Origin of the sequence: Micromonospora sp. RP3T (assembly GCF_003027925.1) — a bacterium.
Lineage (GTDB): Bacteria > Actinomycetota > Actinomycetes > Mycobacteriales > Micromonosporaceae > Micromonospora.
Genome location: NZ_PYPS01000013.1, coordinates 115,344 through 162,674, shown reverse-complemented (window position 1 = coordinate 162,674; position 47,331 = coordinate 115,344). Strand labels below are relative to the sequence as shown.

Sequence of the window (47,331 nt, the reverse complement as noted above, 5' to 3'; positions counted from 1 at the left end):
ACGCGGCTACCAGCGTCCGACTAACCCACGACCTCACACGGACCAAGGAGCGACGACGTCAGCGAGCGACCGACACGATTTTCAGCCCGGAACGGGCCACCTCGCCAGAGGCGACAAGGACTAACCCCGACAAGGCGCTTCGTGGGCTCCGGGCGGCCACCTGTCGAGCAACGGTGAGGTAGCTCGGGCACTTGATCCACAGATACCCATATATGTGTTCGCTCGCCTAGCGAAGGAGCACGACAGTGCACAGACGAACGCTCTTGGCCGCGGCCGTTGCCGCGCCCGTCGGGGTCGCCATCGGCGCGGCGCCGGCCTCGGCCCACCATCGGAACGGCCGATATCCCTCGGTGATCAACCTGCCGAACGGGTTCTGCCCGGAGGGCATCGCCCGCGGCACCGGCACGAAGATCTACGTCAGCTCGATGACCGACGGTTGCGTCTGGTGCGCCGACCTCCGTACCGGCCACGGGATGCTACTCGTACCGCCGGTGGCCGGCACCCAGGCGACGGGGCTGGCCGTCGAACGGGGCCGGATCTGGGCGGCCTGCGGCAACATGGGCGGCGCGGCCGTCTACGGCGAGTCGACAGGTGAGTGCCTGGCGACGTACGACTTCGACGGCGGGTTCATCGACGGCGTGGCCGCCACGAACAAGGCCGTGTTCTTCACCGACTCGGAGAAGGCCAAGGTCTACTGCGTGGAGTTCGGCCGCCACGGGTCGTTGCCCGGGCAGTCGGGCGTACGCGCGCTGCCGTTGCCGGCCGGGCTCGGTGACCCCGACGCCTGCAACACGGGCATCGTCGCCGCGTGGGCGGGCAAGCTCATCGTGGTGCAGGCCAGGACCGGGCGGCTCTACTGCTTCGATCCCCACGCGGGCATGGCCGCCCGGATCAGCACGGGCGGTGTGTCGGTGGCCAACGGCGACGGTCTCCTGCTCCGGGGGCGCACGCTGTACGTGGTGCGCAACCGGAACAACGTGATCGCCAAGTTCCGTCTCGACGAGCAGCTCACCCGGGCCACGCCGGTCGACGTGATCCGGGACTGCGACCTCGACGAGCCGTCGGCTGTGGTTTCCTTCGGCTCAAGCCTGTACGCGGTCAACGCGCGGTTGTCCGTACCCGCGACTCCCGACACCACGTACTGCGTCGTACGGGTGCGCGACTGACCATTCCTTCGGACATCCGGCCGGGTTGTCCCCGGCCGGATTAAAGGTGCGTCCAGCCGGCAGCCGCCCTGCGGTAGACCCGCGACACATCGAGCAGACCGCCTGGCTCGTCCACGCCCAGCCGGGACGCACGACCGCTACTCCCGCAGGTAGCCGGTGACCGGGTCGATGTCCCGGAGGAAGGCGCGGATGGCCTCCGCCATCTCCGCCCGGGTCATCGCCGGTCCGGAGCTCGTGAAGCCGTAGTCGTGCGGCCCACTCAACCAGTCGAAGTCGTAGGTGACGGGACGCCCGACCCGCCTGCTGACCCGAAACTCCTGCCCGTCGACCGTCATCATGATCGGCTCGTCCCCGGTGTGGCGGGGTCCCACGTGCGCGGGCGCGAGGCCCGGCTCCGGTTCGGTCGACATACAGGATCCTCGGGGTCGGCGGGCACGGTCGGCCTCGTTTCGGGACGGGTCAGGCACCCTTCGCCGGCACGCCGGCCTCCAGTTGACCGATCACCGGGCCGAGCAGTTCGTCGAGTTCCCGCGTCAGCACCACGACCGCGCGCCGGGCCGCGAACGCCACGGAATCCTCCGGACCGTCGGGAGCGGGCGGCAGGTCCCCGAGCGGGATCGGCGCCTCCACCTGAAGCGTGGCACGCAGGTGCGGGCTGCGGGTCAGGTCCTGGTCGGTCGGCGTCGTGTACTGGCCGAACATTTGCGGCCAGTCCCGCCATCCCCGGTCGCGTTGCCACTGCCGGGTCCAGGTGAGTTCAGCCGGCCATCGGGACACCACCGAGACGGCACCGATCAGGCTGCCGTCCCACGGGCTCGGCGCGCAGGTCGCCGACACGATCCGCCGGTGCCAGCGGACATAGCCGGGGGTCAGCCCGGTGGCAAGCCGCCAGGCCGTCGCGGCGAAGGCGACCGGCGCGATGTCACCCCACGTGGCGGCGAATTCGTCGGTACGCCGGAGCACCTCGTTCTCGAAGCGACCGCGCCCGTCGGCGCCGCGCTCCCGGTCGACGTTCTCGTCGAGCCAGAAGGCACGCTGTTCCACTGTCGTCCTCCCCCGTCCGGACTCTCGTACCGGTCTACCACGACCGGCGCCAAATCAGATGCACACCCGTGGATCCGTCGGAATACTGCCCCGGTGGACGATGACACCCTCCGGGACACGTGGGAGGCAGACGGCTTCGTCGTCCTGCCCGGCTTCCTTCCGGCAGCCGAACTGGCGTCGGCGCTCGGCGAGCTGGAGAGCATGTTCCCGTCGCCGGCGGGCTTCCACGACGGGACGGATCCGCGTCGGGCCCGCTACCTCGACAACGAGTTCGCCGGCATCCAGGGGTTCCCGTTCGACAGCGTGGCGCTCAGCCTGCTGGCGACCGGTGACCGCCTGGTGCGCCTGGCACGCACGTTGCTGCGTACCGACGATCTCCGGGTCTCCTCGGCCGAGGCGTGGGCGAAGTTCACCGGAGCGGCCGACTACGACCAGGAGTTGCACCGCGACTACCTGAACCACACCCTGCTGGTGCCGACGGACGCTTCCGGGTTCCGGCAGGTGGAGATGTTCGTCTACCTCGTCGACGTGCCCGAGGGCCTCGGCCCGCCGCACCTGCTGTCCACGCGGCACACCCGGGACCTGCCGGCCAAGCCGAACTGGTATCCCCGAACGGACGTGGGCGAGAGGTTCGGCGACTTCGTCGCGCCGACCGGCAGTCCGCATCTCTACGAGGCGGAGGTGTCCGGCGCCGGTCCGGCGGGCACGGTGGTCGCGTTCCGGCCCGGCACGTTCCATCGGGGCACCGCCATGACCACGCCACGCGGGGCGCGCTACACCATGCATCTCTGCTTCCGGCCGGCCGCCGTCGGGTGGGGCGACCGGCACGCCTGGGCCGGACGGAGTCACGAGCCCGGCTGGTACGGCTTCGTCAGCCGGGCGACCCCGGCGCAGCTCGCGTTGTTCGGCTTCCCGCCACCGGGTCACCCCTACTGGACCGCCGAGACCGTCGCCGGTGTGGCCCAGCGTTATCCGCACCTGGACATGACGCCCTGGCGGGTCGGAGGCGCTAGCGTGCCGTGCCGGCGAGCAGCCACCGCCGGACCGGGATCTCCAGCAGGACCCGTGTCCCGTCCGGGGTGACGGGCTTCCGGATGTCCCAGCCCGCGTACTTGTCGGCGAAGGCGGCGACGACGGCGGGTGGGAAGTCGCCGCGGTGCAGCCGGGCGGCGCCCTCCGCGACGACCGGGTGGTCGCCGCCCTCCAGCGCCAGGGAGACGCGCGGGTCCGCCGCCACGTTCCGGGCCTTGACGCTGCCGGCCTCGCAGCCGACCCACCAGACGCCGTCGGCGTGGACGAACCAGACCGGCGTCAGGTGCGGGGAGCCGTCCGGACGCAGCGTGCACAGCCAGACGTTGCGCTCGTCGGCGAGTCGCGCGTCGACGCCGGGTGGAAGAGGTGCCGGGGGTGGGGTCATCCGGAGAGTGCACCACGTCCGCATCCGCGCGGGTGGGAGTGTCGGCGGTCACCGCTAGGGTCCGTCCATGGTGACCGAGACGGATCTCCGCCGGCCCGACGGCCGCGTCCTGCACGTCTACGACACCGGCGGGGCGGGCCGGCTGCCCGTGTTCTGGCACCACGGCACGCCGAACGTGGGCGCTCCACCAGCCCCGCTGTTCGCCGCCGCCGACCGTCTCGGGCTGCGCTGGGTGTCGCACGACCGGCCCGGCTACGGCGGCTCCACCCCGCTGCCGGATCGCGACGTCGCATCGGTGGCGTCCGACGTGGCCGCGGTGGCCGACGCGTTGGGCCTCGACCGGTTCGCCGTGATGGGTCACTCCGGCGGTGGTCCGCACGCGCTGGCCTGCGGCGCGCTGCTGCCGGAGCGGGTGGTCGCGGTGGCGGCCGGCGCCGGGTTGGCGCCGTACGGCGCGGCCGGGCTGGACTGGTTCGCCGGCATGGCGCCGTCCGGGGCGGCGTCGCTGCGGGCCGCCGCCGCCGGGCGGGCGGCCAAGGAGGCGCACGAGGCCGCCGACGAGTCGTACGATTTCGGGTTCACCGACACTGACCTGGCCGCGTTGCAGGCCGAGTGGTCCTGGTTTAACAGCGTGGTCGGCCCGGCGCTCGTGTCCGGCCCGGGCGGGCTGATCGACGACGATCTGGCGTACGTGCGCCCGTGGGGTTTCGATCCGGCCGACGTGGCGCGGCCGGTGCTGCTGCTGCACGGCGACCGCGACGGCATCGTGCCGGTGGCGCACTCCGAGTGGCTGGCCGGCCGTTGCCCGGCGGCCGAGTTGCGCCGTTTTCCCGAGGACGGGCACATCTCCGTGCTCCGGCACGGAGGGTCGGCCCTGGAGTGGCTGCGCCGGCACGGCTGACCCGAAAACCGGACGGTTCGGCTCCGCTTTCCCGTCCCGGTAGCGACGCATCGCGTACCGAGGGTGACGGGTTCTGACAAAGCGTGTTATTCTCCGGCGTCAATCTATGCCGTGCGGACCCGGACGGGTCGCTGCCGGAAGGACACTTCCCCGATGCCGGTGGCTGCCGCCACGACCCTGCCACGGTCCCCGTTGGACCGTCCGGCCGGCGGCGCGTTCACGCTGATCTTCACCACGCTGCCGGCGCTGCTCCGGCTCACCTGCGGGCTGGTCGGCGCGGTGGTCGCCCTGTCGGTGCGGACCGCACCGGTGCGGGTGGCGCTGCTGGTACCGGCCGTCGTCGCGCTCACCGCGTGGTCCGGCTGGTACGCGTTCCGCGCGTTCCGGCACGGCGTCGGCGGCGCGTTGGTGGCCGGCGACGTGGCGTTGACCACCGCCACCGCGCTGGCCGTGCCGTGGCTGGTCGCGCCGGAGGTGCTGCCCGGTGAGGCGAGCTGGGTGGCGGTGCTGGCCAGCACCACCGTGATCAACGCGCAGGCCACCGCGCCGGCCCGCTGGTCGGTGCCGGCCGGCCTGCTCGTCACCGCCGCCTACGCGACCGGCGCCACGCTGGCCGGGAACCCGGTCGAGGCCCGTGCGCACACCGGCACGCTGCTGGTGCAGACCGGCTGCGCGGCGGTGATGACCGCGGTGATGCGCGGCTGGCTCGGCCGGGCCGACGCCGCGTTCGCCGGCTACCAGCGGCTGTCCCGCGAGGCGGTGGTGGCGCGCGCCGCCCGCGAGGCGGAGCGACGGCACAACCGGGACCTGCACGACACCGTGCTCGGCACGCTGACCATGGTCGGGCTGGGCGCGGTCGGAGGCAGTTCCGTGGCGCTGCGCGAGCGGTGCGCGGCGGATCTGCGTACGCTCAGCGCCCTGGCCGGGGCGCGGACCGCGACCGCGGCCGGCGAGGCGGACCTCGACGAGCGGCTGCGCACGGTGCTGGCCGGGCTGCCGGAGCTGACGGTGACCGCGACGCTGCCGCCGTGCCGGCTGCCGGCGGAGGTCGCCGCGGCGCTCGCCGACAGCGCCGCCGCCGCGCTGGCCAACGTGGCCCGGCACGCGCCGGGCGCGGCCACCACGCTGCGCCTGGTCCGCGCCGACGGCACCGTGGTGGTCGAGGTGGCCGACGACGGTCCCGGCTTCGACCCGACCACGGTTCCGGCCCACCGGTACGGGCTGCGCGAGTCGATCCACGGGCGGATGGCCACCGTGGACGGCCGGGCGGTGGTGACTTCCGCCCCTGGCGCCGGCACCCGGGTCCGGCTGGAGTGGTCCGATGGCGACTGAGTCGGGTACGACGCTGGCCGGCGGGACCGTGGTGCACACCGGCCCGGCGGTGGACGCGGCGCCCCGGCTCCGGCCGGTGGCACGCGCCGGGACGGCCGGGGCGGTGCCCCAGGCGCACGCCGTGGCGGACGCGTCGGACCGGGGCGCCCGGCTCGTGGCGGTCGGCATCGCGTTGGCCTGGCACCTGGCGGTCAGCCTGCCGGCGGTGCTGGCGGCGGGGCCCGGCATGGCCGCCCCGGCGGTGGTGGCGGCCGGCTGGCTGGTGACCGCGCTGGTCGGCGTCGCCACCGGCGTACGCCTGCTGGGTGGTGGGTTGCCCCCGGCCCGGCGGCTGGCCGCGGTGCTGCTGGCGGTCGACGCGGCGGTCTTCGCGGCGGCCGGTGAGCGGTTCCTGTTCACCACCGCCAACTGGGTGTGGGGCGGGCTGGCCTGGTTCTTCCTGCTGGTGCTCTGGCAGCGGCCGGTGCGCTGGCTGCTGGCGCTGCTCGCCGCGCACGCGACGATCGCGCTGGTGGCGGTGGTGCTGCACGGCACGACCGCGCCGGCCGACCTGAGCCGGTACGCGATGTACGTCTACGGCACCTCCACGTTGCCGGTGGCGGTCTTCGCCGGCGCGGCGGCGCTCACCGCGCTGGCCCGGGACCGGGCCGGCACCGCCGCGGCGACGCTGGCCGTGGCCGCCGAACGGGAGGCCGCCGAGCGGGCCCGGAGCGAGCGGCAGGCCCGGCTCGCCCTGGTCAGTGGCACCGCCGAGGAGGTGCTGGCGGCGCTGGCGACCGGCGACGCCGACCCGGCCGACCCGGCGGTACGCCGCCGCGCGGTGCTGGCCGCGGCCCGGTTGCGCCGGCTGATCGCCGAGTCCGACGACGTGCCCGACCCGCTGCTGCACGAGTTGCGGGCCGCCGCCGACCTGGCCGAGCGGAACGGTCTGCCGATCGAGCTGGTGGCGGTCGGCACGCCGCCGGAACTGCCGGTCGACGTGCGCCGGGCCCTGGCCGACCCGCTCACGGCGGCGCTCGCCGGCGCCCGCGGCGCGGCGCGGCTGACGGTGGTCGCCGGCCCGGACGAGGTGGTGGTCAGCCTGGTGACACCGGATCACGACGGCCCGGACGATCCGCTGCCGCCGACCGACGGGGACGGGCCGGTGGCGTACCTGCACGAGCGGGACGGGGAGATCAGATGGACGCAGACCCGCTGGCGGCAGGCGTGAACGCCGGGCAACCGGTCGGGGTGGCGATCGTCGACGACCACCCGGTGGTGATCGACGGGGTGCGCGCCTGGCTCTCCTCCGAGCCCCGGCTGCGGGTGCTGGCGACCGGCGACGATCCCGACACGGTGCTGCGGGCCGCGCCGGGGGCCGAGGTGGTGCTGCTCGACCTGCGGCTGCACGGGCGGATGGTGCTCGACAAGCTGGCCGAGCTGAGCGCCGCCGGGCGGCGGGTGGTGGTCTACTCCGAGCACACCGACCCGCAGACCATGCTGGCCGCGCTGGACGCGGGCGCGGTCGCGTTCCTCGCCAAGCACGAGGGGCGGGAACACTGCGTGGCCACCGTGCTGGCGGCGGCGAGCGACCGCCCGTACGTGCCGCCGGCACTGGCCGGCGCGATGGTCGGCGACGCCCGGCCGGACCGGCCGTCCCTGTCGGACAAGGAGCGTGAGGCGCTGCTGCTGTGGTTCCAGTCGATGTCGAAGGCGTCGGTGGCGCGCCGGATGCAGATCAGCGAGCACACCGTGAAGCAGTACGTGGACCGGGCCCGGATCAAGTACACCCGGGCCGGGCGTCCGGCGGCCACCAAGGCGGCGCTGCTCGCCCGCGCGATCGAGGACGGCCTCGTCCGACCGGAAGAGATCGGCATCTACCGGTCACAGGCGTCGGCCGACCGGCCGACCCCCTAACGGGTGTCATGACAGCGGCCCCGGTGATCGGTCAGGCTCACCGGTACCGCCAACCGTCCCGGGAGGTCGTACCGTGCCGGAGGACGCCGCACCCTTCTTCATCGGGCCACACCGCTTCGACGCCGACGACGACCCCAGCCGTCCCCTGCTCGACCGGCGCTACGCGCTGGTGCTCGACCCCGGTGAGCGGCTGCTCGCCCAGCACCGGCTGCCGGTCACCGGTCACCTGCTCGGCCCCACCGAGGACGAACGCTGCTGGGCGTTGCCCGACGCGGCGTCGGTCACCGTGACCGACCGGCGGCTGGCGTACCTCTGCACCGGCTCCGAGCTGTCCCTGGTCTCCGGGCGGGACGGCCCGACCGGCGCCCGGCACCGGCGCCCGGTCCGGCTGTCCCGCCTGGTCAGCGGTCAGATCCGCTGGCAGTGGCCGTCCCGGCTGGAACTGGTCGAGATCGACGACGACACGGCTGAGTTGCGGGTGGTCTGCGACGCGCTGCGCACCATCCGGCAGCCGGCGCTGGCGCTCACCGGCCCGGTCGCCCTGATCACCGCGCTGGCCCGGCAGGTACGCCGCGCGGTGGCCGGGTTCCGGCTGGCCCACGCCGATCTGGTCGACCTGTCCCCGCCGGAGCGGGACGCGCTCGCCAACCGGGTCGCCGCTTCCCCCGGCCCGACGGTGGGGGTGGTGACGCTGCCCGGTTCGCTGCCGGTGGAGTTCCTGTCCCGCGAGGACTACTACCGTCAGCCGGCGGCGGAGGCGCTGGGGCCCCGGTTCGACTTCCTGGCCCGGGACCGACCCGGCTCCGCCTGCTGACGCCTCGCCGGTCGTGGTGCCCCCGATGCGGCCCGGGGCCGCGCAGGGCCGTCCGACCGGCGGGTCGTCCGCCTGGTCCTGCCGATCGGCGCGCGGGTAGACCCGACGTGGCCCAGTCCACGTGTTCGTGCGGCCTACGAACTTGATGGCATGGATGACTCATGAGCCACGCGCCGCGAGGCCGGGCCCGGGAGGCGGGCCCACGCGCGAAGCCGACCGTCACCGAGGCGCCGCCGCAGGAGATCTCCAGGCCGTGTCGCATCCCTGACCGGAATCGACGCGCGTAAGCCCGTGCCGGAAGCGAGCCAGGCTCGGCGCGGCCTCGTCCGTCCGGTCAGCCGGGCGTTCACCCCACCGAGCTCGGCGGACCGTGACCCGTTCTCGCCATCAAGTTCGTAGGCGGCCGGGACTGTTCTCTTCCGCCCGCGTGGCAAGGAGTGGTCCGACCCGCGCGGCAAGGGGTGCGACCCGCACGGCAAGGCGCGGCGCCTCCCGCACGGCGAGGCGTGGCGCCTCCCGCACGGCCGGCAGGCCATCTGCCCGCCAGACGGGCGACACGGGCGACACGGTCAGGAAGCGCTGCGGGAGCGGCGGTCGGAGCGGTCCAGCTCGACGGCCCGCTCCGGGGTGGGCGCGCCGCCGCCCAGGTGGGCCGGCTGCCACCAGGCGTCGTCCGGGCCGGCCGGCTGGTCCGGGTAGTCCCGCTGGACGCGGTCGACGAGCGCCGACAGCCGGGTGCGCAGGTCGGCGGTGAGGGCGGTGGCGTCCGGGTAGGCGGCCGGGTCCATCGGCTCCCCCACCAGGATGGTGATCGGGGTGTGCCGACGGGTCAGGGTGCGCGGGCGCCCCTTGGTCCAGAGCCGCTGGGTGCCCCAGAGCGCCACTGGCAGCAGCGGCACGCCGGCCTCCTGTGCCATCCGGGCCGCGCCGTTCTTGAGGTCCTTGACGGTGAAGGACCGGCTGATCGTCGCCTCCGGGAAGACGCCGACCACCTCGCCCCGGCGCAGCGCGCCGACCGCGGCGGCGTACGACCCGGCGCCGGCGGCGCGGTTGACCGGGATGTGCTTCATGCCGCGCATCAGCGGGCCGGAAACCCGGTGCCGGAAGACGCTCTCCTTGGCCATGAACCGGACCAGCCGGCGGGACTCGTGCGCGCCGTAGCCGCAGAAGATGAAGTCGAGGTAGCTCACGTGGTTGGACGCGAGCACCGCCCCGCCGGTGCGCGGCACGTGGTGGCTGCCCCGCACGTCCAGGCGCAGGTCGAGAGCGCGGAACATCGTCTTGGCGGCGGTGATCACGGGCGGGTACACGAGTTCCGGCATCCGGCAACTTTACCGCGCGTAGGTTACCCGACCGTAGCGCCACTCTGCCGTGGGCAGAGCCGGGTCGCGGAGCGGTCCGGCCGCCACCACGATGGGAGGATGACCGAACGCGGCGTGCTGCTCTGGATCCACGGCGGCGGCTGGCGGGCCCGCTCCTCGGAGGACGGCGCCGCGCTGGCGTCACTCGGCCTCCGGGTGGTCGCCGCCGACTACCGGTTCTCGCACGAGGCCCGCTGGCCGGCCCAGCTCGACGACGTCCGCGCCGCCGCGCGGGCGGCCCGGGCCGCCGCGGGCGGTCGGCCGCTGCTGGTCGGCGGCGACTCGGCCGGCGGGACGCTCGCCCTGCACCTGGCCCTGCGCGGGGTGGACCGGCCGGGAGACGTGACGGCCGCGCTGGCGTACTGGGCGCCCGTCGACCCGCTCGACGACGAGCAGCGGCGCCGCCGGCCCCCGGGTGACGACCCGTGGGCCGACCTGCTCGGGCATCCGCCGGCCGCCGGCGATCCGGCCACCGCCGACGCCACCGTCGCCAGTCATCTCGGCGCCGGCGTGCCGGTGCTGCTGGTGCAGGGCCGGGACGACGTGCCGGTGCCGGCCGCGCAGGCGGTCGAGCTGGCCGGCCGGCTGCTCGCCGCCGGCCACCCGACGCACCTCTGGCTCACCCACGGCGGTCACGCGCTCGACCTGGCCCGCCCCGACCTGCGCGCGGTCACCGCCGCGTTCCTGGACACCGTCCTGCCGGCGGCCCGGGCCGACTAGGTTCGGTGGTATGCCCGATCTCGCCGCGATCGTCATCCACTGCCGTGATCCGTACCTGCTCGCCCCGTTCTGGAGCGCGGTCAGCGGGCTGCCGGTGACGGAGGCGGACCGGGCGAAGCTCGCCGACCGGACGCTCGGGCCGGCCGAGGCGGTGCTGCTGCGCGACCCGCACGGGCGGCGGCCGGACCTGTGGATCAGCCCGGCCGGTGAGCTGCCCGCGCCCGGCCGGATCCACCTGGACCTGGTCGGCGACGCCGAGGAACGCGCCGCCGTGCTGGAGGCCGGCGCGACGGTGGTCCGCGAGCTGCCCCGGTGGACCGTGCTGGCCGACCCGGAGGGCAACGAGTTCTGCCTGCTGCCGCCGAACGAGGCGCACGCCGACGGGCCGCCCGCCGGCCACTGAGCCGGCCCGGCGTCAGCCGGCCAGGTTGTGCAGGTCCAGCCGGCCGCGGGCGAACGCGTCCACCCGACCCCAGCGGCCCGGGATGTCCAGCACCTCGATCCGCCCCATGCCCACCGGCAGCCGCGGGTCCACCGCCAGGTGTCCCTCGTGCGGCTCCAGCCCCAGCATGGTCCGGATCAGCAGCAGCGGCGCCCCGGTCGACCAGGCCTGCGGGCTGCACGCGGTCGGGTACTCCACCGGGAACTTGGTCAGCTCCCGCTGGTAGCCGCCGAACGCCTCCGGCAGCCGGCCGTCGAAGTAGGTGGCCGCGTCCAGGATGCCGTTGGCCACCGTGGCCGCCTCCTCGGCGAAACCGTACCGACGCAGACCCCAGGCGACGAACGAGTTGTCGAACGGCCAGATCGTGCCGTTGTGGTAGCCGATCGGGTTGTAGCGGACCTCGCCCTCGGCCAGCGTCCGCACCCCCCAGCCGGACCAGAGCCGCGGCCCGACCAGGTGCGCGGCGATCTGCGGCGCCCGCTCGTCGTCGACGATGCCGCTCCACAGCAGATGGCCGATGTTGGAGCTGAGCACGTCGCACTGCCGCCCCTCCGGGTCCAGCGCGAGCGCGTAGAAGCCGCCGTCGGCGACCCACCAGTCGCGGTTGAACCGCGCCTTCAGCTCCGCCGCCTCGCGTTCCAACTGATCGGCGTACGCGGGGTCGCCCCAGAACTCCCGGGCCAGGCGGGCGGCGCGCATCTTCGCGTCGTACGCGTACCCCTGCACCTCGCAGCTCGCCCGCGGGAACGGCGGCAGCGTGCCGTCGGCGTACGAGATGGAGTCCCAGGAGTCCTTCCAGCACTGGTTCTCCAGGCCGGTGTCGGTGTTGCGCCGCTCGTACCAGATGTACCCGCTGCCGACCAGGTCGGCGTAGTCGTCGATCCACTTCAGCGCGGCGCGGCACTCCCGTTCCAGCTCCTTGACCAGCGCCACGTCCCCGCTCCACCGCTCGTACTCGTCGAGCAGCACCACGAACAGCGGGGTCGCGTCCACCGAGCCGTAGTAGGGCGAGTGCGGCTGCTCCTCGAACGCGGCGGTCTCGCCGTACCGCATCTCGTGCAGGATCCGGCCCGGGTCCTCGTCCCGGAAGTCGTCGAACCGGGTGCCCTGGAGCGCGCCGAGAATGCGCAGCGTGGTCTTCGACATCTCGGGCGCGAACGGCAGCACCTGGAGGCAGGTGAGGATGCTGTCCCGGCCGAACATGGTCATGAACCAGGGCAGGCCGGCGGCAGGCAGCGTCTGCCCGCCGAGCGACAGCGGCGAGAAGCGCAGCGCGGCGAGGTCGACCAGGCTGCGTTGGTAGGTCGCGGCGACCCGGCCGTGCTCGCTGTTGACCTTGGGGGCCCGGTCGATCCACTCCTCCAGGTCGTGCTGGAGCGCGAGCCGCTCGGTGCCGTGTGCCCGCAGCCCGATCCGCAGGTCCCGGCCACCCGGGCCGATGGCGAACGTCTGCACGTCGATGAGGACGTCCCACTGCTCGTTGGGTTCCAGGTGGATGCTCCAGGAAACGCCCCGGTTGTCGTACCGGGCCGGCTGGTTCGCGGAGACGATCGTCTCCCGTTTGAAGTTCCCCCGCCGATAGCCCAGCCGCAGCCGGTCCGGCTCCGCCTCGGCGTACAGTTCGCCCTTCTTGTTGAGGATCTCGTCCTTGACCTGGAAGAGGTCGGCGAAGTCGGCGCCGGCGTCCATCCGGATCTCCAGGTCGACCGCGTTCTCGTCGTGGTTCAGCACGCTCACCGTCTCCCGGAAGCTGCCGCCGACCACCCGCTCCCGGATGACCGACAGCTTCGCGTCGACGTAGTGCGTGGCCTGGCCGGGCACCAGGAAGAACCGCGCCTCGTAGTACTGGAGGTCGTCGTAGGAGAGCGCGTTGAGCCGCTCGCCGTCGACCGTGAGCACCCACTTCGACAGGTACCGCGTGTCGAGGGAGAACAGCCCGGTCGGTTCCGTCGGCGTGGCCTCGATGTCCCCGGTGTCCTCGGAGACCACGAACGTGTTGCCGTCCAGGATCCGGACGGTGTTGTTCCCGGCCATCAGGCGGCCCTCCTGGCGAATGCGTGGCGCGGCCCGCGGGAGTCCGGCGGGCCCGGAAAGACGCGCTCGATCTGCAACACGAGCCGGAGGTCGCCGACGACCGTCATGTCGCCGCGCAGCAACGCGGCGATGGCGTTCTCCTCGCCGTCGACGAGCGCCCCGAACAGCCGGGGCTCGGTGCCGACCACGGTGTCCGCCTCGCCGTCCTCCTGCCGGACCCGCAGGTCGCCCCGGTCGATCTCCAGCAGCCAGTGCGTGGTCCGCGCGCCCTCATGAAGGTCAAACCGGAGCGTCCCGGACGTCTTGACCAGCAGCGGCTCGAACCCGCGCCGGTCCAGGTCCTCGAAGAATCTCGTGGTCGTGTCCACCATCGAAGGTGACTCCTCCCGCGCTCGGCGGCCTCCTCGTCGACCGCACGGGTCCCCGCCGCGCCCCCGGGTCAACCTCGCCCGGATCGGGTGAGGCGAACCGGACCGGACACGCGGAACGCCGCCCCCGAACCGGGGGCGGCGTCACCGCGTCTGCAGGTCAGTTGTTGGGGTCGTCGGCGCTGATGTCGGCGAGCACCGACTGGGGTTCCCGCTCCACCGCCAGGTCACCCATCGACACCAGGCCGACCAGCTTCCCGTCCTCGATGACCGGGAGCCGGCGGACCGCGTACGTGCGCATCAGGTCGGCGGCGGCCACCGCGTCGTCGTACTGGCTCACCGTCACCACGTCCTTGCTGGTGATCTCGTTGAGCCGGGTGGTGGCGGGGTTACGGTCCTCGGCCACGCCCCGGACCGTGATGTCCCGGTCCGTGACGATGCCGACCACGTTGTCGCCGTCGGTCACCACCACGTCGCCGATGGCGCTGTCGCGCATCTCCTGCGCCGCCGCGGTGAGCGTGTCGTTGCCGTCCATCGTCACCAACCGGGTCGTCATGAACTCTCCGACCGTTGTCATGGTGCTCCCCTCTCGGTGTCGGCACCGCGGTCTACCCGCCGCCGCGGGCGGGGTAACGCGGGCCGGACGGCCCCGGGGCGGGTCAGCGCTCGGCGGCGACCAGCTCGGCGAGCTGTACGGCGTTGAGCGCCGCACCCTTGCGCAGGTTGTCGTTCGAGCAGAACAGCGCCAACCCGTGCTCGACCGTCTCGTCGGCCCGGATCCGTCCGACGAACGTCGGGTCCTGGCCGGCCGCCGTCAGCGGGGTGGGCACGTCGCACAGCGTCACCCCGGGCGCGCCGTCGAGCAGCTCGCGGGCCCGGGCCGGGTCGATCGGCCGGGCGAACCGGGCGTTGATCTGCAACGAGTGACCGGTGAACACGGGCACCCGCACACAGGTGCCGGAGACCTTCAGCCCGGGGATCTCCAGGATCTTGCGGCTCTCGTTGCGCAGCTTCTGCTCCTCGTCGGTCTCGTCGGAGCCGTCGTCGACGATCGAGCCGGCCAGCGGCAGCACGTTGAACGCGATCGGGGCGGCGAACGAGCGCGGCGCGGGGAACTCGACGGCGGCGCCGTCGAAGGCGAGCGCGCTCGCGCCCTCGGCCACCTTGCGGACCTGGTCGTCCAGCTCGGCCACCCCGGCCAGGCCTGCGCCGGAGACCGCCTGGTAGGTGGCGACGACCAGGCTGACCAGCCCGGCCTCGGCGTGCAGCGGGCGCAGCACCGGCATGGCGGCCATCGTGGTGCAGTTCGGGTTGGCCACGATGCCCTTGGGCCGGTCGGCGAGGGCGTGCGGGTTGACCTCGGCGACCACCAGCGGCACCGCCGGATCCATCCGGTACGCCGACGAGTTGTCGATCACCACGGCGCCGGCCTCGACGACCCGGGGCGCCAGCTCCTTCGAGGTGCTCTTGCCGGCCGAGAAGAGCACGATGTCCAGGCCACGGTAGTCAGCGGTGGCCGCGTCCTCCACCGTGACCTCGCCGTCGCGCCACGGCAGCGCGCGCCCGGCCGACCGGGCCGAGGCGAACAACCGCACCTGCTCCGCCGGGAACTCGCGTTCCGCCAGCACCTGCCGCATCACGCCACCGACCTGGCCGGTGGCACCCACAATGCCGATCCTCATGCCCGCGAGGCTACCCAGCCGGGCCGGCCGGGTGGGAAACGTTTCCCAGCGCGCGGGCCGGGGCGACGGGAATCACACACCCCGCCGCCCCCACCGGTCAGGCGTGGTCGACCACCTCGCCGAGGTCGGCGGCCACCAGTTCGTCCCGGATCACCGCCGCATCGCCCTCGACCACCAGCGTCAGCGCCTCCGGGTGCAGATGCGTCGCGGCGGCCGCGGAGACCTCCTCGGCGGTGGCCGCGAGCAGCGCCTCGCGCAGCGTGGCGTGGTAGTCGTCCGGCAGGTCGTGCACCACCAGCGTGGTGAGTGCCGACGCGATCGCCCGCGGGCTCTGCAACTCGACCGAGAGCTGCCCGGCCCGCCAGGAGCGGGCCACCTCCAGCTCCTCCTCGGTCACCCCGGTCTCCCGGGTACGCGAGACCTCGCCCACCGACTCCACGAGCGCCGGCGCGGTCACCGCGGTCTGCACGCCGGAGCTGACCGCGAACCGGCCGAACCGGCGCGACGAGGCGAAGTCGCCCCGGATCCCGTACGTGTAGCCGCGCACCTCGCGGATCAGGTGGTTGAGGCGGGAGGTGAACGCGCCGCCGAGCACGGTGCCGGCGAGCGTCATCGGCACGTGGTCGGGGTGGCCGCGGTGCGGGGACGGGTGGCCCAGCCGCAGCGTCGACTGCACCGAGCCGGGCCGGTCGACCAGGATGATCCGCCGCCGGTCGGCGAGCGGCACCTCGATCGGGCCGCCCCGGTCGACCGGGCCGCCACCGGTGCCGACGAAGGCCGCCGCGCCGAGCGCGTCCAGGTCGATCCGTTCCAGGTCGCCGGCGACGATCAGCGTGCCGGGGCGGATGAACCACTCCGAGTGGAAGACCGTGACGTCGTCCGCCTCCAGCGCGGCCACGCTGTCCGGGTCGCCGTAGAGCGGGCGGCCCCACCGGTGTTCGACGCCGAACAGGTCCGCGCGCAGCACCGCGTCGGCGCGGGGGCCCGGGTTGGCCCAGTCCATCCGCAGCGCGGTCGCCTCGTCGTCGCGGACCCGCAGCACGTCGGCCGGATCGAGCCGCGGCGTGCGGACCGCCTCGGCCATCAGCTCCACCGCCGCGCTCAGCCGGTCCACCGGGACCTGCACGCTGACCTGGAACGAGTCCCAGTCGAGCCCGGTCACCAGCTCGGTGCCGAGCGCCTCGATGGCCAACGCGTACGTGGTGGCGTCCCGGTGCGCGGTGCCCTCCTCCAGCGCCTTGGCCAGCACCGCGCCGAGGCCCTCCTTGCCGACCGGCTCCCGGCCGGCGCCACCGTCGAGCAGCAGCAACGCGACGGCGAGGTTCTGCCCGGGCAGGTGCGCGGCGACCACCCGACCACCGGCCACCGTCCGCCGGACCACCTGCGGGAACCGGTAGGCGCGGGCGGCGCCCGGGCCGGGACGGGTGGCGATCAGCGTCATGAGGTCTCCTCGGGCAGGTAGGTCAGGATCACCCGGTCGGCGGCGCCGAGCAGCTCGGCGGCCTGCTCGGCGATCTGCTCGGCGGTGACGGCGAGCCAGCCGGGCAGCCGGTCGGCGGCGCGGGCCGGGTCGCCGAACTGGGTGGCGTAGCGGCCGAGCGTGTCGGCGCGGCCGTCCACGGTGGACATCTGCCGCCACCACGAGGTGCTCAGCAGCGCCTTGGCCCGGTCCAGCTCGGCGGCGGTCACCGGCACGGTGGCCAGTTCGTCGACCACCTCGGCCAGCCCGTCGCGCAGCCGGTCGGCGGTCACGCCGGGGCGGGCGGTGGCGGTGGCGATCAGCGGGGCCGGCGCGTGCGCCAGGTCGACCCCGTACGCCCCGATCAGGTCCGGCTGGGCGATCCGTTCGCCGTCGGCGAGCCGCTGGTAGAGCCGACTGCCCCGGCCGCTGCCCAGCACGGTGGCGAGGACCGTGGTCACGTCGTACCCGGTGGCGCCGAACGGGTGGGTGCGGTGCGCGAGGTAGACGCGGGGGGCGGGCACGTCGGCGGTGACCGTCTCCACCGCCGGCCGGCCGGTGGCCGGCACGGTGCGGCCGTCCGGGGCTGCCGGGATGTCCGGGCGCGGCGCGAGGCCGCCGAAGTACTTGTCGGCCAGTGCGAACACCTCCGCGGCGGGGGCGTCGCCGGCCACGGTGAGCACCGCGTTGTTCGGCGCGTAGTAGGTGGTGTGGAACGCCTGGAAGGTGGCCAGGTCGGCGGCGTTCAGGTCGGCCATCGACCCGATCGTGGCGTGGTGGTAGGGGTGGCCGGGCGGGTAGAGCAGCGGCAGCAGCCGCAGCCAGGCGTCGCCGTAGGGGACGTTCTCGTAGCGCTGCCGCCGTTCGTTCTTCACCACGTCGCGCTGGTTGTCGAGCGTCTCCTGGGTGAGCGCCGGCACCAGACCGCCCATCCGGTCGGCCTCCAGCCAGAGCGCCAACTCCAGGTGCTCGGCCGGAACGGTCTCGAAGTAGTTGGTCCGGTCCGGGTTGGTGGTCGCGTTGAGTGAGCCGCCGGCGCCCTGGATCAACTTCATGTGCTCGGTCTTCGCCACGTTCACCGAGCCCTCGAACATCAGGTGCTCGAAGAGGTGGGCGAAGCCGGTCTGGCCCGCCGGTTCGTGGCGGGACCCCACGTCGTACCAGAGGTTGACCGCCACGGCCGGGGCGGTGCGGTCCTCGCTCACCACCACACGCAGGCCGTTGTCCAGTCGGGTCGTCTCGATCGGCCAGGGGAAACCGCTGTCGGGCATGGCACGACGCTATCCGATCCGGTGGGCGGAAAGGGCGCCCGCGCCCGCGTCGTCGCGGCGGGACTGGGTATCAGCTCGGCATGACCCCCGCACCGTCCGCCGTCGAGCGGGCCGCCGCCGCGCTGGCCCGGCTCCGGCACGCCCGGCTGCTGCATCCCGCCGGTCGTGTGTTCGCCGCCGAGGCGATGATCTGGGGTACGCCGGGACCGCCGACCGGGGTACCGCTGCTGGACCTGCCCGGCCGGTGGCCGGCCACCGTCCGGCTCTCCAAGGGCACGCCGACGCCGCCCGGCTGGCCGGACGTGCTGGGCGTGGCGGTCCGGCTGCACCGGGCCCCGGAACCACCGATCGATCTGCTGGTCAGTTCCAGCGGCGCCGCGCCGGTGCTACGCAACCTGCCGCTGCCCCGGCGGCGCTTCACCGGGACGTACACCTCGATCATGTCGTTCCGGGCCGGGGCCCGGCGGCTGTTCCTGGCCGTGCTGGCCGACCCGGACTCACCCGACCTGGGTCGCACGCTCGCCGAGGCGGACGCGGCGGTGGCCGGCGACGAGCCCCGGCTGGTGCTCGCGGTGGCCTCGGCGGCGGGTCCGTGGCGGCCGTTCGGCGAGGTGCGCCTGGGTGGCCGGCACGGCGACCCGGAGGACGCCGTGCCGGCCTTCGACCCGATCGGCAACGTGCCGCCCGGGCTGCGGCTGGCCGGCCCGCTGGCCCGGTTGCGGGACGCCAGTTACCGGGGGTCCCGCCGCGGCCGGGGCGCGCCGCTCAGTCGGGAGGCTCGACGGGGGTGACGGTCTCGGCGGACGTGCGGTGCTCCAGCACCGTGTCCGGGGCGGCGTTCTGGTCCTCCTCCCGGAGATCCGACTCGGCGAGGATCGCGTCGGCCTGGGCCTGCGCGTCGTCGCTGCCCGCCGCCACCTCCTCGGGCAGCAGGTGCGCGCGGGATTCGATCCGGTCCTGGTCGCTCTGATGGTGGCTCATGGGTTCCTCCATACCCCGCGTCCCGCTTGGCGGAACGGCACGGGCATTCCCGGGCGCGTCGGGTACGCTGGCTGACGTGACGCGGTCGTATCGATGGTTTAGGCAGCCGGCTGGAGGAGCCGGTGACTCGACCGTGAGCTGACGTCACCTCCTCTTCGAGCCGGCCGGGCAGGGATGATTCCCTGCCCTTTCGCATGCGAGCAGCCGGCTCGACACCCTGGGCGCCGGCCCCGGGGCGCGGTCGGCGGAAGGATTCCCACCGTGACCACGTCTCCGGACGCCCGCCGGGTCATCGACCAGCGGATCGACCGCGTCGTGCCGTTGACCACCCCGGCCCTGCTCCACCATCACCTGCCGCTCGACGCGCCGCTCGCCGAGGCCGTCATAACCGGCCGGCGCGCGGTCGCCCGGGTGCTGGACCGCGCCGACGACCGACTGCTGGTGGTGGTCGGCCCGTGCTCGGTGCACGACCCGGCCGCCGCGCTGGAGTACGCCGGACGGCTGCGTGAGGCGGCCGACCGGGTCGCCGACGACCTGCTGGTGGTGATGCGGGTCTACTTCGAGAAGCCGCGCTCGACGGTGGGCTGGAAGGGCCTGATCAACGACCCGGCGCTGGACGGTTCGGGCGACGTGAACACCGGTCTGCGGACCGCGCGGGCGCTCCTGCTCGACGTGCTGCGGCTGGGCCTGCCGGTGGGCTGCGAGTTCCTCGACCCGATCACCCCGCAGTACATCGCCGACACGGTGGCCTGGGGCGCGATCGGCGCCCGGACCGTGGAGAGCCAGGTGCACCGGCAGCTCGCCTCCGGCCTGTCCATGCCGATCGGCATGAAGAACCGCCCCGACGGCAGCATCGGCACGGCTGTCGACGCGATCCGGGCGGCCGGCGTACCGCACGTCTTCCCCGGCATCGACGTCTCCGGCATCCCGGCGATCATGCACACCCGGGGCAACGCCGACGGGCACCTGGTGCTGCGCGGCGGCGGTGGCCGGCCCAACTACGACGCGGAGTCGGTGGCCGGGGCGCTGGACCTGCTGCGCGCCGCCGGACTGCCCGAGCGCGTGGTGATCGACGCCAGTCACGCGAACAGCGGCAAGGACCACCGCAACCAGCCGCTGGTCGCCGCGGACGTGGCCGGGCAGCTCGCCGCCGGGCAGCGCGGCATCGTGGGGATCATGTTGGAGAGCTTCCTGCACGAAGGCCGGCAGGACCTGGACCCGACCCGGGAGCTGGAGTACGGCAAGTCGGTCACCGACGCCTGCATCGGCTGGGACACCACCGACGAGGTGCTCGACCACCTGGCCCAGGCGGTCCGCGCCCGCCGCGCCGCGCTGCCCACCCCCGCCTGAGCTCCGTTGGGCGGCGTTTGACCGGTTCGGGGCCGGGTAGGTGGTCGGCGTGACCGATGACGCGCCAGTGACCGAGCAGCCGGACACCAGGCCGCTCGACGACCTGCTCGACGACCTCTACCACGGCCAGGAGCGGATCAGTCAGACCGACATCTACCGCCGCGCGGTGGCCGCCGAGCTTCCGGCGGAGCTGCTCACCCGGATCGCCGCGCTCCCCCAGGGCGAGTACGCGGTGGACGAGGTGGCGGACCTGCTGGGTGGCACGGTCGCCTGAGCCCCCGCGCCGACGAGAGGACCCGACATGACCGACCGCGAACCCGAGCACGAGCACCTGGCGGCGCTCGGCCAGCCCCCGGAGGGCGTGGACACGCTGCCGGAGCCGGACTTCGCCAACGAGCACGACCGCACCGCGGTGGACCGGGACATCGTCACCGGGGAGGACGAGCGGGAGCCGGAGACGTCGCGCGGCTGGGCCGGCGAGGACCACGGCACCACCCCCACCTGATCGAGTGGTACGACGAGGGGGCCGGCGCGTACGCGCCGGCCCCCTCGTCGTCGTGGTCACTCCTCGTGGTGTCCGCCCTCGGCGGCCCGCTGCGCCACCGCGTACCCCATCTGGAGGAAGTCGGACGCGGCGACAGCGGTCAGCGCGGTGGCCACCAGCCGGGTCAGCCGGGGGGCCAGCACCAGGCCGCCGGTGAGCCCGGTGGCCACCCACACCGCCAGGCAGAACGGGCAGCTCACCAGCTCGCCGAGCGCGTGCCGGGTGGGGCTGCCCTCGTCCCGGACCTGCTCCATCACCTCGCCGCTGCCGATCGGGTGGTCGTAGCGGGTGAACGGCGCCCGCAGCGGACTGGTGATGGCGTCCTTGGACAGCAGCCGGCTCAGCTTGTGCGTGGCGATCGAGAGCAGCACCACGTCACCGGGTGAGGGCCGCTCCGGCACCGGCCGGCCGGTGGCCCGGACCAGGCCGACCAGCGCGCCGGTCACGCCGGCGTAGGTGCCCATCGCCTTCAGGTAACCCTCCAGCGGCCGGTGCTCGTGCGGCGCGTACGCCTGGCGCAGGCGCGCCACCTTCTGCTTCAGGCCACTCCCGGTCAACCCGGTCTCCCTCGTCGTCATGCCGGCCGGGCTCAGCCGGCGGTCAGATTGTCGCCGACCTCGCGGTCGAGGTTGGCCAGGATCTCGTCGGCCAGGCCGTGGTCCGGGCCGGCCAGGTTCAGCCGGACGCGGGCGCCGCCGGCGTCGGCCGGTTCCACGTCGATCTCCGCGGACCAGTCGGCGCTGCTCCACCGCGCCCGCATGTCGTCGGCGTCGAGCACCTCCACCCGGCAGGCGCCGGAGCCGCGCAGCTCCTCGGGCAGCCAGGCGGCGGACCGGTCCGGGTCGGTGGCGGTGCTGAACACCACCTCGGGCGGCGCGGACATGCCGCGCTCGGCGTGGCTGGCCATCAGGCCTCCCGCAGCCGGTGCGGGTCGATCTCCCGGCCGGGGTGCCGGGCCAGGTACTCGGTCTCCAGCTCGGCGGTGCGGCGCAGGTGGTTGGCGAGCGCGGAGTCGGTGGCGTGCCGCAGCGTGTCCAGGCGGGTCCGGTGCAGGCTCCGCACCTCCCGGATCAGGTCCTCGTCGCTCAGCTCGGCGGGGTCCACGCCGGGCAGGTCGCCGTCGGTGGCCCCGGCGCGGGCGTGGTCCCCGTCCCACTCGGTGACGCGCTGCTCCGGGCTGGTGTCCCGGCGTACCGATTCGGTCATCGTCGCCCCCTCGTCTCGTTCGGGCTGGCGACTAGACGGATGCCCAACCGCTGTGCCACCAAACCCACGCCACCTACGACGCCGCGTCGGAGACGGCCGCCGGCCCCGGTACCCTCGATGGCATGCAGCGGCTCCGGACACCGGCGTGGATCGCCCGCCACGTGGCCATGGTCGTGCTGGTGGTGGGTTTCCTCGGGCTGGGCTGGTGGCAGGTCACCCGCGCCGCCGGGGGCAACGCGCTGAGCTTCGGGTACGCGATCGAGTGGCCGGTCTTCGCCGGCTTCGTGGTCTTCGTCTGGTGGCGCGAGGTGCGGCAGGCGCTGCGGGCCGCGCCCGGTCCGTCGGCGGAGGACGCGCCGCCGGCGACCGCCGGCGACGAGCCGGTCGCGCCGACCCCGGCGGTACGCCGGCCGGTGCGCGTCGCCCGGGTGCCGTCGACGCCGGCCGAGGGCGCGGACGACGGCGAGCTGGCCGCGTACAACCGCTACCTTTCCTGGTTGAACGCCAATCCGGGCGCCCGGCCCGGCGACTATCCCGGCTGAGGCCGGTGCGGAAGGACGGACGACGGTGGGCGGAGCCCTTACCCGGTACCGCGTGATCGCCTGGATCGTGGGCGTGGCGCTGGTGGTGCTGGTCCTGATCGGCATGCCGCTGAAGTACGGCTTCGACAACCCGAGCGTGGTGGCCGTGGTGGGTGTCGCGCACGGCTGGCTCTACATGCTCTATCTGGCGCTGACGTTCGACCTGTCCCGCCGGGCCGACTGGCCGCTGAAGCGGATGCTGCTGGTGATGCTGGCCGGCACCGTGCCGTTCGTCTCGTTCTACGCGGAGCGGCGGGTGAGCCACTGGGTGGCCGCCGAGCGTCGGCGCCGCACCCCGGAGCCGGTCGCCGGCTGACCGGGGTTCAGCGCGCCGGGCGCCACGGGCCGGTGCCCGGCGGGTCGGTCCGGCCGTCGCGGCGGGCCCGCTCCCGGGCCTGGCGCAGCGCGTCGGCGACCTGCCCGAACTGCCGTTCGTCGTCGCTGCTGAACAGCAGTTCCTCGGCGCCCCGGATCCGGCCCCACAGGTCGTACGCGGGGGGCCGCCAGCGGTCGCCGACCAGCACGAGCAGCAGCGGCAGCAGGCCGACCGCGCCGAGCGTGAGGTACGCCCCGGCGGTGAGCCGTTGCAGGCCGCCGGTGAAGCCGAGCAGCAGCCCGGCCGAGGCGATGAGCGCGGCGGTGCCGGCGACCGCCCGGACGGCGAGCCGGTCGTGCGGGCCGCGGGCGGTCCGGAGCTGGGTGATCTCGGCGACCGGCCAGCTGGTGCGGCCGACGGTGAAGCGTTCGGTGGTCACGACGATGCCGGGCCGGGCGTAGAGCAGGCCGGGCGCGGTGGCGCGGGGCGGGTGGGTGGCGGAGTGGTCGGTCTGCACGGTGGCCTCCCGGGGCAGGGATCCCGCGATGGGAATCCCGAATCCGGGTCCCATTGTGTGGCGCATTCGCCACGCCGGAAACGGTCACCGATCGTGAACGTCATCATTGTCACTTTCCGACACTTTGCCAACTTTCGCCCCTGCTTGAACTCCCGTTCACTCCGATCACGGGTTAGGTTGTCCAGGTCGGTCCGGTCGACCGCCATCCGCCCGGATGGCGCCGGTCCGGCGTCGACGGGTCGTGCAGACGCGGCCCGGCGACCATGGAGAGGAGCTTTCCGCTCTTGTCGTCCTTACGGATGCTGCTCCGCTCGCTGGCGGTGGCCGGCCTGTCGGCCGCGCTGCTCGCCCCGGCGTCGGTGGCTCGGGCCGAGCCCACCCCCGCCGAGCTGACGAAGCAGATCGAGAAGTCCTCGACTGAGCTGGAGCGAATCGTCGAGTCCTACAACAAGCTCAACGAGGACATCAAGGCCAACAAGGCCGAGGCCGCCACGTTGGAGGCCAGGATCGGCCCGTTGCAGGAACAGGCCGAGCGGAGCCGCGCCGACGTGGGCGTGCTGGCCGCCACGGCGTACAAGACCGGTGGCATGCGCACCGCGGCGGCGCTGCTGGAGCCGGGCGGCACCGCCGCGCTGCCGGAACGGTTGGGCACGCTCGACCAGCTCACCCGCCAGCGGCAGCGCACCATCACCGGCTTCACCGCCGACCAGCGCCGGCTGATCGACCAGAAGACCAAGCTGGACGTCACGCTGGCCCGGGAGGCGGCGCAGGCCAAGCAGCTCGCCGCCGGTAAGAAGCGGATCGAGGGGGACCTGTCCCGCCTCTACGAGATGCGCCGCCAGGCGTACGGGCGATCCACCGAGGCGCCGGCCAAGGCGAGTTCGGCGGGTAAGCCGCCGGCCGTCTCCGGCAAGGCCGGGGTGGCGGTGCGGTACGCCTACGGCGCGGTCGGCAAGCCGTACGGGTGGGGTGCCGAGGGCCCCGGCAGCTACGACTGCTCGGGCCTGACGCTGGCCGCCTGGCGGGCCGCCGGGAAGTCGCTGCCGCACAACGCGGCGGCCCAGTGGAGCGCCACGACCAGGATCAGCCGTAGCGCGCTGCAACCGGGTGACCTGGTGTTCTACTCCGGGCTCGGGCACGTCGCCCTCTACGTCGGCGGCGGTCAGATCATCGACGCGCCCAGCGCGGGCCGCAACGTCAGCAAACGCGGCATGAACATCATGTCGATCGCCGGTTACGGCCGGGTCTGATCCACGGCAGCGAAACGGCCGGCGTCCCCCTGTCGGACGCCGGCCGTTTCGTCGTTCATTACTACCAGCTCAGGCCGCCTGCAACCCCTCGGCGCGGGCCAGCTCGCGGAGCCGGCCGAGGGCCTGGATCTCGAGCTGGCGGATCCGCTCCCGGGAGAGCGAGAACCGGGAGGCGACCTCGGTCAGCGAGTGTTCCCGCCCGTCCTCCAGGCCGTAGCGGGCCCGCATGATGCCGGCGGACCGGTCGTCGAGGTGGTTGAGCAGCCCCTCGATCCGCTGCCGCTCCAGGCCGGTGAGCACGATCTCCTCCGGCGACGGGGCGTCGCTGTCGGCGACCAGGTCACCGAGGTTGGTGTCACCGTCGTCGCCCACCGGGGTGTCCAGCGAGACGGTGTCCTGCGACCAGCGGACCAGCTCGTTGACCCGTTCGACGGTGACGCCGAGCGAGGCCGCGATCTGCTCCGGCTCCGGGTCGGCGCCCAGCTCGCGGGTGAGCTGCCGGGCCACGTTGCGCATCCGGTTGACGTCCTCCACCAGGTGCACGGGCAGCCGTACGGTCCGCTCCTGCTGGGCGATCGCCCGGCTGATGGCCTGCCGGATCCACCAGGTCGCGTAGGTGGAGAACTTGAAGCCCCGCTCGTAGTCGAACTTCTCGACCGCCCGGACCAGGCCGGTGTTGCCCTCCTGGATCAGGTCCAGCATGGGCATGCCGGAGCGCACGTAGCGGCGGGCGATGGAGACGACCAGCCGCAGGTTCGCGCGGATGAACAGGTCCTTCGCCCGCTCGCCGTCGGCGACCACGCGCTCCAGTTCCTCCCGGGTGGCCCCGTCGGGGATCCGGTCGGTGTCGAGCAGGTGCTCGGCGTAGAGGCCGGCCTCGATCGACTTGGAGAGGTCGACCTCCCGGGCGGCGTCCAGCAGCGGCGTCCGGGAGATCTCGTGCAGGTAGACGCCGACCAGGTCCCGCTCCTCGGCGACCTCGTCGGTACGCATGCCGATGTTCTTGTCCACGATTGCCACGGTCCCCTCGCTCGCGCCGGTTGCCCGGTTCCTTGCCATCCCCACGTTCATCAGCCCTCCCCGTAACCTCCGCTGTGCCCGTAGGTGCTGACACCTACACAACAGATGAGACGTGTCGGGGATTCCATGTCGTGAGTCGAAACTGTCACGAATGCCTGAGTGCTACCTGAGAGCCCGGTCCATGTTTCCTGTCAGGACCCCTTGCTCGACGGCCGGCGGACCCCCTGGTGAACGGGGTCCGGAACAGCGAAATCGCCGTCCGCCCATGGAATGGCACCATTGCCCGTTCCATGAACACAGCGAGCCGCGTCACCGCCACATTGGGATCCTGGTCACTGCCTGATACGCGCCCGTGGACCGGTCGGTTCAGCCACGGGGAAGGATTACCCTCCGCCTCGTTGAACAATCCGCACCGGGAGAGCCGTCCCCTCCCACCCCGTGATACGCGTCGCACCCGCCGGGCGGATGCGCCCGGCGGGTGGGATCCGGTGGGATCAGGAGGCGAGCAGGGCCAGAGCGCCGCGGACCTGGTCGGCGGCGCGGGCCAGGGCGGCCCGGGCGGCGGGCACCTCGGCGCCGGAGACCAGCGAGACGAGGGCGGTCTTGAGATCGCCGTCGGCCTCGCGCAACGCGACGGCGCAGACCTCCTCGGCGCAGCCGGTGGCCTCCATCAGGATCGAGATCATCCGGCCGCGCAGCTTGGCGTTGGTGGCCACCATGTCGATCATCAGGTTCGAGTAGACCCGGCCGAGACGCACCATCACGGCCGTGGAGAACGTGTTGAGCACCAGCTTCTGCGCGGTGCCTGCCTTCATCCGGGTCGACCCGGTGACCACCTCGGGTCCGGTGTCCACCCCGATGAACACGTCCACCGACGCGGCGGCCTCGGCCTCCGGATTCGCGCAGAGCAGCACCGTCCCGGCGCCCTGGGACCGGGACGCGGCGAGCGCCCCGAGGACGTACGGGGTGCGCCCGCTGGCCGCCAGGCCGACCACCAGGTCCCCGGCGCGGACACACTTGGCGGCCTCGGCGGCACCGCCGCGCTCGTCGTCCTCGGCGTCCTCGACGGCCCGCCACATGGCCTCCGGGCCGCCCGCCAGGTGGGCGCAGAACCAGTGCCGCGGCGAGTTGAACGTGGGCGCCAGCTCGGCCGCGTCCAGCACGCCCAGGCGGCCGGAGGTGCCGGCGCCGAAGTAGTGCACCCGGCGTCCGCCGCGCAGCGCGGCCACGGCCAGGTCGACGGTCTCGGCGATCTCGTCCAGCACGGCGGCCACCGCGGCCGGCACCCGCCGGTCCGCCTCGTTGATCACGGCGAGCACGTCCCGGGTCGACATCAGGTCGAGGTCGACGCTGTGCGGGTTACGCCGTTCGGTCGGCGCGCCGACCCGCACCACCGGACGCACCGCGGTCACCTCGTCCCGCTCCACCCGACCCGCCGTCATGCCCGCCTCCGCCCGGGACCCACCCGACGCGACTGGACCGCCTCGGCGGTGGCCTCGAGGGCCTTCTTGGTGCGGGCCCGACTCCGGGCGGCCACCCCGACGAAGAGGCAGTCGACCACGGTGAGCTGGGCCAGCCGGCTGGCCGTCGCGCCGGACCGGTAGGTCGTCTCCCGGGCGGCGGTGGTGAGCACGTGGTCCGCGACCTCGGTGATCGGTGAGCGGGGGAAGTTGGTGAGCGCCACCGTGGTGGCGCCGCGCGCCCGGGCCTGCTCCAGGACCTCGATCACGTCGGACGTGGTGCCGGTGTGGGAGATGCCGACCGCGACGTCGCCGCGGCCCAGCAGCGCGGCGGAGGTGAGCGCGGTGTGCACGTCCGGGAAGTAGAACGCGATGCGGCCGATGCGGTGCAGCTTCTGCTGGAAGTCCGAGGCGACGAAGCCGCTGGCGCCCGCGCCGTAGACGTCGATCCGGCCGGCCGCGCCGATCGCCTCGACCACCCGCTCGCAGACCGCCGGGTCGAGCTGCTCGGCGGTTTCCTCGACGGCCCGTGCGTCGTTGAACGCGATGGTGGCGATGATCTGGGCCAGGTCGGCGCCGGGCGGGATGTCGCCGCCGACGACCCGCGCGTCCGGCGGCTCGACCCGGCGGGCGGCCTCGGCGGCGAGCCGGATCCGCAGCTGGGGGTAGCCGTTCATGCCGACCGAGCGACAGAACCGGATCACGGTCGCCTCGGATGTCTCGGCGGCGGTGGCGAGGTCGGTGATCGTGCGCCGGGCCGCGTCCGCCGGATCGGCGACGACCAGCCGGGCCACCCGCTGCTCGGCCGGGGACAGCGAGGGCAGGAGGCCGCTGATGTGGACGATCAGTCCACCGGGCTCGTGACTCGCAGAAATCTTCGGACTCTTCGCCACGGATGAAACTTACTTTCACTGGGCGTGAGCGTCAACCATGACGCCGCGTATCGGGAAATTTACCGCCATCCGCGCCCGTTCCCCGTGCCCAGGGTCCCATTACCGCAGCCCGGCCGCCTCCTCCGGTCCGGTCGTCTCGCGCCCGCCGGAGGATCGTCCGATCGACCGCACGCCGACCCTTCGGCCCGGACGGCCGCCGCCGGACCACCGGTCAGCCGGGTGAACCGTCCCGCCTGCGTCGGCGACGTCACGGACAGCGACGATGGAGTTGGTCTCTCAGCGTGACTGCGGCGGAGGGGCGGCGAGACATCCCTCCGCCGCCTTTGCTCTGCACACATATGCGCAGCAACTCCTCTACCTGGGCAGGGGCGAGCGGGATCGGCGCGGGCCGGCAGTTCGGGTGGTTGCTCTCGGTTTCTGCTGCGGGGATGGCTGCAGAGCAAAGGCGACGGCGGCCCGTCCGACTGCCGCGCCTCCGTCTCGCTCTCCGTGACCATCGGGTGCGGCCGGCAGCGGACGGCCGGCAGCACGGCCCGCCGCCGGACCGGCGTCCCGGCGTCTCGGCGTCCCCGGCGGCTAACGTGTGGCCATGGCGGATCGCACGGTGCTGGTGACCGGAGGCACGGGTGGGCTCGGCGGCGCGGTCACCGCCGCGTTCCTACGGGACGGCTGGCGGGTGGTCGTACCCGGTCGGGAGGGCGGCCCGACGACGCCCGAGCCGTCCGGTCCGATTCCGGTGGTGGCGGACCTGCTCACTCCCGAGGGGGCCGCGTCGGCGGTGACGGCCGCCACCGCCGAGCCGGCGGCGCCGCTGCGCGCCGTGGTCAACCTCGTCGGCGGGTACGCCAGCGGCGGGCTGGTGCACGAGACACCGGTCGAGGAGTTCGAGCGGATGCTGCGGATCAACCTGCGCCCCACCTACCTGGTCACCCAGGCGGCGCTGCCGCACCTGGTCGCGGCCGGCGGCGGCGCGGTGGTCTGCGTGTCGGCGCGGGCGGCGGTGGCCCCGTTCCCCGGCGCGGCCGGCTACGCCACCGCCAAGGCCGCCGTGCAGGCGTTCGCGAACGCGATCGCGGTGGAGTACCGACCGCGTGGGGTGCGCTGCAACACGGTGCTGCCCAGCGTCATCGACACCCCGGCCAACCAGGCCGCCCAGCCCGAGGCGGACCACCGGCGGTGGGTGCCGCCGGCCGAGATCGCGGCGGTGATCCGCTTCCTGGCCGGCCCGGAGTCCGCCCCGACGAGCGGCGCGAGCGTCCCGGTCTACGGGCGGGCCTGAGCCGGCACCGGGCCGTCCCGGCCGCCGCCCGACGGGCGCGGGGTGCCGTCCGGCGACGGGCCGGCGAGCGTGGACGGATCGTCCGGCAGCCACTCGCTCAGGTGCGCCCGGATCCGGCGGGACACCTCCTCCGGCGGGCCGCCGCCGTCCACCACCACGAAGCCCGCGTACTCCGGCAGCGCCCGGTAGGCCGCGTCGGCGGCGGTGAGCCACCGCATGCTCTCGTGGTCGGTGCCGCGCCGCTCGATCCGCCGGTACGCCTCGGCCGGGTCCACGGTCAGCAGGATGGTGACCCGGGGCGGCGGGAAGATCCGGTAGCCGGCCCGGGCCAGCCGCTCCCAGCGCTGCCCACCGTGCGCCCGGATGCTGGCGTACTGGCAGACGGACCACCGGTCCATCACCGCCGTGCGGCCGGTCACCAGGCAGCTCAGCAGCGCGAGCGCGATGGCCAGCCACCGCAGCACGGACTCGACCGCGAGCAGGCCGTCGCGCCCGACGAGGCGTTGCGCGTCCGGGCGGCCGACCCGCTGGGCGAGCCGGCCGAGCCAGCGTCGACCGCCGGCGTTGCGGTGGTAGGTGGCCCGGTGGCCGGCCGCGGTCAGCGCCTCGGCGAGCAGGTGGGCCTGGGTGGTCTTGCCCGAGCCGTCGATACCGATCAGGGCGACGGTGCGCAGTCGGGCTCCGCCGCGCCGCGTCCGCAGTGAGCTGGCCACCTCCCCGAGGTTATCCGACGGGTGCTCGCAAGCGACTTTTTGTCGCGTTCCTCCCCAGGTGGACGCGGAAGGTGTGACCGGAGCGTCCGCCGGGTACGCAACTCAATCTCACCGCCCACGACGACGACGGGAGACCCAGATGGCCGAGCGCGGGGACGAGACCCTGGTGCACACGCTGAAGAAGGTCGCCGCCGTGCTCAAGCAGTCCGAGATCCCGTTCGCCCTGGGCGGCAGCTTCGCCGTGTACGCCCACGGTGGCCACTCCAGCGACCACGACGTCGACTTCCTGCTCCGCGAGGCCGACGTCGACCGGGCGCTGGAGGCGCTGGTCGAGGCCGGCTTCACGGCCGAGCGCCCACCGGAGGACTGGCTGGTCAAGGTCTACGACGAGGGCCGGATGGTGGACCTGATCCACCGGCCGATCGAGACCCCGGTGACCGAGGAGACGTTCGCCGACACCATCGTGCGGCCGGTCGACGCGATCCACATGCCGGTGCTCTCGGCCAGCCAGCTCATGGTGCACAAGCTGCTCAGCTTCTCCCAGCACTACTGCGACTTCGCCCGCGCCCTGCCGCTCGCCCGCTCGCTGCGGGAACAGATCGACTGGGACCGGGTACGCAAGGAAACGCAGCACTCGCCGTACGCGGAGGCGTTCCTGGTGCTGCTCGACCGGCTGGACGTGCTGCCCGGCGGCGTGCCCGGCGGAAGGGAGACCCAGTGACCGGACAGCCCGGCGACGTGCCACCCGACGAGTACGTCGAGGCGGAGATCCAGAACATGCTGACGGAGGACCCGTCCGTGGCCGAGCAGGGCATCACGGTGCTGCGCCGCGAGCGCGGGCTGGTGCTCTCCGGCGAGGTCGAGAGCCCGCACCGGCGCGAGGAGATCCTGCGGCGGGTGGCCGAGCGCTTCCCGGACACGCCGGTGACCAGCGACATCGGTGTGATCCGTACGCAGGCGCCCACCCAGGTGGAGGAACTGCCGTGAGGGAGGTTCGATGGTGATCCGGATCGCCGCCGTCGGCGACGTGCACGTGGACGAGGACGTGGTGGGGCGGTTCCGTCCGGCGCTGGAGGAGCTGCCGGACTGCGCCGACGTGCTGCTGCTCGCCGGCGACCTGACCCGGCACGGCACGGAGGCCGAGGCGCGCTGCGTGGCGCGGGAGTTCGGCGATCTCGGCGTGCCGGTGATCACCGTGCTCGGCAACCACGACCACCAGTGCGACCAGGTGCCGCAGGTGGTCAAGGTGCTCGAGGACGCGGGGATCACCGTGCTGGAGGGCACCGGCACGGTGTTGGAGTGCCCCGGTGGGCGGCTCGGCGTGGCCGGTGTGAAGGGCTTCGGCGGCGGGTTCGCCGGGCGCTGCGCCAGCGACTTCGGCGAGCCGGAGATGAAATCGTTCGTGCGGACCACCCGGGAGAGCGCCGACGCGCTGGCGGCCGCGCTGCTCGCGCTGGAGTGCGACGCGTTGGTGGCGCTCACCCACTACGCCCCCGTGCCGGACACGCTCGCCGGCGAGCCGCTGGAGATCTACCCGTTCCTCGGCTGTTACCAGCTCGGGCAGGCGATCGACTCGGCGCCCACCGCGCTGGCCCTGCACGGGCACGCCCATCACGGCACCGAGCGCGGCACCACGCCGGGCGGGGTGCGGGTCCGTAACGTCGCGCACCCCGTGATCAAGCAGGCCTACAGCGTCTTCCACCTCGGGGATCAGGTTGACTGAGAGGGAGGTTTCCGGGATCGGGCCGCCGGGTATCCAGCCGCCATGGAGCTGATTCTCTGGATTCTCGCAGTCGTACTCGTGGTCGCCGGAATTCTTGCCCTCTTCCGTCGGCAGATCCTCTGGGGCATCGTCCTCATCGTGGTGGGCCTGTTGGTCGGCCCGGGTGGTGTCAGCATCTTCAACACGTAACCGCCCGTCCGCAGCACCCGAGACCCGCCGGGGTCGTCGGGCCCGGCGCTCTGTCCTCCCAGACCGGAGCGTCCGGACCCGACGATCCCGGCGTTTTCCGTATCCGGCGGGGTTTGCCTCCCCCGGCCAGCGGCAATATCTCGACCATGGAGATGTCGCAACGCGCCGACCGGCGTACCGCCGGGGCCCGGAAGTGGTGGGCCCTGCTCGGCTTCGGCGCCGCCACGTTCGCCGCCGCCGCCATCGGCGGGTTGGGCGTCCGGGGCACCTCCGCGGAGTACCAGAACCTGGAACAGCCCGCCTGGGCACCGCCGTCGTGGCTGTTCGGCCCGGTGTGGACCGTGCTGTACGCGCTGATCGCGATCGCCGGCTGGCTGGTCTGGCGCCGGGTCGGGTTCGGTCCCGCGCTCTGGGCCTGGTGCGTCCAGCTGGTGCTCAACGCCGTCTGGACGCCGCTCTTCTTCGGCGCCGGCCGCTACGGGCTGGCGTTCGCCGAGATCGTGCTGATGTGGCTGGCGATCGGCGTGACCGTGGCATTGTTCCGGCGGGTGTCCCGGCCGGCGACGCTGCTGATGCTGCCGTACTGGGCGTGGGTCACGTTCGCCGCCGCGCTCAACTTCGCCATCTGGCGGCTGAACACCTGACCGGGGCGGGCGCGGGAGCCGACGCCCCCGCGCCCACCGGGGGTCAGCAGCGGGGCACGCCGGGGATGTACCCGTCGTAGCCGGTGTAGACGTACGCGTCGGAGATGAACCGGCCGGAGCCGATCCGGTCCCAGATGGAGCTGGTGCCGTACGTGCCGGTGACGCTGGTGCCGCTGGTCTGGCAGTAGATCGTCACCTTGGCCCCGTCGGCCACCGTGCCCACCGCGCTGTAGCCGGTGCCCGGCCCGGAGCGGACCGTCAGGGCCGTGCCGGAGGTGTTCACCGTGCCGGCCCCGGTGTCCGCGCCGGCGCAGCCGTTGTCGCTGGTGTAGGTCTTCGTGCCCCAGTAGAGGGCCTGCGCGCCGTTGAAATTGATCTTCACGGCGCTGCCGTTCGAGCGCTGCTCGTAGTGCAGGTGCGGGCCGGTGGAGCCACCGGTGGTGCCGACGTACCCGATCACCCGGCCGTAGCCGACGGTCTGCCCGACCGAGACGTTGAACGCGTTGAGGTGCGCGTAGTAGGTCGTCCAGCCGCCGCCGTGGTTGATCCGGACGTACTTGCCGTAGCTCGTGTCACCGAGGTTCGTCACCACGTCGACGGTGCCGGGCGCGCTGGCCACCACCGGGTCGCCGAGGTCGTCGGTGCGGTTGAAGTCGATCGCGTTGGCCGGGCTGTGGTTGGTCCGCGTCTGGCCGGACCAGGACTGGTTGCACGGGAACGGAACCTTGAACGTCGGCGCGGCCATCGCCGGCGCCGCCGGGACCACTGTCGCGGCCAGGACCGCGACACCCGCCGCCAAACTGAGCCACCGCTTGCGCATCCACTACCTCCTATGTTGAAAGTCTTCAATCTGATACGGACAGCGTGGCAGAAAGTTCCGTCCGACGGAAGATTCGTGGGAGCGCGCCCAGCGCCGGTGTCCGGATTTCGGGATTGTTACCGGGCCGTGTCCGACCGGGGGTGGACCGGACGGGATGCAAGCGCTTACATGTGTGCACGACCATCGGACCGGCGCGCATTCGATTTCCCCCACGCGCCGGCAAGGAAGGAGATCGGCATGGCGTTTGCCAGATCGCGCCAGGCTCTCGCGGTCACCGGCGTGCTGGGGCTGGCGCTCGGCGTCGCCGCCTGCGGGACCGGCAACGACAAGAAGAGCGACAAGGCGGGCTCGGCCGAGTGCGCCGCATACGAGAAGTACCAGGGCCACGACGGCAAGAAGGTCTCGATCTACTCGTCGATCCGGGACATCGAGGACGAGCGCCTCCAGCAGTCCTGGAAGGAGTTCGAGGACTGCACCGGCATCGAGATCGACCACGAGGGCTCCGGCGAGTTCGAGGCCCAGCTCCCCGTCCGGGTGGACGGCGGCAACGCCCCCGACATCGCCTTCATCCCGCAGCCGGGCCTGCTCAAGCGGTTCGTCGACTCCGGCAAGCTCAAGCCGGCCAGCGCCGACACCAAGGCCATGGCCGAGCAGAACTACTCCCCCGACTGGCTGAAGTACAGCACCGTCAACGGGCAGTTCTACGGCGCCCCGCTCGGCTCCAACGTGAAGTCCTTCGTGTGGTACTCGCCGAAGACCTTCAAGGAGAAGGGCTGGTCGGTCCCGACCACCTGGCAGGAGCTGATCGACCTCAGCGACAAGATCGCGGCGAGCGGCACCAAGCCGTGGTGCGCCGGCATCGAGTCCGGTGACGCCACCGGCTGGCCGGCCACCGACTGGATCGAGGACGTCCTGCTGCGTACCGGCGGGCCCGAGGTCTACGACAAGTGGACCACCCACGGCATCCCGTTCAACGACCCGCAGGTCGCCACCGCCGTCAACCAGGCGGGCACGATCCTGAAGAACGAGAAGTACGTCAACGGCGGCTTCGGCGGCGTGAAGAGCATCGCCACCACCTCGTTCCAGGAGGCCGGCGCGCCGGTCCTCACCGGCAAGTGCGCGCTGCACCGCCAGGCGTCCTTCTACGCCAACCAGTGGGCGAAGGGCACCAAGGTGGCCGAGGACGGCGACGTCTTCGCGTTCTACTTCCCGGCCATCGACCCGGCCAAGGGCAAGCCGGTGCTGGGCGGCGGCGAGTTCGTCGCGGCCTTCGCCGACCGGCCCGAGATCCAGGCGGTGCAGACCTACCTGGCCTCCGGCGAGTACGCCAACAGCCGCGCCAAGATCGGTGACTGGGTGTCCGCGAACAAGAAGCTGGACATCAACAACGTCCCGAACCCGGTGGACAAGCTCTCCGTGGGCATCCTCCAGGACGAGAAGACCGTCTTCCGGTTCGACGGCTCGGACCTGATGCCGGCCGCGGTCGGCGCCGGCACGTTCTGGAAGGGCATGGTGGCCTGGATCAACGGCAAGGACACCACCACCGTCCTGAACGACATCGAGGGCAGCTGGAAGTGATCCGCGTGGGTGGCCCGGTCCGTGTGCACGGGCCGGGCCACCCGCCCGCATCCGAACCCTTGAGGGAGGGTTGATGGAGTTCGACTTCGCGGCGGAACAGCCGAAGTTCCTCATGCTGATGTACGGGCTGATCGCTTTCGTCGCGGTGGTGGGCGGGCTGCTCCTGCTCCTCGACGTGGTGCCGACGTGGTTCGCCCGGCGCCGGGAGGCGCAACTGGTAGCGGTCGCGGCGGGCGGCGGACCGGCACCCCGGCGGCGCAAGCCGCGCGAGGGCGCCTTCGCGTTCTTCTTCCTGCTGCCGACGCTGCTGCTGCTGACCGTCGGGCTGGTGATCCCGGCCGTCCGCACCACGCTGCTCTCGTTCATGGACTCGGGCAGCACCGAGTGGGTGGGGCTGGACAACTACGCCTGGATGTTCGCCGAGGACTCGATCGTCCGGGTGCTGCTCAACACGCTGGTCTGGGTGCTCCTGGTGCCGCTGCTGGCCAGCGCGTTCGGGCTGATCTACGCGGTCCTGGTGGACAAGGCCCGGTTCGAGTCGGCGGCCAAGTCGCTGATCTTCCTGCCGATGGCGATCTCGTTCGTCGGCGCGGCGATCATCTGGAAGTTCGTCTACGCCTACCGGGGCGACGGGCAGGAGCAGATCGGCCTGCTCAACCAGATCGTGGTCAGTCTGGGCGGCGAGCCGAAGCAGTGGCTGCTGGACTCGCCGCTGAACACGTTGCTGCTCATCGTGATCATGATCTGGATCCAGGCCGGCTTCGCCATGGTGGTGCTCTCCGCGGCCATCAAGGCCATTCCGGCGGACATCATCGAGGCGGCCCGGCTGGACGGGACCACCGCGTGGCAGATGTTCTGGCGGATCACCATGCCGAGCATCCGGCCGGCGCTGATCGTGGTGGTGGTGACGATCTCCATCGCCACGCTCAAGGTCTTCGACATCGTCCGCACCGCCACCAACGGCAACTACGACACCAGCGTGATCGCGAACGAGATGTACAACCAGGCGTTCCGGTACGGCGAGAACGGGCAGGGCTCGGCGCTCGCGGTCTTCCTGTTCGTGCTGGTCCTCCCGCTCGTGATCTACCAGATCCGCAACCTGCGCAAGCAGCGGGAGGGCTGAGATGACCACCGCCACGCCCACCGTCGGAACCGGCGTCCAACCCGCCGCCCCGCTCACCCGGGCCGCCCGGGTCCGCAAGCGGCTGAACAGCCGCACCGCCACGATCGTCTCGATCGTGCTCGCGCTGCTCTGGACGATCCCGACCTTCGGCCTGTTCGTCTCCTCGTTCCGGCCCGAGAACCAGATCAAGACCACCGGCTGGTGGACGTTCTTCCGCGACCCCCAGTTCACCTTCCAGAACTACCAGGACGTGCTGTTCAGCAGCGGCTCGTCCGGGCAGCTCGCCAGCTACTTCATCAACTCGCTGGCGATCACCATCCCGTCGGTGCTGTTCCCGATCGCGTTCGCGTCGCTGGCCGCGTACGCGCTGGCCTGGATCAACTTCAGGGGACGGGACTGGCTCTACATCGGGATCTTCGCGTTGCAGATCGTGCCGCTCCAGATGGCCCTGGTGCCGCTGCTGCGGTTCTTCTCCACCGGCGTCACCATCGCCGGGGTCCAGGTCCTCCCCGCGTGGGACCTGGTCGACGAGCAGAAGTTCGCCCAGGTGTGGTTCGCGCACACCTGCTTCGCGCTTCCGTTCGCCGTCTACCTGCTGCACAACTTCATCTCGCAGCTCCCCGGCGACCTGATGGAGGCGGCCCGGGTCGACGGCGCCACCCACCCGAAGATCTTCCGCACCATCGTGCTGCCGCTGATCACCCCGGCGCTGGCGGCGATCGGCATCTTCCAGTTCCTCTGGGTCTGGAACGACCTGCTGGTCGCGCTGATCTTCGCCGGTGGCGGCGACGAGACCGCCCCGCTGACCGTCCGGCTCGCCGAGCTGGCCGGCACCCGGGGCAACGAGTGGCAGCGGCTCACGGCCGGCGCGTTCGTGTCGATCGTCGTACCGCTGATCGTGTTCCTGTCCCTCCAGCGCTACTTCGTGCGGGGCCTGCTCGCCGGCAGCGTCAAGGGTTGATCCACCGTCCCGCCGCCGCCGGTGTGCCGGCGGCGGCGGGACACGGGTCGCAGCGGGGAGCCACGATGACCAAGATTGACGACGTCGCCCGCCTGGCCGGGGTCTCCACGGCCACCGTCTCCCGCGCGTTGCGCGGCCTGCCGACGGTCTCGGCCGCCACCCGCCGCCGGGTCCTCGCCGCCGCCGAGCAACTCCAGTACGCGGTCTCGCCCAGCGCCTCCCGGCTCGCCGGCGGCCGGACCGGCACCGTCGCCGTGGTGGTCCCGCGGATCACCAGGTGGTTCTTCGGCACCGTGGTGGAGGCGGTCGAGGACTCCCTCCAGCAGCACGGCTACGACACGCTGCTCTACAACCTCGGCGGCCGGGAGCAGACCCGCCAGCGGGTGCTGCGGACGGCCAGCCTGCACAAGCGGGTCGACGCGATCATCCTGGTCGCCACGCCGCTGCGCGCGGCGGACGTGCACGCGCTCACCAAACTCGACCTGCCCGGCGTGACGATCAGCTCCGGCAGCGGGGTGCCCGGCTGGCCCTGCGTCCGGATCGACGACGTGGCCGCCGCCCGCACCGCCACCCGCCACCTGCTCGACCTCGGGCACACCCGGATCGCGCACATCTCCGGCGACCCGGACGACGAGCTGGCGTTCACCACCCACCTGGACCGGCGGCGCGGCTACCAGGAGGCGCTGCGCGCCGCCGGCCTCCGGCCCGACCCGAGCCTCGACGTCGAGTCCCAGTTCACCATCGACGGCGGCACCCACGCCACCGCCGAGCTGCTGGCCCGCGGCGAACCGCCGACCGCCATCTTCGCCGCCTGCGACGAGATGGCGATGGGCGCGGTCAGCGCGCTGCGCGACGCCGGGCTGCGGGTGCCGCAGGACGTCAGCGTGATCGGCATCGACGACCACGACCTGGCCGGCGTGCTCGGGCTGAGCACCATCGCCCAACCCGCCGCCGACCAGGGGCGCCTCGCCGCCCGCATCCTGCTCGACCCGCTGGGGGCGGGCGCCGCCGACCCGTACCCCGGACCGGTGCCGGCGCCGCGCGGAGCCGGCGGCGACGGACGGACGCCGACCTCGGTGATCCTCCCCACTCGGCTGGTCGTGCGGGACTCGACCGCGCCGCCCCGGGCACACTGAACGGACCCGTTCGTCAGGCATCCACGACAGGGAGAAGGCGCTGAACACCGACGCGACGCAGCAGGCCCCGGCCACCGGCTGGTGGACCGAGGCCGTCATCTACCAGGTCTACCCGCGCTCGTTCGCCGACTCCGACGGTGACGGCATCGGCGACCTCCCGGGCATCACCGCCCGCCTCGACCACCTCGCCGAACTGGGGGTCGACGCGGTCTGGCTGTCCCCGTTCTATCCGTCCCCGCAGGCCGACGCCGGCTACGACGTGGCCGACTACCGGGACGTCGACCCGCTCTTCGGCACGCTCGCCGACGCCGACCAGATGATCGCCGAGGCGAAGGCCCGCGGCCTGCGGGTGATCGTCGACCTGGTGCCCAACCACACCTCGTCCGCGCACCGCTGGTTCACCGCCGCGGTGGCCGCCGCGCCGGGCAGCCCGGAACGCCAGCGGTACGTCATCCGGGACGGCAAGGGGCCGGACGGCGCCGAGCCGCCGAACGACTGGGAGAGCGTGTTCGGCGGGCCGGCCTGGACCCGACTGCCCGACGGGCAGTGGTACCTCCACCTGTTCGACAGCGGCCAGCCGGACCTCAACTGGGACAACCCGGAGGTCCGCGAGGAGTTCCTCGGCGTGCTGCGCTTCTGGCTGGACCGCGGCGTCGACGGGTTCCGGGTGGACGTGGCGCACGGGCTGATCAAGCAGGCCGACCTGGCCGACTGGCAGGAGCCGCAGGAGATCCTCTCCGGCAGCGAGGCGGACAAGCCCCGGCCGCCGATGTGGGACCAGGACGGCGTGCACGAGGTCTACCGGGAGTGGCGGCGGCTGCTCGACTCGTATGCCGGGGAGCGGGTCCTGGTCGCCGAGGCGTGGGTGGAGCCGGCCGAGCGGCTGGCCCGCTACGTCCGGCCGGACGAGATGCACCAGGCGTTCAACTTCGAGTACCTGATGGCCGCCTGGACCGCACCCGCCCAGTACGCGGTGATCACCCGCTCGCTGGAGGCCACCGACGCGGTCGGCGCGCCCACCACCTGGGTCCTGTCCAACCACGACGTGGTCCGGCACGCCTCCCGGCTCGGGCTGACCACCGGCGGCGGCCGGATGAACGGCATCGGCGTCGACGACCCGCAGCCGGACGTGGCGCTGGGCCTGCGCCGGGCCCGGGCGGCCAGCCTGCTGATGCTGGCGCTGCCCGGCTCGGCCTACCTCTACCAGGGCGAGGAGCTGGGGCTGCCGGAGCACACCACGCTGCCCGACGAGGCCCGGCAGGACCCGACCTGGGCGCGCAGCGGGCACACCCAGCGCGGCCGGGACGGCTGCCGGGTGCCGATCCCGTGGGAGGCCGACGCCCCGTCGTACGGCTTCGGCCCGACCGACGCGAGCTGGCTGCCCCAGCCGCCGATCTGGGCCGAGTACGCGCTGGACCGCCAGCGCGGGGTGCCCGGCTCGACGTACGAGCTGTACCGGACGGCGCTGCGGCTGCGCCGGGAGCACGGACTGGCCCGGGGCCCGATGCGCTTCCTCTCCTCCGGCGACGAGGTGCTGACGTTCGCCAACGGCGACCTCACCGTGCTGACCAACTTCGGCCCGGCCCCGGCCCCCCTGCCCGACGGCGCCACGGTGCTGGCCTCCAGCGCCCCCCTGACCGACGCCACCGTCCCCACCGACGTCACCGTCTGGCTTGCGGTGTAAGGAGGGGCCCCCTGTTAACGCCTCCGGTATAGATGGGGCCCCCTCTTGACACCCACCTGTCAAGAGGGGGCCCCTCCTTCGAGGCCGTCGCGGCGGTCGAGGCGGTCGGCGCGGGCGTGCAGCAGGTCGTGCACCTGCGCGATGTCGCGGGGGGACGTCCAGGCCGCCAGCCAGTACATGATCCCGGTCGGGACGAAGAAGAGCTGGAACGCGGCCAGCCCGACCGCATAGTTCAACGGCGGCGGGAACGCCACCCGCAGCGCGGCGAACGCCACCCCGACCAGCCCGTTGCCGGCCGCCCGGCCGACGCCGTTGACCAGGTTGCCGAGGCTGTAGACCGTGCCCCGGTGCTCGGGCGGGTTGACGTCGGCGATCAGCGCGAACCAGTTGGGCGAGTTGGCCGAGGTGAGCGCCAGCGCCACCACGGCGGTGAGCAGGCTCAGCCCGATCGTCGGCTCGGTCAGCACGCTGGACAGCACCGCCGCCACCACCGCGCCGGAGCTGCCGCCGTCCGGCACGTCGATGCGCAGCGGCACGAAGAACAGGACCAGGTAGAACGGCACGGCCGCGAGGACGCCCACGGCCGCGACCCGGGCCCGACCACTCGGGGTACGCCGTTGCAGCGCGTCGCCGACCAGCCCACCCACGATGGAGAGCACGCCGCCGAGCTGGAACAGGGTGGCGAAGACGCTGCCCACCACCACCGCGGTGGCCGCCGAGTAGCCCTGTGCCTCGGCCCGTTGGCTGAACAGCACCGGCAGCCAGACCAGCGAGCCGAACGCGGCCTGCGCGGTGAGCCCCTGGAGGATCAGCCAGCGGTTGGTCCGCCGGGCCAGGATCCGGGGCAGGTCGGCGCGGCTGATCCGGTAGTCGTACTCGCCCCCGGCGTCCAACGCCTCGGCCAGTTCCGGCTCGCTCTGCCCGCGCCGGATGTCGTAGGTGAACAGGTACGCCATGGTGGCGGCCAGGCCGACGCCGGTCAGCAGCAGGAACGGTCGCCGCCAGTCGGTCGCGCCGAGCAGCCCGCCGACCAGCGTGCCGGCCAGCGTGCCGACGCCCTGGGACAGGCCCCAGAAGCTCATCACCAGCCCGCGGCGACGCGGCGAGATCAGGTCGGTGACCACGGAGAAGCCCACCGAGCCAACCGCGCCCAGCCCGACCGCGGCGACGAGTTGGGCGGCGAGGAACGTCGAGTAGTGCTCGGCCAGCGCGCTGCCGCCGGTGCCGGCCGCCCAGATCAACGTGCCGACCATGAGCAGTGGCTTGCGGTTGGTGCGGTCCCCGACGTACGCCCAGCCCACCGCCGCCACGGCGCTGACCAGGAAGCTGACGGCGGTGACCAGGCCGAGCAGCCGCTGCGGCACACCGAGCGCGCCGGAGATCGGCCCGTACAGCGGTGGCACCAGGCCGATCGCCACGTTGTCCAGCGAGGCGAGCACGACGAAGACCACGACGCTGTAGAACCGGTGCGCCGCGTTCCCGTGCCGGGAGACCCTCGTGCCGCTCATGCCGGCAGCCAACCAGGCCCGCGCCCCTCGCGCAGCGCGACCCCCCGGTGCGCGCGGTGTTAAGCGGGGCCCCCTCTTATGCACGAGGCGTTAAGAAGGGGCCCCTCCTTACCCCCGGGCGCGGGCGTAGCGCTCGCGGATGGTGGGGACGGGGGCGGCGGTGTACTCCTCGGGGGTGCCGATGGACCAGGTGGGCGGCGTGTCACCGCCCAGCGCCACCCAGGCGGCCTGTCGGGCCGCGCCGTCCGCGACGTACTCGCCCGGCGGCGGGACCACCACCGGGCGGCCGAAGACCTGCGGCGCGATCCGCCGGACCGCGGCGGAACGGGCGCCGCCGCCGACCAGAATGATCCGGTCCGCGCGGGCGCCCTGCGCGAGCAGCGCGTCGAGGCCGTCGGCCAGCCCGCACAGCAGCCCCTCGACGGCGGCCCGGGCCAGGTGCGCCGGGGTCGAGGTGCCGAGCGTGAGGCCGTGCAGGCTGCCGGTGGCGTGCGGCCGGTCCGGGGTCCGCTCCCCCTCCAGGTACGGCACCAGCACCAGCCCGTCCGCGCCGGCCGGGGCGGACAGCGCCAGCTCGCCGAGCGTGTCCAGGTCGACGCCGAGCAGCGTCGCGGCGGCGTCCAGCACCCGGGCCGCGTTCAGCGTGGCGACCAGCGGCAGGAACCGCCCGGTGGCGTCCGCGAAGCCGGCCACCGCGCCGCTCGGGTCGGCGGCCGGGGCGTCGGCGACCGCGAAGACGGTGCCGGAGGTGCCGATCGAGACGATCACGTCACCCGGACCGGCACCGACGCCGAGCGCCGCGGCGGCGTTGTCCCCGGTGCCCGGGCCGAGCAGCACCGGCCCGGCGCCGCCGGACGGACCGACCGCGCCGGCTGCCCCGCCGCCGGACGAGCGCGCGGCGCCGGACGGGCCCGCGGCCGTACCGCCGTCGAGCGCCGTCGGGTCGAGATGTCCGGCCGCCTCGGCCGGGCCGAGTACCACCGGCACCCGGATCCGCCGCCCGAACGCCCGCTGCAGCAGGTCGAGCCGGTATTCACCGGTGCGCGGTGACCAGTAGCCGGTGCCGCTGGCGTCGCCCCGGTCGGTGCGCAGCGCGTCCAGCCCGGGCGCACCGGCCAGTTTCCAGGTCAGCCAGTCGTGGGGCAGGCAGACCGCGGCCACCCGGTCGGCGTTCGCCGGCTCGTGCCGGGCCAGCCAGCGCAGTTTGGTGGCGGTGAAGCTGGCCACCGGCACCGCGCCGGTGGCGTCGGCCCAGAACCGGCGGCCGGTCTCCCCGCCGCCGGCCTCCTCGACCAGTTCCCGGGCGGCGTCGGCGGACCGGGTGTCGTTCCACAGCAGCGCCGGCCGGACCACCTCGCCCGACCCGTCCAGGCAGACCATGCCGTGCTGCTGGCCGCCGACCGAGACGGCGGCCACGTCGGCCAGCCCGCCGGCGTCCGCGACCGCGGCGCGCAGCGCGTCCCACCAGGCGTACGGGTCGACCTCGGTGCCGGCCGGGTGCGGCGCGCGGCCCTGCCGGACCAGCGCGCCGGTCTCCGCGTCCCGGACCACCACCTTGCAGGACTGGGTCGACGAGTCGACCCCGGCGACGAGCGGCATGGCGGCCCGCCTCAGCGCGCGCCGAGCAGGTGCTCGACGGCGAGCTGGTTGAGCCGGACGAAGCCGAAGCCCTTCGCGCCGGCGGCCTCCGGGTCGAACTCCTCGAACGCGGTCCGGTCGGCGAGCAGCTCGGCGTAGCCCTCGCCCGGGTTGAGCGTCGGGGTGGACAGCTCGGCGACCCGGCTGGCGGCGAGCGCCTCGGCCACCTCGGGGTCGGCGCGGAACGCCTTGGCCCGCTCCTTGAGCAGCAGGTACGTGCTCATGTTCGCGGCGGCCGACGCCCACACCCCGGCGATGTCCTCGGTCCGGGAGGGCTTGTAGTCGAAGTGCCGCGGGCCGTCGTACGCGGGGCCGCCGTCCGGGCCGCCGTGCTCCAGCAGGTCGACCAGGGCGAACGCGTTGAGCAGGTCGCCGTGGCCGAAGACCAGGTCCTGGTCGTACTTGATGCCGCGCTGGCCGTTGAGGTCGATGTGGAACAGCTTGCCCTGCCAGAGCGCCTGGGCGATGCCGTGGGCGAAGTTGAGCCCGGCCATCTGCTCGTGGCCGACCTCCGGGTTGAGCCCGACCATCTCCGGGCGGGCCAGGGTGGAGATGAACGCGATCGCGTGGCCGACGGTGGGCAGCAGGATGTCGCCGCGCGGCTCGTTCGGCTTGGGCTCGATGGCGAAGCGCAGGTCGTAGCCCTGGTCGACGACGTACTGGCAGAGCAGGTCGACGGCCTCGCGGTAGCGCTCCAGCGCGGCGCCGACGTTCTTGGACAGGTCGTACTCGGCGCCCTCCCGGCCGCCCCACATGACGAACGTCTTCGCGCCCAGCTCGGCGGCGAGGTCGACGTTGCGCAGCACCTTGCGCAGCGCGTACCGGCGCACATCGCGGTCGTTGCTGGTGAAGCCGCCGTCCTTGAACACCGGGTGGGTGAAGAGGTTGGTGGTGACCATCGGCACGACCAGGCCGGTCTCGTCGAGCGCCTTGCGGAACCGGCTCAGCCGGGCGTCCCGGGTGGCCGCGTCCGCGCCGAACGGGACCAGGTCGTCGTCGTGGAACGTGATCCCGTACGCGCCCAGCTCGGCGAGGCGGTGCACCGCCTCGACGGCGTCGAGCTCGGGGCGGGTGGCCTCGCCGAACGGGTCGCGGGCGGTCCAGCCCACGGTCCAGAGGCCGAAGGAGAACTTGTCCGCGGGGGTGGGACGGGGTGCCATGGGGACCTCCGGTGGTGGTGTCGTCCGCGATTTGTTCAGCGGTTGAATTAAATGGCGGGGATGTGGCAGTGTCAAGAGGTGACCAGCGCCAGCACCGCCGGAGCGGTCCGGCAGGGCAGCCTGCGCGAGTTGAACCTCGCGGTCGTGCTCGGGCGGATCGCCGCCGCCGACCGTCCCCCATCGCGGGCCGGGCTCGCCGCCGGGACCGGGCTGACCCGGGCCACCGTCTCCGCCGTCGTCGACGACCTGATCGCGGGGCGGCTGGTCGCCGAGGCGGAGCCGGCTCCGCGGACCGGGGCGGGCCGGCCGGCGCGCGGCCTGGTGCTCGCCGCGGACGGTCCGGCCGGGTTGGGGCTGGAGGTGAACGTCGACTACCTCGCGGCCTGCGTGGTCGACCTGAGCGGCACGGTCCGGCACCACCTGGTCCGTCGCGCCGACCTGCGGCCGGTCTCCCCCGCCGACGCGCTCGACCGGCTCACCGCGCTGGCCGCCGAGGCGCGCGCCGCCGCCGTACGCGACGGGTTGACGCTGGCCGGCGCGACGCTGGCCGTGCCCGGCCTGGTGGGCGACGGCGGCCTGGTCCGGTTGGCCCCGAACCTCGGCTGGCGGGACGTGGACGTGCCGGCGCTGCTCGCCGGGCGTCCGCTCGTCGAGCCGGTCGACGGTGTCCCGCCGCTGGTGGTGGAGAACGAGGCCAACCTGGCGGCGCTCGGTGAGCTGTACGCCGGGCCGGTCGGCCCGCGCAGCTTCCTGCACGTCACCGGCGAGATCGGCATCGGCGCCGGGATCGTGCTGGACGGCGCGCTCTACCGGGGCGCACGCGGCTGGAGCGGAGAGATCGGTCACTTCCCGGTGCAGCCGCAGGGGCGGCCCTGCCGGTGCGGCGGCCAGGGCTGCCTGGAGCGGTACGCCGGCCAGGAGGCCATTCTCGCCGCCGCCGGGCTGCCCGGCGCGGAGCTGCCCGCCGACACCGCCGCCACCCGGCTCGCCGACCTGGCCGGGGCCGGGGACCGCGCCACGCTGGCCGCGCTGGCCGACGCCGGGGTGGCGCTGGGGGTGGCGGTGGCGGGCGTGGTGAACCTGCTGGACCTGGACACCGTGGTGCTCGGCGGCGGATACGCCCCGCTCGCGCCGTGGTTGTGCCCGCCGGTGGTGGCGGAGATCTCCCGACGGGTGCTCACCGCCGCCTGGTCACCGGTCACGGTGCGGCCCGCCGCGCTCGGCGCCCAGTCGGCCGCGGTCGGCGGCGCCACCTCGGTGGTACGCCGCATCGTCGACCGCCCGGTCGGCTGGCTCGCCCGCGCCGCCACCGGTTAGGCGGGGGCCCCGCTTATGCAGAATGCGTTAAGCGGGGCCCCCGCCTTGCGTTCCTCGACGGGCATTCGTCGCTCCCGCTCGGTACGCTTGCCGTCAGGCAACCTGTTCACGAGCGAGGAGTGCACCGACAGCATGCACACGGGTCGACCGACCGAAGCGCCCGGCCAGCGGCGGTGACCGCCGCACGCCGGGGCGGTGTCGCCGGGCCGGTCAGCGGCGGTGGACACGGCTGGAGGAAACGACCCCGGCGGGTGGCCGGGGTCGCGCTGCCGGCCGACGACCGACTCGCCCGAGAGCTGCTGGACGGGCTGGCCGAGGCCGTCGTGACGATCGACCCGGCCGGCGTGGTGACCCTGGTGAACGCCATGGCGGCGGAGCTTCTCCCCGAGCTGACGCCGGGCGTCGTCCTGGCCGGCTGCCGGGTGCCCGCGCTGGCCGAGGCGGCCCGCGACGGCGCCGACACGTTCGAGACCGAGCACCTCGGCCGGCGACTGCGCGGCCTGCGGCGCGGGTTGGCCGGGGAGCGCGGCGCCTGGTATGTGCGGGACGTCACCGAGGAGCACGCGCGTACCGACGCGCTGCTCACCGAACGCTCCCGGACCGCGTTCCTGGCCCAGGCCGGCAGCCGGCTCGGGCTCTCCCTGCACCGGGACCAGACGCTGCGCGCCGCCGTCGCCCTGCCGGTCCCCTACCTGGCCGACGTCGCCGTGGTGGTGCACCGACCGCCGCCGCCGGCCGAGGACGAGCCGCACTGGATCCGGTACGCCACCGGCGACGCCGGGCCGATCACCGGCGTGGCCGGCTGGCGGACCGTGGAGTCCGTCCCCGGTCTGGTCGAGGCGCTCGACGGCGACCTCACCGCGCCCAGCCCCTGGCTCGACGCAGAGCTGGCCGACCTGGCCGAGGTGCTCCCCGCCGACTTCGGCCGGCCGGGCACCGTGCTGATCAGCCCGATGCCCAGCGCCGGCGGGCCGGCCGGGGCGCTGGTCCTGGCCCGCCGCCCCGACCGGGCCGGCTTCGACCAGCGGGAGATCGCGCTGGCCCGGGAGTTCGCCGGCCGGGCCGGCGCCGCGCTGGCCGCCGCCGAGCTGTACGGCGAGCAGACCCACCTGGCCCGGGTGCTGCAGAACAGCCTGCTCCCGCCGGAGCTGCCCCGCCTGCCCGGGATGACGCTGGCCGGCGGCTACCGCGCCGCCGGGGACAGCCTGCGCATCGGCGGCGACTTCTACGACCTGTTCCCCACCGGCGACGGCGGTCTGTTCGCGCTCGGCGACGTCTGCGGCAAGGGCGTCGGCGCGGCCGTGCTGACCGGGCGGGTACGCCAGTCGTTGCAGACCCTGCGCCTGGTCGAGCAGCGCCCCCGGGAGCTGATGGAGCTGCTCAACCGCGCGCTGCTGGACGCGCCGGGCGCGGCCGCGCGGGCCCAGTTCACCACGCTCCTGCTCGGCACGCTGAGCCGGCAACCCGACGGCGGTCTGCTGGTCCGGATGGCCGGCGGCGGGCACCCGGCGCCGCTCGTGATCCGCGCCGGCGGTGGCATCGACGCGGTCCGGGTGGGCGGCATGCCGGTCGGCGCGCTGACCGCGGCCCGGTTCGCCGAGGTCGAGGTCCGGCTGGCCCCCGGTGACCTGCTGCTGGCCTACACCGACGGGGTCACCGAGGCCCGGGGCGGTCCCACCGAGCCGGCCATGTTCGGCGACGACCGGCTGCGGCAGGCGCTCGCCTCCGGGGCCGGGCTGCCACCGGCCGCGCTCGTCGACCGGGTGCTCCAACTCGTGGACGAGTGGCTCGACGGGCAGCCGCACGACGACATCGCCATGCTGGCCGTGGCCG

General features: G+C 73.5%; 52 protein-coding genes (1 of these 52 cut by a window edge). 29 read left to right on the top strand and 23 right to left on the bottom strand.

Features of this window, described 5'->3' with window-relative positions:
- The first annotated feature begins 350 nt into the window (after window positions 1-350).
- The gene (locus C8054_RS13310; RefSeq protein ID WP_146179915.1) at window positions 351-1,166 is read left to right on the top strand and encodes a superoxide dismutase; all 816 of its coding nucleotides are present in this window, start codon (window positions 351-353) and stop codon (window positions 1,164-1,166) included.
- 137 nt (window positions 1,167-1,303) lie between these two features.
- Here the strand turns inward: C8054_RS13310 and C8054_RS13305 are convergent, their stop codons facing one another.
- Window positions 1,304-1,576 carry a hypothetical protein gene (locus tag C8054_RS13305; RefSeq protein ID WP_199199730.1) on the bottom strand — a complete coding sequence of 91 codons (273 nt, stop codon included), beginning with the start codon at window positions 1,574-1,576 and terminating at the stop codon, window positions 1,304-1,306.
- A gap of 49 nt (window positions 1,577-1,625) precedes the next feature.
- Window positions 1,626-2,210, bottom strand: coding sequence for a hypothetical protein (locus C8054_RS13300; protein ID WP_107157099.1), 585 nt, complete (start codon window positions 2,208-2,210; stop codon window positions 1,626-1,628).
- A 93-nt stretch (window positions 2,211-2,303) separates the two neighbouring features.
- Between C8054_RS13300 and C8054_RS13295 the strand changes: the two genes are divergently transcribed.
- Window positions 2,304-3,293, top strand: coding sequence for a phytanoyl-CoA dioxygenase family protein (locus tag C8054_RS13295; protein WP_158273846.1), 990 nt, complete (start codon window positions 2,304-2,306; stop codon window positions 3,291-3,293).
- Here the strand turns inward: C8054_RS13295 and C8054_RS13290 are convergent.
- A complete protein-coding gene (locus tag C8054_RS13290; RefSeq protein WP_107157098.1) occupies window positions 3,220-3,627 on the bottom strand; it encodes a pyridoxamine 5'-phosphate oxidase family protein in 408 nt (135 codons plus the stop codon). The two genes, C8054_RS13295 and C8054_RS13290, sit on opposite strands and share 74 nt — an antisense overlap.
- Window positions 3,628-3,694: 67 nt before the next feature.
- Here C8054_RS13290 and C8054_RS13285 point away from each other — a divergent pair, with 67 nt between their 5' ends.
- The 5 genes from C8054_RS13285 (at window position 3,695) to C8054_RS13265 (ending at window position 8,570) form a co-directional block, all read left to right on the top strand.
- The gene (locus C8054_RS13285; RefSeq protein ID WP_107157097.1) at window positions 3,695-4,528 is read left to right on the top strand and encodes an alpha/beta fold hydrolase; all 834 of its coding nucleotides are present in this window, start codon (window positions 3,695-3,697) and stop codon (window positions 4,526-4,528) included.
- 153 nt (window positions 4,529-4,681) lie between these two features.
- On the top strand, window positions 4,682-5,860 hold the full coding sequence (locus C8054_RS13280) for a sensor histidine kinase (RefSeq protein WP_107157096.1): 1,179 nt from the start codon (window positions 4,682-4,684) through the stop codon (window positions 5,858-5,860).
- Window positions 5,850-7,070, top strand: coding sequence for a hypothetical protein (locus C8054_RS13275; RefSeq protein WP_107157095.1), 1,221 nt, complete (start codon window positions 5,850-5,852; stop codon window positions 7,068-7,070). The genes C8054_RS13280 and C8054_RS13275 overlap by 11 nt, the downstream gene beginning before the upstream one ends.
- On the top strand, window positions 7,040-7,756 hold the full coding sequence (locus tag C8054_RS13270; RefSeq protein WP_107157094.1) for a response regulator transcription factor: 717 nt from the start codon (window positions 7,040-7,042) through the stop codon (window positions 7,754-7,756). The genes C8054_RS13275 and C8054_RS13270 overlap by 31 nt, the downstream gene beginning before the upstream one ends.
- A 73-nt stretch (window positions 7,757-7,829) precedes the next feature.
- Window positions 7,830-8,570, top strand: a complete 741-nt coding sequence (locus tag C8054_RS13265; RefSeq protein ID WP_107157093.1) for a hypothetical protein — start codon at window positions 7,830-7,832, stop codon at window positions 8,568-8,570.
- A gap of 569 nt (window positions 8,571-9,139) precedes the next feature.
- Here the strand turns inward: C8054_RS13265 and C8054_RS13260 are convergent.
- Entirely contained in the window at window positions 9,140-9,892 is a 753-nt protein-coding gene (locus C8054_RS13260; protein ID WP_107157092.1) for a 1-acyl-sn-glycerol-3-phosphate acyltransferase, read from the bottom strand.
- A 99-nt stretch (window positions 9,893-9,991) separates the two neighbouring features.
- On the opposite strand from C8054_RS13260, the gene C8054_RS13255 reads away from it, so the two are divergent.
- The gene (locus tag C8054_RS13255; RefSeq protein WP_107157091.1) at window positions 9,992-10,651 is read left to right on the top strand and encodes an alpha/beta hydrolase; all 660 of its coding nucleotides are present in this window, start codon (window positions 9,992-9,994) and stop codon (window positions 10,649-10,651) included.
- A 10-nt stretch (window positions 10,652-10,661) separates the two neighbouring features.
- Window positions 10,662-11,054, top strand: a complete 393-nt coding sequence (locus tag C8054_RS13250; RefSeq protein ID WP_107157090.1) for a VOC family protein — start codon at window positions 10,662-10,664, stop codon at window positions 11,052-11,054.
- A 12-nt stretch (window positions 11,055-11,066) separates the two neighbouring features.
- Here the strand turns inward: C8054_RS13250 and C8054_RS13245 are convergent, their stop codons facing one another.
- The 6 genes from C8054_RS13245 to C8054_RS13220 form a co-directional block, all read right to left on the bottom strand.
- On the bottom strand, window positions 11,067-13,127 hold the full coding sequence (locus C8054_RS13245) for a glycogen debranching N-terminal domain-containing protein (RefSeq protein WP_107157089.1): 2,061 nt from the start codon (window positions 13,125-13,127) through the stop codon (window positions 11,067-11,069).
- Window positions 13,127-13,498: an SCP2 sterol-binding domain-containing protein gene (locus C8054_RS13240; RefSeq protein WP_107157088.1), complete on the bottom strand. Its 372-nt coding sequence runs from the start codon at window positions 13,496-13,498 to the stop codon at window positions 13,127-13,129. The genes C8054_RS13245 and C8054_RS13240 overlap by 1 nt, the downstream gene beginning before the upstream one ends.
- Before the next feature lie 157 nt (window positions 13,499-13,655).
- Window positions 13,656-14,072, bottom strand: coding sequence for a CBS domain-containing protein (locus C8054_RS13235; RefSeq protein ID WP_107157087.1), 417 nt, complete (start codon window positions 14,070-14,072; stop codon window positions 13,656-13,658).
- An 82-nt stretch (window positions 14,073-14,154) separates the two neighbouring features.
- Complete coding sequence (locus tag C8054_RS13230; protein ID WP_107157086.1) at window positions 14,155-15,177, bottom strand: aspartate-semialdehyde dehydrogenase; 1,023 nt, start codon at window positions 15,175-15,177, stop codon at window positions 14,155-14,157.
- 97 nt (window positions 15,178-15,274) lie between these two features.
- Window positions 15,275-16,618, bottom strand: coding sequence for a pitrilysin family protein (locus C8054_RS13225; RefSeq protein ID WP_107157085.1), 1,344 nt, complete (start codon window positions 16,616-16,618; stop codon window positions 15,275-15,277).
- Complete coding sequence (locus tag C8054_RS13220) at window positions 16,615-17,907, bottom strand: pitrilysin family protein (RefSeq protein WP_107157084.1); 1,293 nt, start codon at window positions 17,905-17,907, stop codon at window positions 16,615-16,617. Before C8054_RS13220 ends, C8054_RS13225 begins: the two co-directional genes overlap by 4 nt.
- A gap of 80 nt (window positions 17,908-17,987) precedes the next feature.
- On the opposite strand from C8054_RS13220, the gene C8054_RS13215 reads away from it, so the two are divergent.
- Entirely contained in the window at window positions 17,988-18,698 is a 711-nt protein-coding gene (locus C8054_RS13215) for a phosphodiesterase (protein WP_107157083.1), read from the top strand.
- Here C8054_RS13215 and C8054_RS13210 read toward each other — a convergent pair.
- Window positions 18,673-18,888 (bottom strand): hypothetical protein, encoded by a 216-nt coding sequence (locus C8054_RS13210; protein WP_107157082.1) that lies wholly within the window; start codon window positions 18,886-18,888, stop codon window positions 18,673-18,675. The two genes, C8054_RS13215 and C8054_RS13210, sit on opposite strands and share 26 nt — an antisense overlap.
- A 252-nt stretch (window positions 18,889-19,140) precedes the next feature.
- Here C8054_RS13210 and C8054_RS13205 point away from each other — a divergent pair, with 252 nt between their 5' ends.
- From C8054_RS13205 to C8054_RS13195, 3 genes are read left to right on the top strand one after another with little or no spacing between them, the layout of a single operon-like run.
- On the top strand, window positions 19,141-20,238 hold the full coding sequence (locus tag C8054_RS13205; RefSeq protein ID WP_107157107.1) for a 3-deoxy-7-phosphoheptulonate synthase: 1,098 nt from the start codon (window positions 19,141-19,143) through the stop codon (window positions 20,236-20,238).
- Between the two features lie 49 nt (window positions 20,239-20,287).
- On the top strand, window positions 20,288-20,512 hold the full coding sequence (locus C8054_RS13200) for a hypothetical protein (protein ID WP_091069627.1): 225 nt from the start codon (window positions 20,288-20,290) through the stop codon (window positions 20,510-20,512).
- Window positions 20,513-20,539: 27 nt separating this feature from the next.
- Window positions 20,540-20,743 (top strand): hypothetical protein, encoded by a 204-nt coding sequence (locus C8054_RS13195; RefSeq protein WP_107157081.1) that lies wholly within the window; start codon window positions 20,540-20,542, stop codon window positions 20,741-20,743.
- Window positions 20,744-20,799: 56 nt separating this feature from the next.
- Here C8054_RS13195 and C8054_RS13190 read toward each other — a convergent pair whose 3' ends face one another.
- From C8054_RS13190 to C8054_RS13180, 3 genes are read right to left on the bottom strand one after another with little or no spacing between them, the layout of a single operon-like run.
- Window positions 20,800-21,360, bottom strand: coding sequence for a DUF1360 domain-containing protein (locus C8054_RS13190; protein ID WP_199199728.1), 561 nt, complete (start codon window positions 21,358-21,360; stop codon window positions 20,800-20,802).
- Window positions 21,361-21,371: 11 nt separating this feature from the next.
- Entirely contained in the window at window positions 21,372-21,689 is a 318-nt protein-coding gene (locus C8054_RS13185) for an SRPBCC family protein (RefSeq protein WP_107157079.1), read from the bottom strand.
- A complete protein-coding gene (locus C8054_RS13180; protein ID WP_107157078.1) occupies window positions 21,689-21,988 on the bottom strand; it encodes a DUF6158 family protein in 300 nt (99 codons plus the stop codon). Before C8054_RS13180 ends, C8054_RS13185 begins: the two co-directional genes overlap by 1 nt.
- A gap of 122 nt (window positions 21,989-22,110) precedes the next feature.
- Here C8054_RS13180 and C8054_RS13175 point away from each other — a divergent pair, with 122 nt between their 5' ends.
- The gene (locus C8054_RS13175) at window positions 22,111-22,530 is read left to right on the top strand and encodes a hypothetical protein (RefSeq protein ID WP_107157077.1); all 420 of its coding nucleotides are present in this window, start codon (window positions 22,111-22,113) and stop codon (window positions 22,528-22,530) included.
- Between the two features lie 25 nt (window positions 22,531-22,555).
- Window positions 22,556-22,885: a DUF3817 domain-containing protein gene (locus tag C8054_RS13170; protein WP_107157076.1), complete on the top strand. Its 330-nt coding sequence runs from the start codon at window positions 22,556-22,558 to the stop codon at window positions 22,883-22,885.
- Window positions 22,886-22,892: 7 nt separating this feature from the next.
- On the opposite strand, the gene C8054_RS13165 is transcribed toward C8054_RS13170, so the two are convergent.
- Complete coding sequence (locus tag C8054_RS13165) at window positions 22,893-23,402, bottom strand: DUF6232 family protein (protein WP_107157075.1); 510 nt, start codon at window positions 23,400-23,402, stop codon at window positions 22,893-22,895.
- 284 nt (window positions 23,403-23,686) lie between these two features.
- Here C8054_RS13165 and C8054_RS13160 point away from each other — a divergent pair, with 284 nt between their 5' ends.
- On the top strand, window positions 23,687-24,652 hold the full coding sequence (locus C8054_RS13160; protein WP_107157074.1) for a C40 family peptidase: 966 nt from the start codon (window positions 23,687-23,689) through the stop codon (window positions 24,650-24,652).
- A 69-nt stretch (window positions 24,653-24,721) separates the two neighbouring features.
- Here the strand turns inward: C8054_RS13160 and C8054_RS13155 are convergent, their stop codons facing one another.
- The 3 genes from C8054_RS13155 to C8054_RS13145 form a co-directional block, all read right to left on the bottom strand.
- A complete protein-coding gene (locus C8054_RS13155) occupies window positions 24,722-25,711 on the bottom strand; it encodes an RNA polymerase sigma factor RpoD/SigA (RefSeq protein WP_199199734.1) in 990 nt (329 codons plus the stop codon).
- Between the two features lie 455 nt (window positions 25,712-26,166).
- Complete coding sequence (murQ, locus tag C8054_RS13150) at window positions 26,167-27,114, bottom strand: N-acetylmuramic acid 6-phosphate etherase (RefSeq protein ID WP_107157072.1); 948 nt, start codon at window positions 27,112-27,114, stop codon at window positions 26,167-26,169.
- Window positions 27,111-28,025: a MurR/RpiR family transcriptional regulator gene (locus C8054_RS13145; RefSeq protein ID WP_107157071.1), complete on the bottom strand. Its 915-nt coding sequence runs from the start codon at window positions 28,023-28,025 to the stop codon at window positions 27,111-27,113. The genes murQ and C8054_RS13145 overlap by 4 nt, the downstream gene beginning before the upstream one ends.
- Window positions 28,026-28,614: 589 nt before the next feature.
- On the opposite strand from C8054_RS13145, the gene C8054_RS13140 reads away from it, so the two are divergent.
- Window positions 28,615-29,304, top strand: a complete 690-nt coding sequence (locus C8054_RS13140; RefSeq protein ID WP_107157070.1) for an SDR family NAD(P)-dependent oxidoreductase — start codon at window positions 28,615-28,617, stop codon at window positions 29,302-29,304.
- On the opposite strand, the gene C8054_RS13135 is transcribed toward C8054_RS13140, so the two are convergent.
- Window positions 29,289-30,017 carry a dTMP kinase gene (locus C8054_RS13135; protein WP_107157069.1) on the bottom strand — a complete coding sequence of 243 codons (729 nt, stop codon included), beginning with the start codon at window positions 30,015-30,017 and terminating at the stop codon, window positions 29,289-29,291. The genes C8054_RS13140 and C8054_RS13135 overlap by 16 nt on opposite strands.
- Between C8054_RS13135 and C8054_RS13130 the strand changes: the two genes are divergently transcribed.
- From C8054_RS13130 to C8054_RS13115, 5 genes are all read left to right on the top strand, one after another.
- Window positions 29,932-30,738 (top strand): nucleotidyltransferase, encoded by an 807-nt coding sequence (locus C8054_RS13130; protein ID WP_306766814.1) that lies wholly within the window; start codon window positions 29,932-29,934, stop codon window positions 30,736-30,738. The two genes, C8054_RS13135 and C8054_RS13130, sit on opposite strands and share 86 nt — an antisense overlap.
- Before the next feature lie 56 nt (window positions 30,739-30,794).
- On the top strand, window positions 30,795-31,004 hold the full coding sequence (locus C8054_RS13125; protein ID WP_233219622.1) for a hypothetical protein: 210 nt from the start codon (window positions 30,795-30,797) through the stop codon (window positions 31,002-31,004).
- A 10-nt stretch (window positions 31,005-31,014) separates the two neighbouring features.
- Window positions 31,015-31,740 (top strand): metallophosphoesterase, encoded by a 726-nt coding sequence (locus C8054_RS13120; protein ID WP_107157066.1) that lies wholly within the window; start codon window positions 31,015-31,017, stop codon window positions 31,738-31,740.
- A 42-nt stretch (window positions 31,741-31,782) separates the two neighbouring features.
- A complete protein-coding gene (locus tag C8054_RS32285) occupies window positions 31,783-31,929 on the top strand; it encodes a GPGG-motif small membrane protein (protein WP_013288160.1) in 147 nt (48 codons plus the stop codon).
- Between the two features lie 146 nt (window positions 31,930-32,075).
- A complete protein-coding gene (locus C8054_RS13115; RefSeq protein WP_107157065.1) occupies window positions 32,076-32,573 on the top strand; it encodes a TspO/MBR family protein in 498 nt (165 codons plus the stop codon).
- A gap of 43 nt (window positions 32,574-32,616) precedes the next feature.
- Here C8054_RS13115 and C8054_RS13110 read toward each other — a convergent pair whose 3' ends face one another.
- Complete coding sequence (locus C8054_RS13110; RefSeq protein WP_107157064.1) at window positions 32,617-33,393, bottom strand: M23 family metallopeptidase; 777 nt, start codon at window positions 33,391-33,393, stop codon at window positions 32,617-32,619.
- Between the two features lie 237 nt (window positions 33,394-33,630).
- On the opposite strand from C8054_RS13110, the gene C8054_RS13105 reads away from it, so the two are divergent.
- The 5 genes from C8054_RS13105 (at window position 33,631) to C8054_RS13085 (ending at window position 39,875) form a co-directional block, all read left to right on the top strand.
- Window positions 33,631-34,971, top strand: a complete 1,341-nt coding sequence (locus tag C8054_RS13105; RefSeq protein WP_107157063.1) for an ABC transporter substrate-binding protein — start codon at window positions 33,631-33,633, stop codon at window positions 34,969-34,971.
- A 73-nt stretch (window positions 34,972-35,044) separates the two neighbouring features.
- Window positions 35,045-36,094 (top strand): carbohydrate ABC transporter permease, encoded by a 1,050-nt coding sequence (locus C8054_RS13100; RefSeq protein ID WP_107157062.1) that lies wholly within the window; start codon window positions 35,045-35,047, stop codon window positions 36,092-36,094.
- A gap of 1 nt (window position 36,095) precedes the next feature.
- Window positions 36,096-37,055: a carbohydrate ABC transporter permease gene (locus tag C8054_RS13095; RefSeq protein ID WP_107157061.1), complete on the top strand. Its 960-nt coding sequence runs from the start codon at window positions 36,096-36,098 to the stop codon at window positions 37,053-37,055.
- Window positions 37,056-37,120: 65 nt separating this feature from the next.
- Window positions 37,121-38,191 (top strand): LacI family DNA-binding transcriptional regulator, encoded by a 1,071-nt coding sequence (locus tag C8054_RS13090; RefSeq protein ID WP_107157060.1) that lies wholly within the window; start codon window positions 37,121-37,123, stop codon window positions 38,189-38,191.
- A 40-nt stretch (window positions 38,192-38,231) separates the two neighbouring features.
- Window positions 38,232-39,875, top strand: coding sequence for an alpha-amylase family glycosyl hydrolase (locus tag C8054_RS13085; protein WP_107157059.1), 1,644 nt, complete (start codon window positions 38,232-38,234; stop codon window positions 39,873-39,875).
- Between the two features lie 59 nt (window positions 39,876-39,934).
- Here the strand turns inward: C8054_RS13085 and C8054_RS13080 are convergent, their stop codons facing one another.
- From C8054_RS13080 to xylA, 3 genes are all read right to left on the bottom strand, one after another.
- Complete coding sequence (locus C8054_RS13080; RefSeq protein WP_107157058.1) at window positions 39,935-41,383, bottom strand: MFS transporter; 1,449 nt, start codon at window positions 41,381-41,383, stop codon at window positions 39,935-39,937.
- A gap of 108 nt (window positions 41,384-41,491) precedes the next feature.
- Complete coding sequence (locus C8054_RS13075) at window positions 41,492-42,982, bottom strand: xylulokinase (RefSeq protein ID WP_107157057.1); 1,491 nt, start codon at window positions 42,980-42,982, stop codon at window positions 41,492-41,494.
- An 11-nt stretch (window positions 42,983-42,993) separates the two neighbouring features.
- A complete protein-coding gene (xylA, locus tag C8054_RS13070) occupies window positions 42,994-44,181 on the bottom strand; it encodes a xylose isomerase (RefSeq protein ID WP_107157056.1) in 1,188 nt (395 codons plus the stop codon).
- A 51-nt stretch (window positions 44,182-44,232) separates the two neighbouring features.
- Between xylA and C8054_RS13065 the strand changes: the two genes are divergently transcribed.
- Window positions 44,233-45,498, top strand: coding sequence for an ROK family protein (locus tag C8054_RS13065; RefSeq protein WP_107157055.1), 1,266 nt, complete (start codon window positions 44,233-44,235; stop codon window positions 45,496-45,498).
- A 173-nt stretch (window positions 45,499-45,671) separates the two neighbouring features.
- On the top strand, window positions 45,672-47,331 hold the 5' portion of the coding sequence (locus C8054_RS13060; RefSeq protein WP_233219621.1) for a PP2C family protein-serine/threonine phosphatase. The gene runs 8 nt beyond the window's last position; only the first 1,660 of its 1,668 coding nucleotides appear in the window; the start codon lies at window positions 45,672-45,674; its stop codon lies off the right edge, out of view.

What these genes read in the sequence shown, in the direction of transcription:
- C8054_RS13180 (WP_107157078.1), bottom strand. Translation starts at nt 21,988, where the DNA reads ATGACCGAATCGGTACGCCGGGACACCAGCCCGGAGCAGCGCGTCACC.
- C8054_RS13120 (WP_107157066.1), top strand. Translation starts at nt 31,015, where the DNA reads ATGGTGATCCGGATCGCCGCCGTCGGCGACGTGCACGTGGACGAGGAC.
- C8054_RS13225 (WP_107157085.1), bottom strand. Translation starts at nt 16,618, where the DNA reads ATGACGCTGATCGCCACCCGTCCCGGCCCGGGCGCCGCCCGCGCCTAC.
- C8054_RS13065 (WP_107157055.1), top strand. Translation starts at nt 44,233, where the DNA reads ATGGCGGGGATGTGGCAGTGTCAAGAGGTGACCAGCGCCAGCACCGCC.
- C8054_RS13215 (WP_107157083.1), top strand. Translation starts at nt 17,988, where the DNA reads ATGACCCCCGCACCGTCCGCCGTCGAGCGGGCCGCCGCCGCGCTGGCC.
- xylA (WP_107157056.1), bottom strand. Translation starts at nt 44,181, where the DNA reads ATGGCACCCCGTCCCACCCCCGCGGACAAGTTCTCCTTCGGCCTCTGG.
- murQ (WP_107157072.1), bottom strand. Translation starts at nt 27,114, where the DNA reads ATGACGGCGGGTCGGGTGGAGCGGGACGAGGTGACCGCGGTGCGTCCG.
- C8054_RS13245 (WP_107157089.1), bottom strand. Translation starts at nt 13,127, where the DNA reads ATGGCCGGGAACAACACCGTCCGGATCCTGGACGGCAACACGTTCGTG.
- C8054_RS13105 (WP_107157063.1), top strand. Translation starts at nt 33,631, where the DNA reads ATGGCGTTTGCCAGATCGCGCCAGGCTCTCGCGGTCACCGGCGTGCTG.
- C8054_RS13185 (WP_107157079.1), bottom strand. Translation starts at nt 21,689, where the DNA reads ATGGCCAGCCACGCCGAGCGCGGCATGTCCGCGCCGCCCGAGGTGGTG.
- C8054_RS13290 (WP_107157098.1), bottom strand. Translation starts at nt 3,627, where the DNA reads ATGACCCCACCCCCGGCACCTCTTCCACCCGGCGTCGACGCGCGACTC.
- C8054_RS13075 (WP_107157057.1), bottom strand. Translation starts at nt 42,982, where the DNA reads ATGCCGCTCGTCGCCGGGGTCGACTCGTCGACCCAGTCCTGCAAGGTG.
- C8054_RS13155 (WP_199199734.1), bottom strand. Translation starts at nt 25,711, where the DNA reads ATGGCAAGGAACCGGGCAACCGGCGCGAGCGAGGGGACCGTGGCAATC.
- C8054_RS13095 (WP_107157061.1), top strand. Translation starts at nt 36,096, where the DNA reads ATGACCACCGCCACGCCCACCGTCGGAACCGGCGTCCAACCCGCCGCC.
- C8054_RS13285 (WP_107157097.1), top strand. Translation starts at nt 3,695, where the DNA reads ATGGTGACCGAGACGGATCTCCGCCGGCCCGACGGCCGCGTCCTGCAC.
- C8054_RS13240 (WP_107157088.1), bottom strand. Translation starts at nt 13,498, where the DNA reads ATGGTGGACACGACCACGAGATTCTTCGAGGACCTGGACCGGCGCGGG.
- C8054_RS13305 (WP_199199730.1), bottom strand. Translation starts at nt 1,576, where the DNA reads ATGTCGACCGAACCGGAGCCGGGCCTCGCGCCCGCGCACGTGGGACCC.
- C8054_RS13080 (WP_107157058.1), bottom strand. Translation starts at nt 41,383, where the DNA reads ATGAGCGGCACGAGGGTCTCCCGGCACGGGAACGCGGCGCACCGGTTC.
- C8054_RS13210 (WP_107157082.1), bottom strand. Translation starts at nt 18,888, where the DNA reads ATGAGCCACCATCAGAGCGACCAGGACCGGATCGAATCCCGCGCGCAC.
- C8054_RS32285 (WP_013288160.1), top strand. Translation starts at nt 31,783, where the DNA reads ATGGAGCTGATTCTCTGGATTCTCGCAGTCGTACTCGTGGTCGCCGGA.
- C8054_RS13260 (WP_107157092.1), bottom strand. Translation starts at nt 9,892, where the DNA reads ATGCCGGAACTCGTGTACCCGCCCGTGATCACCGCCGCCAAGACGATG.
- C8054_RS13090 (WP_107157060.1), top strand. Translation starts at nt 37,121, where the DNA reads ATGACCAAGATTGACGACGTCGCCCGCCTGGCCGGGGTCTCCACGGCC.
- C8054_RS13195 (WP_107157081.1), top strand. Translation starts at nt 20,540, where the DNA reads ATGACCGACCGCGAACCCGAGCACGAGCACCTGGCGGCGCTCGGCCAG.
- C8054_RS13100 (WP_107157062.1), top strand. Translation starts at nt 35,045, where the DNA reads ATGGAGTTCGACTTCGCGGCGGAACAGCCGAAGTTCCTCATGCTGATG.
- C8054_RS13140 (WP_107157070.1), top strand. Translation starts at nt 28,615, where the DNA reads ATGGCGGATCGCACGGTGCTGGTGACCGGAGGCACGGGTGGGCTCGGC.
- C8054_RS13125 (WP_233219622.1), top strand. Translation starts at nt 30,795, where the DNA reads ATGCTGACGGAGGACCCGTCCGTGGCCGAGCAGGGCATCACGGTGCTG.
- C8054_RS13115 (WP_107157065.1), top strand. Translation starts at nt 32,076, where the DNA reads ATGGAGATGTCGCAACGCGCCGACCGGCGTACCGCCGGGGCCCGGAAG.
- C8054_RS13110 (WP_107157064.1), bottom strand. Translation starts at nt 33,393, where the DNA reads ATGCGCAAGCGGTGGCTCAGTTTGGCGGCGGGTGTCGCGGTCCTGGCC.
- C8054_RS13235 (WP_107157087.1), bottom strand. Translation starts at nt 14,072, where the DNA reads ATGACAACGGTCGGAGAGTTCATGACGACCCGGTTGGTGACGATGGAC.
- C8054_RS13275 (WP_107157095.1), top strand. Translation starts at nt 5,850, where the DNA reads ATGGCGACTGAGTCGGGTACGACGCTGGCCGGCGGGACCGTGGTGCAC.
- C8054_RS13230 (WP_107157086.1), bottom strand. Translation starts at nt 15,177, where the DNA reads ATGAGGATCGGCATTGTGGGTGCCACCGGCCAGGTCGGTGGCGTGATG.
- C8054_RS13270 (WP_107157094.1), top strand. Translation starts at nt 7,040, where the DNA reads ATGGACGCAGACCCGCTGGCGGCAGGCGTGAACGCCGGGCAACCGGTC.
- C8054_RS13220 (WP_107157084.1), bottom strand. Translation starts at nt 17,907, where the DNA reads ATGCCCGACAGCGGTTTCCCCTGGCCGATCGAGACGACCCGACTGGAC.
- C8054_RS13190 (WP_199199728.1), bottom strand. Translation starts at nt 21,360, where the DNA reads ATGACGACGAGGGAGACCGGGTTGACCGGGAGTGGCCTGAAGCAGAAG.
- C8054_RS13255 (WP_107157091.1), top strand. Translation starts at nt 9,992, where the DNA reads ATGACCGAACGCGGCGTGCTGCTCTGGATCCACGGCGGCGGCTGGCGG.
- C8054_RS13280 (WP_107157096.1), top strand. Translation starts at nt 4,682, where the DNA reads ATGCCGGTGGCTGCCGCCACGACCCTGCCACGGTCCCCGTTGGACCGT.
- C8054_RS13250 (WP_107157090.1), top strand. Translation starts at nt 10,662, where the DNA reads ATGCCCGATCTCGCCGCGATCGTCATCCACTGCCGTGATCCGTACCTG.
- C8054_RS13175 (WP_107157077.1), top strand. Translation starts at nt 22,111, where the DNA reads ATGCAGCGGCTCCGGACACCGGCGTGGATCGCCCGCCACGTGGCCATG.